Source organism: Leisingera aquaemixtae (genome assembly GCF_001458395.1).
GTDB classification, from domain to species: Bacteria; Pseudomonadota; Alphaproteobacteria; order Rhodobacterales; family Rhodobacteraceae; genus Leisingera; species Leisingera aquaemixtae.
The window spans coordinates 1-55839 of sequence record NZ_CYSR01000040.1; the positions used below are offsets into that span (position 1 = coordinate 1).

The 55839-nt window shown below is 64.3% G+C and carries 54 protein-coding genes (1 of these 54 only partly in view); 40 read left to right on the forward strand and 14 right to left on the reverse strand.

Translation table 11 applies throughout. From position 1 onward, the window contains the following. Together PHA8399_RS20115 and PHA8399_RS20120 are read left to right on the forward strand one after the other, a co-directional pair. Positions 1 to 474 (forward strand): NAD(P)(+) transhydrogenase (Re/Si-specific) subunit beta (locus PHA8399_RS20115; RefSeq protein ID WP_145977099.1); only part of this gene is annotated, 474 nt, incomplete at its 5' end. 230 nt (positions 475 to 704) lie between these two features. Continuing rightward, entirely contained in the window at positions 705 to 1985 is a 1281-nt protein-coding gene (locus tag PHA8399_RS20120; protein WP_058287877.1) for a DUF3422 family protein, read from the forward strand. Here PHA8399_RS20120 and PHA8399_RS20125 read toward each other — a convergent pair. The 4 genes from PHA8399_RS20125 to PHA8399_RS20140 all read right to left on the reverse strand — a co-directional run bounded on the left by PHA8399_RS20125 (position 1921) and on the right by PHA8399_RS20140 (position 7051). Further along, a complete protein-coding gene (locus PHA8399_RS20125; protein WP_058287878.1) occupies positions 1921 to 2994 on the reverse strand; it encodes a YeeE/YedE thiosulfate transporter family protein in 1074 nt (357 codons plus the stop codon). The genes PHA8399_RS20120 and PHA8399_RS20125 overlap by 65 nt on opposite strands. A 232-nt stretch (positions 2995 to 3226) precedes the next feature. Continuing rightward, positions 3227 to 4198, reverse strand: coding sequence for an ABC transporter permease (locus PHA8399_RS20130; RefSeq protein WP_208764526.1), 972 nt, complete (start codon positions 4196 to 4198; stop codon positions 3227 to 3229). Beyond that, positions 4191 to 5198, reverse strand: a complete 1008-nt coding sequence (locus PHA8399_RS20135) for an ABC transporter permease (protein WP_058287879.1) — start codon at positions 5196 to 5198, stop codon at positions 4191 to 4193. Before PHA8399_RS20135 ends, PHA8399_RS20130 begins: the two co-directional genes overlap by 8 nt. Positions 5199 to 5347: 149 nt before the next feature. Further along, entirely contained in the window at positions 5348 to 7051 is a 1704-nt protein-coding gene (locus PHA8399_RS20140) for a peptide ABC transporter substrate-binding protein (protein WP_058287880.1), read from the reverse strand. A 342-nt stretch (positions 7052 to 7393) separates the two neighbouring features. Here PHA8399_RS20140 and PHA8399_RS20145 point away from each other — a divergent pair, with 342 nt between their 5' ends. The 5 genes from PHA8399_RS20145 to PHA8399_RS20165 all read left to right on the forward strand — a co-directional run bounded on the left by PHA8399_RS20145 (position 7394) and on the right by PHA8399_RS20165 (position 13654). Beyond that, entirely contained in the window at positions 7394 to 9214 is a 1821-nt protein-coding gene (locus tag PHA8399_RS20145; protein WP_058287881.1) for an ABC transporter ATP-binding protein, read from the forward strand. Between the two features lie 2 nt (positions 9215 to 9216). After that, the gene (locus PHA8399_RS20150; protein WP_058287882.1) at positions 9217 to 9924 is read left to right on the forward strand and encodes an SDR family NAD(P)-dependent oxidoreductase; all 708 of its coding nucleotides are present in this window, start codon (positions 9217 to 9219) and stop codon (positions 9922 to 9924) included. Continuing rightward, positions 9921 to 11087, forward strand: coding sequence for an acetylornithine deacetylase (argE, locus tag PHA8399_RS20155; RefSeq protein ID WP_058287883.1), 1167 nt, complete (start codon positions 9921 to 9923; stop codon positions 11085 to 11087). The genes PHA8399_RS20150 and argE overlap by 4 nt, the downstream gene beginning before the upstream one ends. Before the next feature lie 202 nt (positions 11088 to 11289). Beyond that, the gene (locus PHA8399_RS20160) at positions 11290 to 12456 is read left to right on the forward strand and encodes a M20 aminoacylase family protein (RefSeq protein WP_058287884.1); all 1167 of its coding nucleotides are present in this window, start codon (positions 11290 to 11292) and stop codon (positions 12454 to 12456) included. Positions 12457 to 12490: 34 nt separating this feature from the next. Continuing rightward, positions 12491 to 13654, forward strand: coding sequence for a M20 aminoacylase family protein (locus tag PHA8399_RS20165; protein WP_058287885.1), 1164 nt, complete (start codon positions 12491 to 12493; stop codon positions 13652 to 13654). Between the two features lie 111 nt (positions 13655 to 13765). Here PHA8399_RS20165 and PHA8399_RS20170 read toward each other — a convergent pair whose 3' ends face one another. From PHA8399_RS20170 to moaA, 3 genes are read right to left on the reverse strand one after another with little or no spacing between them, the layout of a single operon-like run. Further along, complete coding sequence (locus PHA8399_RS20170) at positions 13766 to 14824, reverse strand: glycosyltransferase family 4 protein (protein WP_058287886.1); 1059 nt, start codon at positions 14822 to 14824, stop codon at positions 13766 to 13768. Next, the gene (locus PHA8399_RS20175; protein ID WP_058287887.1) at positions 14817 to 16133 is read right to left on the reverse strand and encodes a 3-deoxy-D-manno-octulosonic acid transferase; all 1317 of its coding nucleotides are present in this window, start codon (positions 16131 to 16133) and stop codon (positions 14817 to 14819) included. The genes PHA8399_RS20170 and PHA8399_RS20175 overlap by 8 nt, the downstream gene beginning before the upstream one ends. Before the next feature lie 2 nt (positions 16134 to 16135). Beyond that, positions 16136 to 17146, reverse strand: a complete 1011-nt coding sequence (moaA, locus tag PHA8399_RS20180; protein WP_058287888.1) for a GTP 3',8-cyclase MoaA — start codon at positions 17144 to 17146, stop codon at positions 16136 to 16138. Between the two features lie 90 nt (positions 17147 to 17236). Between moaA and PHA8399_RS20185 the strand changes: the two genes are divergently transcribed. Next, entirely contained in the window at positions 17237 to 17686 is a 450-nt protein-coding gene (locus PHA8399_RS20185; RefSeq protein ID WP_167592842.1) for a hypothetical protein, read from the forward strand. An 88-nt stretch (positions 17687 to 17774) separates the two neighbouring features. Here the strand turns inward: PHA8399_RS20185 and PHA8399_RS20190 are convergent, their stop codons facing one another. From PHA8399_RS20190 to glmU, 3 genes are read right to left on the reverse strand one after another with little or no spacing between them, the layout of a single operon-like run. Continuing rightward, on the reverse strand, positions 17775 to 18458 hold the full coding sequence (locus PHA8399_RS20190; RefSeq protein WP_082649614.1) for a DNA alkylation repair protein: 684 nt from the start codon (positions 18456 to 18458) through the stop codon (positions 17775 to 17777). Positions 18459 to 18463: 5 nt separating this feature from the next. Further along, the gene (gene glmS, locus PHA8399_RS20195; protein WP_058287891.1) at positions 18464 to 20284 is read right to left on the reverse strand and encodes a glutamine--fructose-6-phosphate transaminase (isomerizing); all 1821 of its coding nucleotides are present in this window, start codon (positions 20282 to 20284) and stop codon (positions 18464 to 18466) included. Then, positions 20284 to 21639, reverse strand: a complete 1356-nt coding sequence (gene glmU / locus PHA8399_RS20200; RefSeq protein WP_058287892.1) for a bifunctional UDP-N-acetylglucosamine diphosphorylase/glucosamine-1-phosphate N-acetyltransferase GlmU — start codon at positions 21637 to 21639, stop codon at positions 20284 to 20286. The genes glmS and glmU overlap by 1 nt, the downstream gene beginning before the upstream one ends. Positions 21640 to 21770: 131 nt before the next feature. On the opposite strand from glmU, the gene PHA8399_RS20205 reads away from it, so the two are divergent. Together PHA8399_RS20205 and PHA8399_RS20210 are read left to right on the forward strand one after the other, a co-directional pair. Beyond that, positions 21771 to 22433, forward strand: coding sequence for an HAD-IA family hydrolase (locus PHA8399_RS20205; RefSeq protein ID WP_058287893.1), 663 nt, complete (start codon positions 21771 to 21773; stop codon positions 22431 to 22433). A 79-nt stretch (positions 22434 to 22512) separates the two neighbouring features. Further along, positions 22513 to 23706 carry a DegT/DnrJ/EryC1/StrS family aminotransferase gene (locus PHA8399_RS20210; RefSeq protein ID WP_058287894.1) on the forward strand — a complete coding sequence of 398 codons (1194 nt, stop codon included), beginning with the start codon at positions 22513 to 22515 and terminating at the stop codon, positions 23704 to 23706. On the opposite strand, the gene PHA8399_RS20215 is transcribed toward PHA8399_RS20210, so the two are convergent. Further along, positions 23694 to 24152 carry a CreA family protein gene (locus tag PHA8399_RS20215; RefSeq protein ID WP_058287895.1) on the reverse strand — a complete coding sequence of 153 codons (459 nt, stop codon included), beginning with the start codon at positions 24150 to 24152 and terminating at the stop codon, positions 23694 to 23696. The genes PHA8399_RS20210 and PHA8399_RS20215 overlap by 13 nt on opposite strands. Positions 24153 to 24316: 164 nt before the next feature. Here PHA8399_RS20215 and PHA8399_RS20220 point away from each other — a divergent pair, with 164 nt between their 5' ends. Together PHA8399_RS20220 and PHA8399_RS20225 are read left to right on the forward strand one after the other, a co-directional pair. Beyond that, the gene (locus PHA8399_RS20220; protein ID WP_058287896.1) at positions 24317 to 24970 is read left to right on the forward strand and encodes a DUF1236 domain-containing protein; all 654 of its coding nucleotides are present in this window, start codon (positions 24317 to 24319) and stop codon (positions 24968 to 24970) included. A gap of 159 nt (positions 24971 to 25129) precedes the next feature. Further along, the gene (locus PHA8399_RS20225; RefSeq protein WP_058287897.1) at positions 25130 to 26290 is read left to right on the forward strand and encodes an isovaleryl-CoA dehydrogenase; all 1161 of its coding nucleotides are present in this window, start codon (positions 25130 to 25132) and stop codon (positions 26288 to 26290) included. Positions 26291 to 26386: 96 nt separating this feature from the next. Here the strand turns inward: PHA8399_RS20225 and PHA8399_RS20230 are convergent, their stop codons facing one another. After that, complete coding sequence (locus PHA8399_RS20230; protein WP_058287898.1) at positions 26387 to 26989, reverse strand: OmpW/AlkL family protein; 603 nt, start codon at positions 26987 to 26989, stop codon at positions 26387 to 26389. Positions 26990 to 27138: 149 nt separating this feature from the next. Between PHA8399_RS20230 and PHA8399_RS20235 the strand changes: the two genes are divergently transcribed. The 28 genes from PHA8399_RS20235 (at position 27139) to PHA8399_RS20370 (ending at position 54975) form a co-directional block, all read left to right on the forward strand. Further along, entirely contained in the window at positions 27139 to 28668 is a 1530-nt protein-coding gene (locus PHA8399_RS20235; RefSeq protein WP_058287899.1) for an AMP-binding protein, read from the forward strand. A 76-nt stretch (positions 28669 to 28744) separates the two neighbouring features. After that, a complete protein-coding gene (locus tag PHA8399_RS20240; RefSeq protein WP_058287900.1) occupies positions 28745 to 30349 on the forward strand; it encodes a carboxyl transferase domain-containing protein in 1605 nt (534 codons plus the stop codon). 90 nt (positions 30350 to 30439) lie between these two features. Further along, entirely contained in the window at positions 30440 to 32377 is a 1938-nt protein-coding gene (locus tag PHA8399_RS20245) for an acetyl/propionyl/methylcrotonyl-CoA carboxylase subunit alpha (protein WP_058287901.1), read from the forward strand. Between the two features lie 79 nt (positions 32378 to 32456). Next, positions 32457 to 33314: a hydroxymethylglutaryl-CoA lyase gene (locus PHA8399_RS20250; RefSeq protein ID WP_058288158.1), complete on the forward strand. Its 858-nt coding sequence runs from the start codon at positions 32457 to 32459 to the stop codon at positions 33312 to 33314. A 20-nt stretch (positions 33315 to 33334) separates the two neighbouring features. Continuing rightward, on the forward strand, positions 33335 to 34117 hold the full coding sequence (locus PHA8399_RS20255) for a crotonase/enoyl-CoA hydratase family protein (protein ID WP_058287902.1): 783 nt from the start codon (positions 33335 to 33337) through the stop codon (positions 34115 to 34117). 234 nt (positions 34118 to 34351) lie between these two features. Continuing rightward, entirely contained in the window at positions 34352 to 34717 is a 366-nt protein-coding gene (locus tag PHA8399_RS20260; RefSeq protein WP_024090668.1) for an NADH-quinone oxidoreductase subunit A, read from the forward strand. Continuing rightward, positions 34708 to 35241 (forward strand): NuoB/complex I 20 kDa subunit family protein, encoded by a 534-nt coding sequence (locus tag PHA8399_RS20265; protein ID WP_027237089.1) that lies wholly within the window; start codon positions 34708 to 34710, stop codon positions 35239 to 35241. Before PHA8399_RS20260 ends, PHA8399_RS20265 begins: the two co-directional genes overlap by 10 nt. A 17-nt stretch (positions 35242 to 35258) precedes the next feature. After that, positions 35259 to 35864 (forward strand): NADH-quinone oxidoreductase subunit C, encoded by a 606-nt coding sequence (locus PHA8399_RS20270; RefSeq protein ID WP_058287903.1) that lies wholly within the window; start codon positions 35259 to 35261, stop codon positions 35862 to 35864. Next, entirely contained in the window at positions 35864 to 37087 is a 1224-nt protein-coding gene (locus PHA8399_RS20275; protein ID WP_208856370.1) for an NADH-quinone oxidoreductase subunit D, read from the forward strand. Before PHA8399_RS20270 ends, PHA8399_RS20275 begins: the two co-directional genes overlap by 1 nt. An 82-nt stretch (positions 37088 to 37169) precedes the next feature. Then, positions 37170 to 38339 (forward strand): NADH-quinone oxidoreductase subunit E, encoded by a 1170-nt coding sequence (locus PHA8399_RS20280; protein WP_058287905.1) that lies wholly within the window; start codon positions 37170 to 37172, stop codon positions 38337 to 38339. A gap of 44 nt (positions 38340 to 38383) precedes the next feature. Beyond that, positions 38384 to 38611, forward strand: a complete 228-nt coding sequence (locus PHA8399_RS20285) for a DUF5337 domain-containing protein (RefSeq protein ID WP_058287906.1) — start codon at positions 38384 to 38386, stop codon at positions 38609 to 38611. A gap of 6 nt (positions 38612 to 38617) precedes the next feature. Beyond that, positions 38618 to 39916, forward strand: a complete 1299-nt coding sequence (gene nuoF, locus PHA8399_RS20290) for an NADH-quinone oxidoreductase subunit NuoF (protein WP_058287907.1) — start codon at positions 38618 to 38620, stop codon at positions 39914 to 39916. Positions 39917 to 39922: 6 nt separating this feature from the next. Next, positions 39923 to 40339 (forward strand): MAPEG family protein, encoded by a 417-nt coding sequence (locus PHA8399_RS20295; RefSeq protein WP_058287908.1) that lies wholly within the window; start codon positions 39923 to 39925, stop codon positions 40337 to 40339. Positions 40340 to 40371: 32 nt separating this feature from the next. Next, positions 40372 to 40701, forward strand: coding sequence for a hypothetical protein (locus PHA8399_RS20300; RefSeq protein WP_058287909.1), 330 nt, complete (start codon positions 40372 to 40374; stop codon positions 40699 to 40701). A 101-nt stretch (positions 40702 to 40802) separates the two neighbouring features. Next, positions 40803 to 41207: a DUF5333 domain-containing protein gene (locus PHA8399_RS20305; RefSeq protein ID WP_058287910.1), complete on the forward strand. Its 405-nt coding sequence runs from the start codon at positions 40803 to 40805 to the stop codon at positions 41205 to 41207. A gap of 3 nt (positions 41208 to 41210) precedes the next feature. Continuing rightward, entirely contained in the window at positions 41211 to 43229 is a 2019-nt protein-coding gene (nuoG, locus tag PHA8399_RS20310) for an NADH-quinone oxidoreductase subunit NuoG (protein WP_058287911.1), read from the forward strand. Next, positions 43226 to 43612 carry a YNQ4 family lipoprotein gene (locus tag PHA8399_RS20315; RefSeq protein WP_058287912.1) on the forward strand — a complete coding sequence of 129 codons (387 nt, stop codon included), beginning with the start codon at positions 43226 to 43228 and terminating at the stop codon, positions 43610 to 43612. The genes nuoG and PHA8399_RS20315 overlap by 4 nt, the downstream gene beginning before the upstream one ends. A gap of 6 nt (positions 43613 to 43618) precedes the next feature. Further along, complete coding sequence (gene nuoH, locus PHA8399_RS20320) at positions 43619 to 44656, forward strand: NADH-quinone oxidoreductase subunit NuoH (protein ID WP_058287913.1); 1038 nt, start codon at positions 43619 to 43621, stop codon at positions 44654 to 44656. Between the two features lie 3 nt (positions 44657 to 44659). Beyond that, entirely contained in the window at positions 44660 to 45154 is a 495-nt protein-coding gene (gene nuoI, locus PHA8399_RS20325; protein WP_058287914.1) for an NADH-quinone oxidoreductase subunit NuoI, read from the forward strand. A gap of 73 nt (positions 45155 to 45227) precedes the next feature. After that, complete coding sequence (locus PHA8399_RS20330) at positions 45228 to 45662, forward strand: carboxymuconolactone decarboxylase family protein (protein WP_058287915.1); 435 nt, start codon at positions 45228 to 45230, stop codon at positions 45660 to 45662. After that, positions 45659 to 46261, forward strand: coding sequence for an NADH-quinone oxidoreductase subunit J (locus PHA8399_RS20335; RefSeq protein WP_058287916.1), 603 nt, complete (start codon positions 45659 to 45661; stop codon positions 46259 to 46261). The genes PHA8399_RS20330 and PHA8399_RS20335 overlap by 4 nt, the downstream gene beginning before the upstream one ends. Before the next feature lie 4 nt (positions 46262 to 46265). Next, entirely contained in the window at positions 46266 to 46571 is a 306-nt protein-coding gene (gene nuoK / locus PHA8399_RS20340; protein WP_008553673.1) for an NADH-quinone oxidoreductase subunit NuoK, read from the forward strand. 6 nt (positions 46572 to 46577) lie between these two features. Continuing rightward, positions 46578 to 48698: an NADH-quinone oxidoreductase subunit L gene (nuoL, locus tag PHA8399_RS20345; protein WP_058287917.1), complete on the forward strand. Its 2121-nt coding sequence runs from the start codon at positions 46578 to 46580 to the stop codon at positions 48696 to 48698. After that, positions 48698 to 50245: an NADH-quinone oxidoreductase subunit M gene (locus PHA8399_RS20350; RefSeq protein ID WP_058287918.1), complete on the forward strand. Its 1548-nt coding sequence runs from the start codon at positions 48698 to 48700 to the stop codon at positions 50243 to 50245. The genes nuoL and PHA8399_RS20350 overlap by 1 nt, the downstream gene beginning before the upstream one ends. A 15-nt stretch (positions 50246 to 50260) precedes the next feature. Continuing rightward, positions 50261 to 51700 carry an NADH-quinone oxidoreductase subunit NuoN gene (nuoN, locus tag PHA8399_RS20355; protein WP_058287919.1) on the forward strand — a complete coding sequence of 480 codons (1440 nt, stop codon included), beginning with the start codon at positions 50261 to 50263 and terminating at the stop codon, positions 51698 to 51700. A 69-nt stretch (positions 51701 to 51769) separates the two neighbouring features. Next, on the forward strand, positions 51770 to 52516 hold the full coding sequence (locus PHA8399_RS20360; RefSeq protein ID WP_058287920.1) for a biotin--[acetyl-CoA-carboxylase] ligase: 747 nt from the start codon (positions 51770 to 51772) through the stop codon (positions 52514 to 52516). Positions 52517 to 52528: 12 nt separating this feature from the next. Next, on the forward strand, positions 52529 to 53311 hold the full coding sequence (locus PHA8399_RS20365) for a type III pantothenate kinase (RefSeq protein ID WP_058287921.1): 783 nt from the start codon (positions 52529 to 52531) through the stop codon (positions 53309 to 53311). Beyond that, on the forward strand, positions 53308 to 54975 hold the full coding sequence (locus PHA8399_RS20370) for a ribonuclease J (protein WP_058287922.1): 1668 nt from the start codon (positions 53308 to 53310) through the stop codon (positions 54973 to 54975). Before PHA8399_RS20365 ends, PHA8399_RS20370 begins: the two co-directional genes overlap by 4 nt. A 216-nt stretch (positions 54976 to 55191) precedes the next feature. Here PHA8399_RS20370 and PHA8399_RS20375 read toward each other — a convergent pair whose 3' ends face one another. Both PHA8399_RS20375 and PHA8399_RS20380 read right to left on the reverse strand, forming a co-directional pair. Further along, on the reverse strand, positions 55192 to 55371 hold the full coding sequence (locus PHA8399_RS20375; RefSeq protein WP_058287923.1) for an RSP_7527 family protein: 180 nt from the start codon (positions 55369 to 55371) through the stop codon (positions 55192 to 55194). A 214-nt stretch (positions 55372 to 55585) separates the two neighbouring features. Next, positions 55586 to 55839: the final stretch of a DEAD/DEAH box helicase gene (locus tag PHA8399_RS20380; RefSeq protein ID WP_058287924.1), read on the reverse strand. It continues 1150 nt past the right edge of the window; the window shows 254 of its 1404 coding nt (coding positions 1151-1404); the start codon falls outside the window, past its right edge; its stop codon occupies positions 55586 to 55588.

Sequence of the window (55839 nt, forward strand, 5' to 3'; positions counted from 1 at the left end):
GACAGCGTGGTGATCATCCCCGGCTACGGCATGGCGGTGGCGCAGGCGCAGCAGAACGTGGCCGAGCTGACCCGCCGCCTGCGCGCGAAAGGCAAGACTGTGCGCTTTGCGATCCACCCGGTCGCAGGCCGCCTGCCGGGCCACATGAACGTGCTGCTGGCGGAGGCCAAGGTGCCCTACGACATCGTGCTGGAAATGGACGAGATCAACGAGGATTTCCCGGACACGGATGTGGCCATCGTGATCGGCTCCAACGACATCGTGAACCCTGCGGCGCAGGAGGACCCCAACTCCCCGATCGCGGGCATGCCGGTGCTGGAATGCTGGAAGGCGAAACAGGTGTTTGTCTCCAAACGCGGCCAGGGCACGGGGTATTCCGGCATCGAGAACCCGCTGTTCTTCAAGGAAAACACCCGCATGTTCTATGGCGATGCAAAGCAGAGCCTCGATACGCTGCTGGGCCTGATCCAGTAAGTCAACGCTCAACAAAACAGGGAAAGGCGCTCCAACCGGGGCGCCTTTTCAATTTCCGGACCCTTCTTCTGGCTGAAAATATCCCGGGGGAGGCCGCAGGCCGGGGGCAGAGCCCCCAGAAACACCGGCCCTGTATACCATTGCATTCAGCTAACGTATTGAAATAAAACATTTCTGTACATCTTTACGAGAGCGTTCTATGGTCACCGGCATTGCCCCGGAGACCAAGAATGCCCCCGATCCAGGACCACCCCCTGCGGTATCCGCTCACCAACGAACTGCACGCCCGGCCGTTTCCCGCCATGTCCAACCCCTGCACGGTGGTCTACCTGGCGGTCAAACAGCCCAATGAGGCCGAACACCGCGACCGGATGCAGGATCTGCACCATCTGACGGATCTGCTTGACCGCCACGGTGCGCCGCACCCGCAGCCGGGGGCGACCCATTATATGGCGCAGATCGGCCGCCACATGCTGAAGTGGGAACAGCATACCGAGTTCGTCAGCTATACCGTCTACAGCGACGGGACCGGCACCCGGGCCTTTGATCCGGCGGATTTCGAGGTGTTCCCGGCGGAATGGCTGGCCGCGGCGCCGGGCCAGCGCATTACCTCCACGATGTTCCGGGTCGAGCCCCGGCCTGCGGACGCCGCAGTCAAGACTCTGGCACAGGAGTGGTTCGTGCCGGAAAGCGTGGTGGTCTCGCAGGTGCTGGACGGCAGCGCGGTGATTGCGGGCGATTTTCGCATCGACCCGGCGGGCCACATGCGGTTCGCGGTGTTTCCGAACGCGGAGACCGGCAGCCAGCGCATCGGCCGGATTGTGCAGCGCTTGTGCGAGATCGAAACCTACCGGGCGATGGCGATGCTGGGGTTCTCCCGCGCCCGCGGCCTGACTCCGACCATCAGCGCGCTCGACACCCATCTGAGCGAGATGATGGTTGCGATGACAGCCGGATCAGCACCGGCCGAGCAGACCTTGTCGCAGCTGCTGACGGTCTCCGCCGAACTGGAGGCGATGGCGGCGCGCTCTGCTTTCCGGTTCAGCGCCACCGGAGCCTATGATGCCCTGGTCAGCCAGCGCGTCAGCCTGTTGCGCGAGACGCGGTATGAGGGGTTCCAGACGCTGGCGGAATTCATGCTGCGCCGGTTTGAGCCGGCCATGCGCACGGTGAAATCCACCGAAAAGCGGCTGGAAACGCTGGCGGACCGGGCCCGCAGGGCAGGGGAGCTGCTCCGGACCCGGGTGGATGTGGAGCGGTCTGCGCAGAACCAGGCGCTGCTGGCTAGTATGGACCGCCGCGCCGATATGGCGCTGCGGCTGCAGCACACGGTTGAGGGGCTGTCGGTGGTGGCGATCAGCTATTACGCGGTGTCACTGGCGGCTTACGCGCTTTACCCGCTGACAACGGCGCTGGATATCAGCAAGGGCAGCCTGACGGCGCTGATCACTCTGCCGGTTGTCGGGCTTGTATGGCTGGGCGTGCGGCGGATCCGGAAGAAGCTGCACTGAGCACGGCGTTCATGCCGAGGCCGCCAACTGCGATGAACGCGAGCGCCAGCACGGCGGCGAGGCTGAGGGGTGGAATGCCCGCCAGCCCGGCGCCCACGGTGCAGCCGCCGGCCAGCACGCCGCCCATGCCCATCAGCAGAGCACCGGCCAGGTAACGGCCGGTCTGGCGGGGGCTTTCGAAGCTTTTCCACTGGAAGCTGCCGCTGACCACCGCCGCGGCCAGCGCACCGGCCAGCACCCCGCCGGCCAGCCCGGCGCCAAATCCCGCAGGGATGGAGCTGGAGGCGATCACGAAGAACAGCGTGTCGGCGGCAGGGGCGGTGAAGGAGAGGCTCTCCATCGCGATGGGGTCGAATTCGTCAAACAGCACATAGCCGGTGCCAACCCAGGCCACGGGCACCAAGAGGCCGAGCGCCGCCGCGCCAGCAAGCGTGGGCGCCCGGTTGCCGGAGCGCAGCGCGATCAGCAGGGCTGCCGCCACGATCACACCGCTCCACAGCAGTGCGCCGCCGGGCAGGGCGGCAAGGGAGACCTGCTCCCCCGCGGGCAGGGTAACCGCGCCAAGCGCGGTGCGCACCGGGGCCAGCACGCCCTTCAGCGTGGCATGGGCGGTGATGGCAAAGACAGCCATCACCATAAGTGCCCGCAGGTTGCCGCTGCCCGCCAGCACCAGCAGACGCGAGGCGCAGCCGCGGGTCAGGATCATGCCGGCGCCGAACATCAGCCCGCCAAGCGCGATGGCCAGAAGCGGCAGGTCCAGCGCCATCAGCCGGTGCTCCGCAAAGCTGATCCAGCCCTGCGCCACGGCCGCCTGGGTGCCGGCAACGGCCACCGCCAGGGCCATTGCCCAGACGCCTGCGGCCTGGCGGCGGTCCTCACCAGCCAGGGCGCGGCGGAAGCAGAAGCGGGTCAGCTGCGCCAGCACGCCGAACAGGACGCCGATGCCAAGCGCAAACAGGACGGAAACCTCCCGTGCTGTGGTCTCTTCAAAGCCGAATGTTTCGAACATGGCGCTCTCCAGCTGCGGATTTGGAACGTTTTCCCGCAATGGCGGGTTTTTCGCGCCCGGGCAAGCGGCGGACGGCGGGCAAAACAGGGCGGGGGCGGGAAGAAGTTCCGGCTTGGGCAGGCCGGGCGAAATGCTGATTTTGCCGGACAGCGCTGCTGCAAAACAAACTGGCCGCTTTGGGGAAAGCGGCCAGAAGGCATGTTTTTATTTGAATGTGTGCGTGCGTTCCGCCTCAGCGGCCGCGGATCCGCGGATCCAGCGCATCGCGCAGCCCGTCGCCCAGGTAGTTCACGCTCAGCACCGTCAGCGAGATGGCCATGCCGGGCCAGAACACCCGCTCAGGATACTGCTGCAGGTAGTCGGTGGCATCGAACAGCAGCCGCCCCCAGGTCGGGAAGTCCGGCGGGAAGCCGAGGCCGAGGAAGGAGAGCGAGGACTCGGTGATGATCGCCGTGGCGATGCCCAGCGTGGCCGAGACCATGATCGGCGACAGCACGTTGGGCAGGATGTGCCGGGTGATCAGGCCGCTGTTGGTGGTGCCGATGGAGCGCGCCGCCATCACGAACTCGCGCTCCTTCAGCGCCAGCACATCGCCGCGCACGATCCGCGCGGTCGGCATCCAGCTGGTCACCCCGATCGAGGCCACGATCAGGATAAAGATCCCCTGTTCCGGCCCGAAGGCTGCATTCAGCGGCTCGCGGAACAAGAGCATCATCACCAGCAGCAGCGGCAGAAGCGGCAGCGCCAGGAACAGGTCGGTCATCCGCATCAGCGGGCCGTCCAGCCTCTTGAAGAAGCCGGCCAGCACCCCGATGAAGGAGCCCAGGAACAGCGCCAGCAGCATCGCAGTCAGGCCCACGGAAACCGAGGTCGCGCCGCCTGCCATCATCCGGGCCAGCATGTCGCGGCCCAGCTGGTCGGTGCCGAAGGGATGCGCCCAGCTGGGACCCTGGTTGCGGGCGCGGATGTCGATCTTGGTGGCGTCAATATCCCAGACATAAGGCCCCAGGTAGACCGCCAGGATGATGAACAGGAACAGGGCCCCGCCCATCAGCGCGCCGCGGTGCGACTTGAACTGGTCCCAGACATCCTGCCACTGGCTGCGCGGCGGGTTGTGAAGCTCCTCCAGCGCGCCGGCGCCGGGCACCGCGGTCGAGGCGGGCGCCATGCCTTCGTCGGGCACAAAGCGTTCCTTGTCAGTCATAGCGGATCCTCGGGTCAAGAATGCCGTACAGCACGTCGGCGATCAGGTTGAACAGCACGATCAGCACCGCAAAGATGAAGGTGAGCGTCTGCACCATCGGCAGGTCGTTGGCCTGAATGGCGCCGATCAGCAGCTGGCCGATGCCGTTCACCTTGAACACCTGCTCGGTGATGATGGCGCCGCCAAAGATCGACGGGATGCCGAGCGCGATCACAGTGACCACGGGGATCATCGAGTTGCGCAGAACGTGGACCATCACCACCACATATTCGCTCAGTCCCTTGGCGCGGGCGGTGCGGACATAGTCCTGGTTCAGGTTGTCCAGCATCGAGGCGCGCATGAAGCGGGAGAGCTGCGCGGTGATCTGCAGCGCCAGCACCATCACCGGCATGATCATCTGCTTCAGCTGGTAGACAAAGCTGTCCCAGCTGTCGACGGTATGAGTGGTGTCATAGATCGACGGGAACCAGCCCAGCTGCACCGAGAAGATCACGATCACCAGCACGCCGGAGAAGAACGGCGGCACCGAGAAGCCCACCATCGACACGAACGTTCCCAGCTGGTCGAACCAGCTGTACTGGCGGTAGGCGGAGTAGATGCCGATCGGCAGCGCGATCAGGATGGCGACCACATAGGCGGTACCGACCACCCACAGGGTCTGCGGGATTCGCTGGATCACGATGTCCATTACCGGCGAACGGGTCTGCCAGGAGATCACTCTGAGGTCGCCTGCAGAGAACGAGGTGCCCAGGTAGTGGTCGATCAGAACCTGCGGCTCGATCCAGAAGAACTGCACCAGCCACTTCCAGAAACGGATATGCATCGGCTGGCCAAGGCCAAGCGCCTCGCGCATTTTCTCTTTGACTTCAGGGGGCACGGTCAGGGGAACCTGCGCCATCGGGTCGCCCGGGGCGAGCTCCAGCAGCAGGAAGATCACGAGGCTGATGAACAGCAGTGTTGGTACTGCCAGGATCAGCCGCCGGATTGTAAAGGTCAGCATCAGGTAGGCGCCTTTGCAACTTGTATTAAGGTCGGAGCAGGCGGGGAGGGCCTCACATCCATGTCACGCGCAGGCGGTTAAACGTAACCAATGCTGAATGGCAAGGGGCCCCGATGTAACGTCAGGGCCCCGAGTGAGGCAAGCGCTGCTTACTTGATGCGGTACCAGTCAGCTGCGTTCCACAGCTCGCTGTCCCACACGTTCAGGTCAACGCCGCCCAGCGTGTTGGAATGCGCCGACAGGCGGCCGCGGTGCACCAGCGGGATCATGCCGCCGTTTTCGACCATGATGTCGTTGAGGCGGCGGCCGATTTCGGCGCGGGCCTCAAGGCCGGCAGTCTTGGTCAGCTCGGCGTGCAGCTGGTCGAACTCCTCGTTGCAGAAGCGCGAGATGTTCTCACCCTGCCACTGGGATTCCGGTTTCGGTGCCTTGTCGCACAGGCCGTTGGCCAGGTAGGCCTGCGGGTCGGTGCCGTCGAAGTTGTTGGCGTACATTTCCACGTCCGCATAGAACTTCTGGAAGGTGTCAGGCGAGCCCGGGTCGCCGCCGAAGAACACCGAGGCGTTGATGTTGCGCAGCTCGGATTCGATGCCGATCTGGCCCCACCACTCCTTGATCAGCGCCTGGAAGTCCTGGCGCACGGCGTTGGTCGAGGTCTGGTACAGGATCTTCATCGGCTTGCCGTCCGGGGTCTCCCGCACGCCGTCGCCATTGGTGTCCTTATAGCCGGCTTCCTCCAGCATCGCCTTGGCGCCTTCGATGTCCTGAGTGGAGCAGTCAAAGGTGTCAGACGCAAAGGCCGCAGGCGCAGGCACCCAGTTGCAGCCGACCTTGCCGGCCTTGCCATAGCCGATTTCCACCAGCAGCGGGCGGTCGATGGCCATCGACATCGCCTTGTAGACGGCCGGGTCCTTCAGGAACGGATGCGGATGCTTGGCGGTGGAGCGCTCGCCCTCCGGCAGGTCCGGCGACGGGTCGGTCTGGTTCAGCATGATGCGTTCCACCAGCGAGCCGAAGCCCGCAACCGGCTTGCCCTTGCCGCCTGCTTCCATCTGCGCGATCACTTCCGGCGCCAGCTGCAGGTTCCAGGCATAGTCGAACTCGCCGGTTTCCATCACCGCGCGGCCGGCCGCGGTGGCATCGCCGCCGCCCTTGAACAGCACCTTCGCAAACGCGGGCTTGGCCGGATCGCGGTAGTTGGGGTTGGCCGACATGGTGATCACGTCGTTCGGCTTGAACTCATCCACCACAAACGGACCGGTGCCGATCGGGGCAAAGTTGGCGTCGGTGCATTCCGGCGCCCGGGCGCCCATGCAGTTCTCGAACTGCGCTTTCTGCAGGATCGGGCTTTCACCGCCGGAGAACGGGCCATAGGGGAAGGGGGTCGGCTTGTCGAAGGTGACCTTGACGGTCATGTCGTCCACCAGCTCGACGGAGGTGACACCCTCGAACTTGGTCAGCTGCGCGCAGCCGCCTTCGGGGTGCATACAGTAATCGGCGGTGAACTTCACGTCATGAGCGGTGAAGTCGGTGCCATCGGACCACTTGATGCCGGGTGCGATCTTCCAGGTGATCGAAGTCAGGTCTTCGCTGACGCCGCCGTTCTCAACTGTCGGGATCTCGGTTGCCAGATAGGGCACCATGTTGCCCTCGGGGTCATAGCGGGCCAGCGGCTCAATCACCAGCGAGGCGGCCTGGATGTCCTTGGTGCCGCCGGACAGGAACGGGTTCAGGATCGACGGCGCCTGCCAGTAGATGATGTTGACCTGGCCATCGGACCCGCGCTCAGCAAAGGCTGCCGGCGCCAGGGCCGCCGTGGCAACGGCCCCCATCAATAGGGATTTGAGTTTCATCACACTCTCCTTGTCGGACACGTTTTGTGTCTTTTTGTTGGCCGGACCGCAGCGGGCCCGGAGATTTGCCGCATGGCTGCGGAAGGGTCGCAATCGCACCTGCGCGCAGGCCGGAATTGCAGGCATTAAGCACTCTTAACATGTTGCCGGACAGACCGGCGCATGACGCTCTGCAGGCAACCACGGGGGTATCGAAAACCACTTCCCGGTAAATTGCAAATTCCAATTTTAAAAACCCTATGCATTATTTGCATGAGCATTTTTGTGCAAAGTAGAGTTTACTCCGGATGCTGGGGCCGCCATCCGCGGCTGGCCCGGGGAATGAAAGATAGGGAAGCCGTCATGCTGGACAACGCCATTGCGTCCATTCGAAACCTGCGTGTTGAGTTTCAGACCAAGGATGGCCCGGTGGTCGGGGTGGAGAACGTCTCCTTTGACGTGAGCCCGGGCGAAACCGTCTGCATCGTTGGGGAATCCGGCTCCGGCAAATCGGTTTCCTCGCTGTCGCTGATGCGCCTGGTGGAATTCGGCGGCGGCGAGATTGCGGGCGGCGAGCTGCTGTTCAACCGGCGGGAGGGCGGCGAGACAAACCTGGCGGACACCGAACAGGATATGATGAAGCAGATCCGCGGCAATGAGATCGGCATGATCTTCCAGGAGCCGATGACCGCGCTCAATCCGGTGTTCACCGTCGGCCGCCAGCTGACCGAGGGCCTGCGCATCCACAAGAACATGTCCAAGGCCCAGGCCGAGGAACGCGCGCTGGAGCTGCTGCGCCAGGTCCGCATCCCGGAACCGGAACGCCGCCTGCGGCAGTACCCGCATGAACTCTCCGGCGGCATGCGCCAGCGTGTGGTGATCGCCATGGCAATGGCCTGCGAGCCGCGGCTGCTGATTGCGGACGAACCCACAACCGCGCTGGATGTGACCATCCAGGCGGAGATCCTGGCCCTGATGGACCGCCTCAAGCGCGAGACCGGGACGGCGGTGATGTTCATCACCCACGACATGGCGGTGGTCGCCCAGATGGCCGACCGCGTGGTCGTCATGTACCGCGGCAACAAGGTTGAGGAAGGCCCCGTCGAAGAAATCTTCGAGAACCCCAAGCACGACTACACCAAGGCATTGCTGGCGGCGGTGCCGAAGCTGGGCGAGATGCGCGGCAAGCACTACCCCGAGCCGATGAAGCTGATGGGGGTCGAGGACCAGAAGATCGAGCCGATCAAGGGCACCGACGAGGTGCTTCTGGACGTGCAGAACCTGACCACCCGCTTTCCGGTCAAGGGCGGCCTGCTGCGCCGCACCATTTCCAACGTGCACGCGGTCGAGGACGTGTCCTTCAAGGTCCTCAAGGGCCAGACCCTGTCGCTGGTCGGGGAATCCGGCTGCGGCAAATCCACCGCGGGCCGCTCGATCCTGCGGCTGGTGGAGCCGCTGTCGGGCAAGGTGGATTTCGAAGGCCGCGACGTTCTGAAATTCAGCGCCTCCCAGATGCACAAGGCGCGCCAGGACATGCAGATGATCTTCCAGGATCCCTTTGCGTCCCTGAACCCGCAGATGCAGCTGATCGACCAGGTGGCAGAGCCGCTCCGCAACTACGGGCTGGCCAAGGGATCGGAGCTGCACGACCGCGTCGCCAGCCTGTTCGACCGCGTCCACCTGCCGCGCAGCTTCATGCGCCGCTACCCGCACGAGATGTCCGGCGGCCAGCGCCAGCGCATCGCCATTGCCCGCGCCCTGGCGCTGAACCCCAAGCTGATCGTCGCGGATGAGGCCGTCTCGGCGCTCGACGTGTCGGTGCAGGCGCAGGTCTTGAACCTGATGATGGAGCTGCAGGCGGAACTGGGCCTTTCCTTCCTGTTTATCAGCCACGACATGGCGGTGGTGGAGCGCGTCAGCCATCAGGTCGGCGTCATGTACCTGGGCCGCATCGTTGAGATCGGCCCCCGCGACCGCGTGTTCGAGAACCCGCTGCACGCCTATACCCAGGCGCTGATGAAGGCGGTCCCGATCGCCGACCCGCGACAGCGCAAGTCGGAGAAAGAGCTGAACTTCAAACCGATCCCGTCGCCGATCCATGAGGTCGGCTATCAGCCGGAGCCGTCGGAGTATCTGGAACTGGAGCCCGGCCATTTCGTGCTGACCACCGACAGCGGCTACTGATCATGATCCCGACACCGCAGGACCGGCCTGTTGCCTTGGTGACAGGGGCTGCCCGCGGGATCGGGCAGGCCATCGCTCAGGCGCTGGCCGCAGACTACTCCGTTGCGATAACCCATTTGGAAACCCGGCCTGAGAACGGCTCTTTTCTGGCCGTACGCGCAGATTTCCGTGACCCGGAAGCTCCGGCAATGGTGGTGGAGCGCACGCTGCAGCACTATGGCCGGATAGATCTGATCGTTAATAATGCCGGTGCTTTCGCATCGGAGGGTCCGGAAGTGTTCGATAGCTCTGCCCTGCGGGAAATGTTCGATGTAAACCTCTTTGCCGCTCAGGGCTTGCTGGCTGCGGCGCTTCCACATCTTCGGCCTGGTGCCTCGGTGGTCTCGATTTCTTCGGTGAATGCAACTTTGCCTCCGGCTGGAGCCGCGCTGTTCGGGGCCAGCAAGGCGGCGCTGGAGCTGTGGACCCGCGGCATGGCCAAAGAGCTGGGACCGCGCGGTATCCGGGTCAATGCCGTGGCTCCGGGGGCGGTCAATGATCCGCATAACCCAAGGCCGCCGGAGCTGACGGCTGAATTCGAGGAGTTGACTGCGCTGGGCCGTTTGCCTTCACCATCCGATATCGCAGCGGCGGTTAGCTTTCTCGCAGGGAGCGGAGCAAGCTTCGTAACCGGCGAGGTGCTTACCGTCTCAGGGGGCTACAGATTATGACTGCGAAACTGACACCGCTGGAGATCATGGGGCGCCTGGTCTCTTTCCCGACGGTGAGCCGGGATACCAACCTGCCGCTGGTGGAGTGGGTGCAGGACTATCTGTCGTCCCATGGCATTGAAAGCCACCGCTGGGTGGACCCGGACCAGCCGCACAAGGCCGCGGTCTTTGCCCATGTTGGCCCTTGGGAAGAGGGCGCGGTGGTGCTCTCGGGCCATACCGATGTGGTGCCGGTGGACGGCCAGCCCTGGGACACCGACCCGTTCACGGTGGTGGAAAAGGACGGCAGATACTTCGGCCGCGGCACCTGCGACATGAAGGGGTTTGATGCGCTGGCGATCTGGGCGCTGGTCGAGGCACACAGCCAAGGCGTCAAACGCCCCCTGCAGCTGGCGCTGAGCTTTGACGAGGAAATCGGCTGCACCGGCGCGCCGCCGATGATCGAGGCAATGCAGCCCGTGCTGCCCAAGGGCTCTGCGGTGATCGTCGGGGAACCTTCAATGATGAAGGCGGTGACCGGCCACAAGGGCGGCACTGGATTTGCCACCCATGTTGTCGGGTTCGAGGTGCATTCCTCGCTCATGCACACCGGCGTCAGCGCCATCATGCAAGGCGCCCGGCTGATCGACTGGGCCAACCAGAAGAATGCGGAGAACATGGCCAAGGAGCCGGGGGAGGTGCAGGCGATGTTCACCCCGCCCTGGACCACCTGCCACGTCGGCATGATCGAGGGCGGCACCGCCCACAATATCACCGCCAAGGACTGCCGCTTCATGATGGATTTCCGGGTGGTGCCGGGGGAGAACCCTGCCGGTTGGGAGGCTGCCTATCTCGCCAAGGTCCGTGAGGTGGAGGCAGAGATGCAGGCCGTCCATCCGGAGGCCCGCATTGATGTCGCGAAACATTTTGACGTGCCCGGCCTGGTGCCGGAACAGGACGGCGCCGCGGAGGCGCTGGTGCGCAGCCTGACCGGCGACAACGGCTCCCATGTGGTCAGCTACGGCACCGAGGCGGGGCAGTTCCAGCAGGCGGGCTACTCCGCCGTCATCTGCGGCCCCGGCGACATCGCCCAGGCGCATCAGCCGAACGAGTATATCACCGTGGCGCAGTTCAACGCGGGCCACAGCTTCATGCGCGGGCTGGTGGAAAAGCTGCGATCCTAGGCTGCCGGCACCTTGAAACCGCGCGCATGATGCGCAGATTGATGCCAGGGCGGTGCACAGGCGGTGCACAGGGGGTGCACGCATGTCACCCCCGTTCCGACGGCTTCCGCCGCGTCCCGGCGGACCCCGGATACTTGCGAAGCTAAGTTTTTTCGCGGACAGTCTGCCGCAACGGAACCTGAAACATTAAAGGGAGGGGAATATGCCGGCCAAGAACTGCTTTGCCGAGATGCACCAGGAGATCACCGCCTGGCGCCATCACCTGCACGAGAACCCCGAACTGATGTACGAGGTGCATGAAACCGCTGCCTTTGTGGTGGAGCGGCTGAAGGCGTTCGGCATCACCGATATCACCACCGGCGTCGGCCAGACCGGCGTGGTGGCGGTGATCGAGGGCAAGACCAACACCTCCGGCCGCGCCATCGGCTTGCGTGCCGATATGGACGCTTTGCCGATCCCCGAAGCCTCGGGCGTGGACTATGCCTCCAAGACGCCGGGCGTGATGCATGCCTGCGGCCACGACGGCCATACATCGATGCTGCTGGGGGCGGCCAAGTACCTTGCAGAGACACGGAATTTCGACGGCAAGGCAGTGCTGATCTTCCAGCCCGCCGAGGAAGGCGGTGCCGGCGGCAAGGCGATGTGCGACGACGGTCTGATGAACCGCTGGGGCATTCAGGAGGTCTATGGGCTGCACAACATGCCGGGGCTTCCAGTGGGCGAATTTGCCATCCGCCCCGGGCCGCTGATGGCGTCCTCGGATGAATTCATCATCGCCGTTACTGGCAAGGGCGGCCACGCCGCCGCCCCGCATGAGGCAATCGACACCACGCTGGCGGCCTCGCAGATTGTGGTCTCGCTGCATTCCATCGTCTCGCGCAATGTGGACCCGGTGAAACGGGTGGTGCTGACCGTCGGCACCTTTGAAACCGACAGCACGGCGTCAAACGTGATTGCCCATACTGCCAAGCTGCAGGGCACCGTCCGCACGCTGGACCCCGAATACCGCACCCAGGCCGAGGACTGGGTGCGCCGGGTAGCCGAAAGCACAGCCGCGGCCTTTGGCGCCACGGCGGAGGTCGAATGGGTGCCGGGCTATCCTGTTACAATCAATGATGAAAACGGCACCGCCCACGCGGTGGAGGCGGCGCAGGCGGTCGCTGCCAAAGTGAACGCCGAGACCCCGCCGATCATGCCGTCCGAGGATTTCTCCTACATGCTGGAGCAGCGCCCCGGCGCCTATATCTTCCTTGGCAACGGCGACACCCAGATGTGCCACCACCCGGCCTATGTCTTTGACGACGAAGCGATCCCGCTGGGATGCAGCTGGTTCGCCGAGCTGGTGGAACGAAGAATGCCCGCGGCCTGAGGCTGCGGGGAAAAGACAATCAAAGGAGTGAGAAATGCCGGTCAAGAACCGCTTTGCCGAACTGCAGGATGAAATCACCGCCTGGCGCCGTGACATCCACAAAAACCCGGAAATCCTGTTCGAAACCCACCGCACCAGCGCGCTGGTGGCGGAGAAGCTGCAGGACTTCGGCTGCGATGAGGTGGTGACCGGCATCGGCCGCACCGGGGTCGTCGGCGTGATCAAGGGCAAGGCGGACACCTCCGGCAAGGTGATCGGCCTGCGCGCTGACATGGATGCGCTGCCGATCCATGAGCAGACTGGCTTGGAGTACGCCTCCAAGACCCCCGGCGCGATGCATGCCTGCGGCCATGACGGCCACACCGCGATGCTGCTGGGCGCCGCCAAGTATCTGTCGGAAACGCGCAATTTCGACGGCACCGTGGTGGTGATCTTCCAGCCGGCCGAGGAAGGCGGCGGCGGTGCCAAGGTGATGTGCGACGACGGGCTGATGGACCGCTGGGGCGTGCAGGAAGTCTATGGCCTGCACAACTGGCCGGGCCAGCCGCTGGGCACCTTTGCCATCCGCCCCGGATCTTTCTTCGCCGCCACCGACCAGTTCGACATCACATTCGAGGGCCGCGGCGGCCATGCCGCCAAGCCGCATGAGACCATCGACACCACTGTTCTGGCTGCACAGGCAGTTTTGGCGCTGCAGACCATCGCGTCGCGCAATGCCGATCCGGTGCATCAGATTGTGGTCTCGGTGACGTCCTTCGAGACCTCCTCCAAGGCGTTCAACGTGATCCCGCAGAAGGTGCAGATCAAGGGCACCGTGCGCACCATGTCCAAGGAGATGCGCGACCTGGCCGAAAAGCGGATCAAAGAGGTCTGCACCGGCATCGCGGCGACCTTCGGGGGCACTGCCGATGTCACCTATAACCGCGGGTATCCGGTGATGGTGAACCACGAGGAACAGACGGAATTTGCCGCCAAGGTGGCTGCCAGCGTCTCCGGCTCCTGCGAGGATGCGCCGCTGGTGATGGGCGGCGAGGATTTCGCCTTCATGCTGGAAGAGCGCCCCGGCGCCTATATCCTGATGGGCAACGGCGACACCGCGATGGTGCATCACCCGGAGTACAACTTCAACGACGAGGCCATTCCGGCGGGCTGCAGCTGGTGGGCGGAGATCGTCGAGCAGCGGATGCCGGCGGCTTAAACGGTGCAGGGGAGGGGGCTGTCTGCCCCCTCTTGAGCCTGCGGCTCAATTCACCCCCGAGGATATTTGCAGCCAGATGAAGAGGGATCAGGTTGCGCTATGGCGCAGGGGTCAGTGCTCCAGCATCTCGCGGTAGATGGCGACCAGAGTCTCGGCCTCCTTCTCCAGAGCGAAGTTGGTCATGGCGTGCTTGCGGGCGGCCACGGACCATTCTGCCAGCCGGCCTTCGGTGGACAGCACGTTGTTGATGGCCGCCACCATCTGCCCGGTTTCGCCGGGGTCGATCAGCAGGCCGGTCTCGCCGGGCGCGATCAGCTCCTCAAAAGCGCCGACGCGGGTGGCCACCGCCGGCACGCCGCAGGACATCGCTTCGAGCGGGGTGAGGCCGAACCCCTCCCAGCGCTGCGGAGCGACGTAAAGATCCAGCGCCTGATACCAGCGGGAAACCTCCCAAACCGGCACCTCGGGCGGGAACAGCAGCCGCTCGGAGAGGCCCGCCGCGCCGGCCTTGGTGCGCAGCGCCTTTTCGAACCCAACGTGTTTTTCCGTCGCGCGGCCCATCACCAGGCCGACCGCCTTGGGATGCGCTTTCAGAACCTCCAGCATGGCGTCGACAAAGACATCGGTGCCTTTTTGCGCCCGGATCCGCCCGTAGCAGCCGATCAGGATGGCGTCTTCCGGCAGGCCCAGCTCGCGCCTCAGCGCCGGTTTGTCGGCGGGCGGGGAGAATTCTTCGGTGTTGATCCCGTGATGCACCACCTGCACGGGCTTTTCCAGATAGGCCGCGCCCTTGGCCGAGGTGGCGATCACCCGGTCCATCCTGGACATCAGCCACTTGGTATAATCCGAGTGGTGGCGCTGCGAGGCGGAGGTGAACAAAAGCTTCAGCCGCTTGCCCAAGAGGTATTTCAGCGCCAGTCCGCCCAGCATTTCCACATTGCGCCGGGCGTGCCAGACGCGGGCGCCTGCGGGGCCGTTGCGGCTCATGAACACAAGCTGCGCCGCTGACAAATGCGGCATATCTGCGGGCAGGCCGCTGCCTGCGGTGGCGATGGCGATGTGACGCCGCTGCAGCGGCACCAGCCGCACGATGGTGGAGGTGACGCCGGACAGGCGGCGTTTGAAGTTCGGCGCGATGACTTCAACCGTGCGGGCGTCCACTTCAGCCATCGCAGCCTCCTTCATGGGGCAGAAGCGCCAGTAGGGCATCCACCGTTGTGTCCAGTTGATCCGACTGCCGGGAGATGAACTGCGCAGCCGCATCGCGGGCGGACTGGAAAACGCCCGGCTTCTCAAGCCATTCGGCAACCTGGCCTGCCAGCTCCGCAGCCGTGCGTACTTCCGCCGCGGCGCCAAGGGCGGTCAGCTCAGCATAGGTTTCGGCGAAATTGTAGTGCCCGGTGCCGGTGATCACCGCGGCGCCCGCCTGCATCGGCTCAAACGGGTTGTGGCCGCCGATGTCGCGCAAGGAGCCGCCCAGGAACACCAGCGGGCAGAGCGCGTACCAAGTGCCAACCTCGCCCAGCGTGTCGGCCAGATAGACTTGCGTCTGGGTCCCGGGCAGAACGCCCTTGCTGCGCCGCGCGCAACTGAGGCCCGCCTGTTTGACCAGCGCCTCCACTTTGCCGCCGCGTTCCGGGTGGCGGGGGGCCAGCAGCAGGCACAGACCGGGGTGCTGTTTCAAAAGCGCCTTGTGGGCCTCCAGCACGGTTTCTTCCTCACCTTCGTGGGTGGAGGAGGCGACCCAGACCGGGCGCTCGCCAATGCTGCCGCGCACCTTGGCGAGGGTGTCCTGATCGACCGGCAGCGGCGCAGAGACTGCCTTGAGGTTGCTGCCGGGGCGGATGCGGTCCGGGGCGGCCCCCATCGCCTGGAGGTTCGCAGCTGTCTTCCGGTTCTGAGTGACCAGCAGGGCGAACTGATCGAGGATGAACCGCGCGGTGTCCGGGCGTTTTGTCCAGCCCGCGACCGATTTGTCCGAGAGCCGCGCGTTCAGCAGCACCAGCGGGCAGCCTGTTTTGCGGGCGCGCACCAGCATCTGCGGCCACAGCTCGCTTTCGACAAACACACCCAGATCCGGGCGCCAATGGGCCAGAAAGCGGTCCACGGCGGCAGCGGTGTCCAGGGGCGGGAACTGGTGGCGGCAGCGCGGCGGCATCCGTTTGGCGATCAGCTCAGCCGACGTGGGCGTGCCGGAGGTGATCAGGAATTCCGCATCCGGCGCCTGTTCGCCCATGCGGGCAATCAGGGTCAGCACCGACAGGCTTTCCCCGACCGAAGCCGCATGGAACCAGATCAGCCGCCCGGCCGGGCGCGGCAGGGAGGCATGGCCGAGGCGTTCGCGCACGCGGTCTTCCGGCAGGCCATAGTCGCGCAGCTTGCCCGCGACCTTGCGCCAGGCAAAGGGGGCGATCAGCGCGCTGGCGCCGCAGTAAAGGGAATAGAGCAGCGTCGCGCGCGCTGGGGCGGTCCTGGACATGGTCAGCCGCCGGTGTGGCTCATGTGGCGGGACATCTTGCCGCCGACGTCTTGCCGTGAATAGTCGAAGTCATGGCCGCGGGGCTTGTCGCCGATGGCGGCGCGGATGGCGGCCTCCAGCACACCAGCGCCTTCCTCGTTGGCGCGCAGCGGCGCCCGCAGGTCGGCTTTGCCTTCCTGGCCGAGGCAGGTGTAGATCTCGCCGGTGCAGGTGACCCGCACCCGGTTGCAGCTTTCGCAGAAGTTATGGGAGAGCGGGGTGATGAAGCCGATCTTCTGGCCGGTTTCCTCCAGCCGCACGTAACGGGCCGGGCCGCCGGTGCGCTCTGCCAGATCGGTGACGGTGTAGTGGTTTTCGTACTCCGCGCGCACGTCCTTCAGCGACCAGTACTGGCCGATGCGCTCCATGTTGCCGATGTCCTCGCCCATCGGCATCACTTCGATCCAGGTGAGGTCCATGTCCCGCTCGGCGCACCAGCGGGTGATCGCGGGGAGTTCCTGCTCGTTAAAGCCTTTGAGCGCCACGGCATTGATCTTGACCCTGAGGCCCGCGTTCTGTGCCGCATCAATCCCCTTCAGCACCTGCGGCAGGCGGCCCCAGCGGGTGACATCGGCGAATTTCTGTTCGTCCAGCGTGTCGAGCGAAATATTCACCCGGCGCACCCCGGCGGCGTAAAGGTCGTCGGCGTATTTCACCAGCTGCGAGCCGTTGGTGGTCAGCGTCAGCTCTTTCAGCGCTCCGGTGTCCAGATGGCGGCTCATCGCCTGGAAAAAGGTCATGATGCCGCGGCGCACCAATGGCTCGCCGCCGGTGATCCTGAGCTTCTCGACACCCAGCCGGATGAAGGTGGAGCACAGCCGGTCCAGTTCCTCCAGCGTCAGCAGGTCCTTCTTGGGCAAAAAGGTCATGTTTTCCGACATGCAATAGACGCAGCGGAAATCGCAGCGGTCGGTGACCGAGACGCGCAGGTAGGTGATTGCGCGGGCGAAGGGGTCGATAAGCGGTGCCGTCATGCTTCCTAGGTAAAGCGGGGCACCGCCCGCGGCAAGGGGGGACAGCTTTTGTGTCTGGCAAAGAGTTTCGCGCAAAGCTAGGGTTTCCCTATGCGTATGATAATCCTTTCCCTTACTTCGATTTCCCTGCTGGCGGCTTGCGAGGGCATCCAGCTGAATTCTTCCGTTCTGAATGGTCAGGACCGGCCGGCGGCGGCTGAACCGCAGGACCCTGTGCTGGAGCCCGTGCCCGGCATTGATACAGCAGAGGCGGATCCGGCAGCGCCTGCGGGCTCTTCTGCGCCGTCATTCCGCGGCTCCGCCACCACGGTGGCGTCGCTGGGCGATCCCTCGGTTCCGGGGATGTGGATGGAGACCCCGCTGGTGGCGGCGGAGCAGCAGGCGCTGATCCGGACCAGCCGCAACACCGAGGCGGTGGTCACCCTGAAGCCTGTGCCGGGCACGGACACGGGCAGCAGCCGGCTGTCGATCAGCGCCATGCGGGCGCTGGGCCTGCCGCTGACCGAGCTGGCCGAGGTGCAGGTCCTGCCCGCGGGCTAAGCTCTGTTTTACCGGGAGGGGGAGCGCCCGCCCTCTTGGGGCGGGGGCGTGCGCTGCCCGGCGGCTGCCGGGCAGGACCCTGGCAGGCCTAGGCGTGTCTCAGGTATTTCGCCGCTTCCTTACGGGCAAAAGCTTTCATCTGCGCGCCATGCGCGTCCAGAAAGGCGCGGGTGCGGGCGGCGTCATGCTTGCTGAGGTCGCGCAGCCACCAGCCGATGGCCTTTTGAATGAACCAGTCCCGGTCCGGCACGTAGCCGGCCGCCCAGCCCAGAACACGCTCGCGCGCTTCCTGATCCGCCGGTTTCAGGTTATTCATCTTGGCCCAGGGCAGGGTGGCAACCAGCGCGGCGCGCCGGGTCCACATGTGATCCGATTGCGTCCAGCGCTCCACCGTATCCAGCCGCGCAGGCTCTGCCTGCAGGCGCTTGGCGATGGCGGAACAGGCGTGGTCGGCAATCGCCCAGCTGTCGAAGTCCTGCACCCAGGATTGCAGCAGATCCCAGACCGCCTCGTCGTCCTTGATCCGGGCTTGGGTCAGCAGCTTGGCAGCGGCAATGCGGGCCTCGAAGACATCGCTATCCCACAACGCCTGGGACAGGGAGACGCGCTCCTCAGTGGTCAGGACCTGCCGCCAGGCTTTGGTCAGGTCGTTTGCTGCCGGGTTCGGCACGCCCAGAACCGCGCGGGTCTGCTTGTGATAGGCGGCCATCTGCTCTGCCCGGCCGGGTTCCGCCTGGGCCTTGAGCTGCGCCAGCGCCTCCTCCAGCGTCACGCTGGTCACTCCACCGTCACCGATTTCGCCAGGTTGCGCGGCTGGTCCACGTCGGTGCCTTTGGCAACCGCGGTGTGATAGGCCAAGAGCTGTGCAGGAATGGCATAAAGGATCGGCGACAGCGCCTCCTTGACCTTCGGCATCCGGATTGCGCACCAGACGTCGTCGCCGGCCTCGTCAATCCCGTCTTGGTCGGAGATCATCAGAACCTTGCCCTTGCGGGCCAGGACTTCCTGCATGTTGGAGACAGACTTGTCGAACAGCGAGTCCCGCGGCGTCAGCACCACCACCGGCATGTTCTTGTCGATCAGGGCGATGGGGCCGTGCTTCAGTTCGCCGCTGGCATAGGCTTCGGCGTGGATATAGCTGATTTCCTTGAGCTTCAGCGCGCCTTCCAGCGCCAGCGGGTACATCAGGCCGCGGCCCAGGAACAGCACGTCGCGGGCCTCGCTGACCTTCTGCGCGGCCTGGCGGATCGCCTCGTTCTGCTCCAGCGCGGCGGACAGCACGTTGGGCAGCCCGCGGATGGCGGTGGCGTAACCGGCCATGTCCTCGGGCGAAAGATACCCGCGGTCGCAGGCCGCTTTCAGCGCCAGCGCCAACAGCACGGTCAGCTGGCAGGTGAAGGCCTTGGTGGAAGCAACGCCGATTTCCGGCCCGGCAAAGATCGGCAGCGCCAGATCGCTTTCCCGCGCGATGGAGCTTTCGGGGACGTTGACCACAGACAGGATCTTATCCGCCTTTTCCTTGCAGTAGCGCAGGGCGGCCAGGGTGTCGGCGGTCTCGCCCGACTGGGACACGAACAGCGCCAGCGTCTTGGCGGGGACCGGCGGCTCGCGGTAGCGAAACTCCGAGGCGATATCGACCTCAACCGGCAGCCTGGCGATTTGCTCGAACCAGTATTTCGCGGTGACGCAGGCGTAATAGGCGGTGCCGCAGGCCACCATGGTCAGCCGATCAACCTGAGAGAAGTCGACCTCGCCGGGCAGCCGCACGGTGTCTTCCTCGACCGGCAGGTAATGGCGGATTGCCTCGGCAATCACCTGCGGCTGCTCGGCGATTTCCTTGGCCATGAAATGCTTGTGGCCGGCCTTGTCGACCTGAACGGCGTCGATCTGGATGGTTTTGGTCTCGCGGTTCACCAGGTCGCCATGCGCGTTGCGGATTTCCGCGCCCGCGCGGGTGACAACAGCGCGGTCGCCTTCCTCCAGATAGGTGATCCGGTCGGTCAGCGGTGCCAGTGCGATGGCGTCGGAGCCCACGAACATCTCGCCGTCACCATGGCCGATCGCCAGCGGCGAGCCCTTGCGGGCGGCGATGATCAGATCCTCCTCGCCGTCAAAAAGGAACGCGAGTGCAAAGGCGCCCTCCAGCTGGTTCAGCGTCGTAAAGGCTGCATCAACGGGGGTAAGCCCCTCTTTCAGATACCGTTCCGTCATCAGGGCAACGGTTTCGGTGTCGGTCTCGGTGCGGAACTCCATGCCGCAGTTCAAAAGCTCTGCACGCAGTTCCTTGTAGTTTTCGATGATGCCGTTGTGGACCACGGCCACCGCGCCGGCGCGGTGGGGGTGGGCGTTGCTGACCGACGGCGCGCCATGGGTGGCCCAGCGGGTGTGGCCGATGCCGGACTTGCCGGCCAGCGGCTCATGCACCAGGAGGTCGCTGAGGTTCACCAGCTTGCCGACCGCGCGGCGGCGGCGCAGGGTGCCATTGTTCACGGTGGCGATGCCCGCACTGTCATAGCCGCGGTATTCCAGCCGCTTCAGCGCCTCGACCAGGATCGGGGCGGCTTCGTGATTACCGAGAACGCCGACAATTCCGCACATCACTTGGCTCCCTTCTGCAAGCGGGCCTTCTTGGCGCGCAGCATCTCCATCAGCTTGCGCGCGCGGCCCGGTTTGTTGGTTTGTTCGGCGCGGCCAATGGCCAGGTCGCCGTCTTCGACATTCCTTGTCACCACCGCGCCGGTCGCCGTCATCGCTTCATTGCCGATCCGGACCGGGGCCACCAGCATGGTGTTCGACCCGATAAAGGCACGGGCGCCGATCTCGGTGCGGTGCTTCATCACCCCGTCATAGTTGCAGGTGATCGTCCCTGCGCCAATATTGGCCGCCTCGCCGACAAAGGCATCGCCGATATAGCTAAGGTGGTTCACCTTGGCGCCTTCGGCAATCTCGGCGTTCTTAATTTCGACGAAATTGCCGATGTGTGTGTTCTCCGCCAGTTCCGCGCCGGGGCGCAGGCGGGCATAAGGACCGACCTTGGCGCCGCGGCTGACGTGGCAGCCCTCCAGGTGCGAGAACGCCCGGATCAGCGCGCCGCTTTCCACCGTCACGCCGGGGCCGAAAACCACGTTGGGCTCGATCACCGTGTCGCGGCCGATGAAGGTGTCAAAAGCGAGGTAAACCGTTTCAGGCGCCATCAGGGTGACGCCCAGCTCCAGCAGCTCTGCCCGGGCGCGCGCCTGGAACAGCGCGTCGGCCTGTGCCAGCTCGGCGCGGGAATTGACGCCCAGCGTCTCCGCCTCGTCGCAGGACACGGCGGTCACCTTCAAGCCCTCGCGCCTGGCCAGCTCGACCAGATCGGTCAGGTAATACTCGCCGGAGGCGTTCTCATTGCCGACCTTGGCGATCAGATCAAAGATCGCGCTGGCTTTGCCAGCCATCAGGCCGGAATTGCAGAAGGAGATGGCGCGCTCCGCCTCAGTGGCGTCCTTGAACTCAACAATCCGCTCCAGGCTGTCGCCATCCATCACCAGACGGCCATAGCGGCCCGGGTCGGCGGCCTCGAACCCCAGGATCACCAGATCGGCGCGCTGGCGGGCCTCGACCATGCGTTCCAAGGTTTCGGCGCTGACAAAGGGCGTGTCGCCATAGAGCACCACCACATCGCCTTCGAACCCGGCCAGCGCGGCGCGGGCCTGGTCGACCGCGTGCGCGGTGCCAAGCTGTTCTTCCTGCAGAACTACCTCGGCGTCTTCGTCAATCTCTGACACCGCTGCGCGCACTGCCTCAGCCCCGTGGCCTGCCACGATGATGGTGCGCTCCGGCGCCAGCGCCCGGCCTGCAGCCATCGCGTGCTCCAGCATCGGTGCCTGGGCGATCGGGTGCAGGACTTTGGGGAGGTCGGAGTTCATCCGCGTGCCTTTTCCGGCCGCCAGGATGACAAGGGCAATGCTCATAATCGCTTTTCTCTTTGTCTTTTTAGCGCTCCCGTTTTATCCGCTAACAGGCGGGGCGCAAGGGATGGCGCCATCAAACTAGATTGCGGCCTGCAACATGCGGCGGCGGAAAAGTGCCGAAAGGGCAGGGAATGCGGACAGTTATCTTCGATCTGGACGGCACGCTGGCGGATACGTCGGGCGATCTGCTGGCCGCGGCCAACTTCTGTTTCCGGCAGATGGGTCTGGGCGATGTGCTGAGCCATCCCGGCGATGCAGGCATTGCCCTGCGCGGCGGCCGGACGATGCTGACCGCAGGTCTGAAACGGGCCGGTCAATTCAACCCGGCCACGGTGGACGAGTTTTATCCGGTGCTGCTGGAGGCGTACCGTGACGCCATCGACCATCACACCGTGCTTTATCCGGGCGCGATGGCGGCGGTGGAGGCGCTGAAATCCGCAGGCTTTGGCGTCGGCATCTGCACCAACAAGCCCGAGGGGCTGGCGGATCAGCTGATGCGCAGCCTGGGCGTGCGCGAAGCTTTTGCCTCGCTGGTCGGGGCGGACACGCTGCCGGTGCGCAAACCCGACCCCGCGCCGCTGTTCGAAGCCGCCCGCCGCGCAGGCGGCGATCCGGCCCGCACCCTGCTGGTGGGCGACAGCGACACTGACCGCAACACGTCTGCCAATGCGGGCGTGCCGTCAGTGCTGGTGACCTTTGGCCCCTCGGGCGAAGACATGGCAGCCCTGAAGCCCGAGGCGCTCTTGCACCGGTTCGAGGATCTGCCGGAGGTCGCGGGCCGGCTGATTGCGTGATCCCGTAACTCAGTTTCGGGAAAACCGTCTGTCCGGCTTGCCTCTTGACCGCTGACCGCCCGCGGCTCACAAACGCCGCATGAGCGAGACATTTACCGGGTCTTTCACCCAGCAGGAACCCATCCCCGAAGACGCCATCGAGGCTGCGCTGGCCGTGCTCCGCCACGGGCGGCTGCACCGGTACAACGTGGCTGAGGGCGAAGCGGGCGAAACCGCGCTGCTGGAACAGGAATTTGCGGCGCAGATGGGCGCGAAATACTGCCTGGCCGTTGCCTCCGGCGGCTATGCGCTGGCGACGTCGCTGCGGGCGGTCGGGGTAAAGCCCGGCGACAAGGTGCTGACCAACGCCTTCACCCTGGCGCCGGTGCCGGGCTCCATCGCCTCCGTCGGGGCGGAGCCGCTGTTTGTCGAGGTGACGGAAAACCTGACCATCGACCTGGATGACCTTGCCGCCAAGGCGGATCAGGCAAAGGTGTTGATGCTGTCGCACATGCGCGGGCATCTGTGTGACATGGACCGGCTGATGGAGATCTGCAACGCTGCCGGCATCACCGTGATCGAGGATTGCGCCCACACCATGGGCGCCTCCTGGAACGGGGTGCTGTCGGGCCGCCATGGTGCGGTCGGCTGCTACTCCTGCCAGACCTACAAGCATGTGAACTCGGGCGAGGGCGGGCTGCTTGTCACCGATGACGATGAAATCGCCGCCCGCGCCATCATGATGTCCGGCTCCTACATGCTTTTTGGCCGCCACCTGGCAGCCCCGGGGCCGGAGGTGTTCGAGCGGGTGAAATACGAGACCCCCAACATCTCTGGCCGGATGGACAACCTGCGCGCTGCAATCCTGCGGCCGCAGCTGCGCGACCTGGATACCCAGGTCGAGCGCTGGAACGACCGCTACCGCACGGTGGAGGACGGCCTGCGCGGAACGCCCGGCCTGACGGTTGTGGAGCGGCCGAAGCAAGAGATTTATGTCGGCTCCTCCATCCAGTTCCTTCTCTTGGACTGGAGCGAAGACGCCGTGCAGGAGGTTGTCCGCCGCTGCGCCGCCCGCGGCGTGGAACTGAAATGGTTCGGCACGCCGGAGCCTGTCGCCTTCACCTCCCGCTATGACAGCTGGCGCTATGCGGACACCCCGCGGCTGCCGCAAAGCGATCGCATCCTGGCAGGCATCATCGACATGCGGGTGCCGCTGACCTTCAGCTTGGAGGACTGCGCCCAGATCGCCCGGATCATCCGCGCCGAGGTTTCCGCCGTTTATCAGTCGGGCTGATACAGCGGCACGGTCGAGATCGAGACCTTGGCAGAGCCGTCCGTCAGCTCAGCCGCGTGGGCGACATAGATCAGCGTCTGGTTGGCTTCATCAAACAGGCGCTTGACCCGCAGCGACTTGAGGATGATGGACCGGGACTCCCGGAACACGTCCTCGCCGTCATCGCTGCGGTCGATATCTCCCAGCGTGATCGGCCCGGTCTGGCGGCAGGCCAGCGAGGCGTTGGAGGGATCCTCGAACCAGTTGCCTTTGGACAGGCGGTCGATCAACCCGCGCTCGAAATAGGCGATGTGGCAGGTGACGCCCTCGACCTTGGGGTCGGAGATCGCCTCGATCACAATGTCATTGCCGACCCAGTCGACCCCGATCTGGCCGATCTCCTCGGCGGCGGCGGGCAGGCTCAGCATACAGAATGCGGCAGCCAGGGCGCGGTTCGAACGTTTCATGAAAATCTCCTGATTCTATCGGGCGGTGCGGGGTGCGCCCGCCTTATCATTACTTACGCGCAGAAGCGGGGAAGGATCCATGGAACCTTTTTCCGCGGGTGGAGTTACTCCTGCTCAACGGCGCGTTGAGGCGCCGCAGACAGGAAATGGAAGAGGAGACTACTATGTTTACGCCGAAACGCGCCCTGACCGCATCTGCCCTGGCCCTGCTGGCTGCACCGGTTTGGGCCGGCGCCCAAGTGCAGGCCGTGACCGACCTGAACCTGCGCGCAGGCCCCGGACCGCAGCACGAAATCATCGGTGTTATCTCCAAAGACGGCGCTGTCAAACTGGACGGCTGCCTTGAGCAGAGCAACTGGTGCAAGGTCGGCTATGACGGTGCTGAAGGCTGGGCCTATGGCGAGTATCTGACCGAAACCGTTACCGAGAAATACATTCCGGTTGTCGCCAAGGACAGCCCGGTCGAAGTCACCACCGTGACCTATGAAAACACCGGTGAAGCCGATGCGCCGCTGGGGGCTATCGGCGGTGCCATCACCGGCGGTCTGATTGCAGGCCCGGCCGGGGTTGTTGCCGGCGCGATCGCCGGGGCTGCCGCAGGTGAAGCAGCTGTGCCGGACGAGGAAGTGGTGACCTATGTGCGCACCAACGCGACCGAACCGGTGTATGTGCAGGGCGAAGTGGTGACTGGCGTGGTCATCCCGGAAGAAGTCCAGCTGACAGACATCCCGGACTCGAACTTCCGTTACGTTTATCTGAACGGCCTGCCGGTTCTGGTGGAGGCGGACAGCCGCACCGTGATCCACGTGGTCCGCTGATTTTACTGATATCTTTTGATTGCGGGCGGCCCTGGCGGGCTGCCCGTTTTCGTGCGCGCGCCAGCACCCCGGGTCAATGCGATTGACGCGAATCATGTGGTCGTCTATTGAATTGAACAACTGTTCATATAATCGGCTGTGCCCTGGAGGATCTGCGGGATGTTCAACGCAAGCATGAGTTTTGATCTTGGTGAGGATGTTAACGCCCTGCGCGATGTGGTTCACCGCTGGGCGCAGGACCGCGTCAAGCCGATGGCGCAGGAGATTGACCAGAAAAACGAATTCCCTGCCGATCTGTGGCAGGAAATGGGCGAGCTGGGCCTGCTGGGCATTACAGTGCCGGAAGAATTCGGCGGCGCGGGCATGTCCTATCTGGCCCACACTGTCGCGGTGGAGGAAATCGCCCGGGCCTCGGCCTCTGTCTCGCTGTCCTACGGCGCGCATTCCAACCTGTGCGTCAACCAGATCAAGCTGAACGGCAACGCCGAGCAGAAGCAGAAATACCTGCCCGGGCTGATCTCGGGCGAGCATGTCGGCGCGCTGGCAATGTCCGAGGCGGGCGCGGGATCCGACGTGGTGTCCATGTCGCTGCGTGCCGAAAAGCGTAACGATCACTTCCGCCTGAACGGCAACAAGTACTGGATCACCAACGGCCCGGATGCCGACACGCTGGTGGTCTATGCCAAGACCGACCCGGAGGCGGGCTCCAAGGGGATCACCGCCTTCCTGATCGAAAAGGAAATGAAGGGCTTCTCCACCTCCAAGCATTTCGACAAGCTGGGGATGCGCGGCTCCAACACGGCTGAACTGGTGTTCGAGGACGTGGAAGTCCCGTTCGAGAACGTGCTGGGCGAAGAGGGCAAGGGCGTGCGCGTTCTGATGTCCGGCCTGGATTATGAGCGTGTGGTGCTGGCGGGCATCGGCCTCGGCATCATGGCGTCTTGCATGGATGAGATGATGCCCTACATGGCGGAGCGCAAGCAGTTCGGCCAGCCGATCGGGAACTTCCAGCTGATGCAGGCCAAGATTGCCGATATGTACACGGCGATGAACTCCGCCCGGGCCTATGTCTATGAAGTGGCGAAATCCTGCGACAATGGAACCGTGACCCGCCAGGACGCGGCGGCCTGCTGCCTTTATGCCTCCGAGGTGGCGATGACCCAGGCGCATCAGGCGGTGCAGGCCTTCGGCGGCGCGGGCTACCTGTCCGACAACCCGGTCGGCCGCATCTTCCGCGATGCCAAGCTGATGGAAATCGGCGCAGGCACCAGCGAGATCCGGCGGATGCTGATCGGCCGCGAGCTGATGGGCACTATGTAACAAAAGAAAACCCCGCGCCTTTGAGGGAGGCGCGGGGTTTGAAACAAGCCTGGCGGCACGAGGTCAGCCGCCAGACCGGAACCAGGTCACTAAGGATCAGAAGCGGTGCACGTAAGCGAGGTTCACGACAACCGGATCAATCTCTGCGGTGCCGATGCTGGCGCCGTTCAGGGTCGCGTCGGTGTCGATGTCCATCCAGCGCACGTTGAACCGCAGCGCGCCATTGTCGGAGATCTGGTAGTCGGCACCGGCGTTGACCGCCACACCAAAGCTGTCGTCAAGGTCCAGCGTGCCAAGCGCGGTCTCTTCCTCGAAGAAGGTGGTGTAGTTCAGGCCCAGGCCCACGAACGGCTTGACCTTGCCGGCGGTCGGGAAGTGGTAGTTGACCGACAGGGTCGGCGGCAGCTGCTTGGCGGACGCGGCAAAAGCGCCGTTCAGGCGGACGTCGTGCTCGAACGGCGAGGCTGCCAGCAGCTCGACACCCCAGTTGTCGCGGAAGAAGTATTCAACGGTCAGCGACAGCGCGGTGCCATCGTCGATATCCGCGGCGGCGCCAGCCAGGGTGCCATTGCCGGATTTCGGGTTGACGTTGGCGATACCAACACCAACGGTCCAGTCGCCTTGCTGCTGGGCCAGCGCGGGGCCGGCCAGGGCGGCGAGGGCAGAAGTCAGTGCCAAAGCGGAAACCATGCGTTTCATCGGGTGCGTCCCTTTTCTTGTGTTTACCCCGCAGTGGTGCCCCATGGAGCGGCGGAAAACTCTGATCTGGATCAAGGGCTGGATCGCTTTGCTATTGAAAATCCAGTGAAAAATTGCATGGCCGCCATGCGTTTCAGGAATACCTAAATATGCATGATGCTTGTAACATTCCTGGACTTCGCCCGGATGGCAGCTGGGACCTGCCGGAGCGGCTGAACATGGCGGCGCAATGCCTGGCGCAGCCGGCTGAAAAGACCGCGATTATCGACATGACCGGCGCGGCGCGGCGCGACATTACATTTGGCGCGCTGGGCGCCATGGTTGACGGGCTGGCCCGCTATCTGCTGACCCGCATCCAGCCCGGCGACCGTGTCGGAGTACTGCTCAGCCAGTCGCCCTGGTGTGCGGCCGCGCATCTGGCCATATGGAAGGCGGGCGGCATCTCGGTGCCGCTGTTCAAGCTGTTCAAACATGATGCGCTGGCATCGCGTGCCGGTGACGCGGGCGTGCGCTTCGTCTTCACCGATGCCGAGGGCGCCGGCCTTCTGGGAGATCTGGCCGAAGCGGTGATCGCGGACAGCGCCGGGCTGGAGGGCGCACCAGTCCCCTTCGCCGGTACCGCGCCGGAAACCCCGGCCGTTCTGATCTACACCTCCGGCACCACCGGCAGCCCCAAGGGCGCGCTGCACGGCCACCGGGTACTGACCGGCCACCTGCCGGGGGTTGCCATCAGCCATGACCACCTGGGCCAGCCGGGCGATGTCCTTTGGACCCCTGCCGACTGGGCCTGGATCGGCGGGCTGTTCGACGTGCTGATGCCGGGCCTGGCGCTGGGCATTCCGGTGGTTGCCGCGCGGCTGGACAAGTTCACACCGGAGGCTTGCGCCGGTCTGATCGCCAAGGCCGGGGTGCGCAACATCTTCTTCCCGCCAACCGCATTGCGGATGCTCAAGGCAGCGGGGCAGGGGCTCGACGGCCTGCGCTCGGTTGCCAGCGGCGGAGAGCCCCTGGGCGCAGAGATGCTCGCCTGGGGCCGGCGCCGCCTGGGCGTGACGATCAACGAATTCTACGGCCAGACCGAATGCAACATGGTGGCCTCGTCCTGTGCGGCGGAATTCGAGCCGCGCCCGGGCTGCATCGGCAAGCCGGTGCCGGGGCACGAACTGGCGGTGATCGACGAGGCGGGCAACCCCACGCAAGACGAGGGCGATGTCGCCATCCGCCGCGGCTCCGCCTCGATGCTGCTGGAATACTGGAACCGGCCCGAGGAGACCGCCGCCAAGTTCCGGGGGCCTTGGCTGGTGACTGGCGACCGCGGCATCTGGGAAGGGGAATACCTGCGCTTTGTCGGCCGCGAGGATGACGTGATCACCTCCGGCGGCTACCGCATCGGCCCGGCGGAGATCGAGGATTGCCTGCTGACCCATCCGGCGGTGGCGACCGTGGGCGTGGTCGGCAAGCCGGATCCGCTGCGGACGGAAATCGTCAAGGCTTATGTGGTGCTGAAGGCAGGGGGCGAAGCCTCCGAAAAGGAACTGCAGGACTACGTCAAGGACCGGCTCGCGCACTATTCCTATCCGCGCGAAGTGGCGTTCCTCGACGCGCTGCCGATGACCGTGACCGGCAAGGTGATCCGCAAGGAGCTAAAGGCGCGGGCTGCGGGGGAGACCGCGCAATGACCCGCGGTGTTGCATACCCGGCGCACGCTGCGCCAACCGGGAACAAAGATCTCAACCCTATAACGGGAGAGTGGACATGAAACTCACATCCAAGGCGATGCCTTCCTCGGAAGGCTTCAAGCAGAACCGCGAGGCGCATCTGGCGGCCCTTGCGCAGATCAGCGAGGCGGCGGAGGCCGCGCGCATGGGCGGCGGCGAGAAATCCCGCGCCCGTCATGAAAGCCGCGGCAAGATGCTGCCGCGCCGCCGGGTGGCGAACCTTCTGGATCCGGGCTCCCCGTTCCTGGAAATCGGTGCCACCGCGGCACACGCAATGTATGACGGCGCAGCACCTGCGGCGGGCGTGATCGCGGGCATCGGCCGGGTGCACGGGCAGGAGGTCATGGTGGTCTGCAACGACGCCACCGTAAAGGGCGGCACCTACTACCCGATGACGGTCAAGAAACACCTGCGCGCGCAGGAGATTGCCGAGGAGAACTGTCTCCCCTGCATCTATCTGGTCGATTCCGGCGGCGCCAACCTGCCCAACCAGGACGAGGTCTTCCCCGACCGCGACCACTTCGGGCGCATCTTTTACAACCAGGCGCGGATGTCGGCCAAGGGCATCCCGCAGATCGCGGTCGTCATGGGTTCCTGCACCGCGGGCGGCGCCTATGTGCCCGCGATGTCGGACGTCACCATCATCGTGAAGGAGCAGGGCACCATCTTCCTCGCGGGCCCGCCGCTGGTGAAGGCTGCCACGGGCGAGGTCGTCAGCGCCGAGGACCTGGGCGGCGGCGACGTGCACACGCGCCTCTCCGGTGTGGCCGATTACCTGGCCGAGGACGACGCCCACGCGCTGGCGCTGGCGCGGCGCGCGGTGCAATCGCTGAACATCACCAAGCCGCTGACGGTGAACTGGGCCAGCCCCGAGGAACCCGCCTATGACCCAGAGGAAATCCTTGGCGTGGTGCCCGGCGACCTGCGCACGCCTTACGACATCCGCGAGGTGATCGCGCGGCTGGTGGATGGCTCCCGCTTTGACGAGTTCAAGCCGCGCTTCGGGGAAACGCTCGTCACGGGCTTTGCCCACCTCAAGGGCTGCCCGATCGGCATCGTCGCCAACAACGGCGTTCTGTTCTCGGAAGCTGCCCAGAAGGGCGCGCATTTCATCGAGCTTTGCAGCCAGCGCAAGATCCCACTGGTCTTCCTGCAGAACATCACCGGCTTCATGGTGGGCCGCAAATACGAAAACGAAGGCATCGCGCGCCACGGCGCCAAGATGGTGACGGCGGTGGCGACCACCAATGTACCGAAGGTGACGATGCTGGTCGGCGGCTCCTTCGGGGCGGGCAACTACGGCATGTCGGGCCGGGCTTACCAGCCGCGGTTCCTGTGGTCCTGGCCCAACTCCCGCATTTCTGTGATGGGCGGCGAGCAGGCGGCAGGCGTGCTGGCAACCGTCAAACGCGACGCTATCGAACGCCAGGGCGGCAGCTGGAGCGCTGAGGAAGAGGCCGAATTCAAACGCCCCACCATCGAGATGTTCGAGGAGCAGAGCCACCCGCTTTATGCCTCGGCACGCCTTTGGGACGACGGCATCATCGACCCGCGCAAGAGCCGCGACGTGCTGGCTCTGTCGCTCAGCGCGGCGCTGAACGCCCCGATTGAAGAGACCAAATTCGGCGTCTTCCGGATGTAAGCGCCGGGCGCTTCTTCTGGCCAGAAATATCCCCGGGGGTCCGGGGGCAGGAAGCCCCCGGTCCAGAGATCCAGACAAAGGACCAACCCCATGTTTGACAAGATCCTGATTGCCAACCGCGGCGAAATCGCCTGCCGCGTGATGGAAACCGCCCGCGCCATGGGCGTGCGCACGGTGGCGGTCTATTCCGACGCCGATGCGGCCGCAAAACATGTGCAACTGGCGGATGAGGCAGTGCACATCGGCGGGCCGGCCCCGGCGGACAGCTACCTGAAGGGCGACGAGATCATCCGGGTGGCCCGGGAAACCGGCGCCCAGGCGATCCACCCGGGCTATGGCTTCCTGTCGGAAAACCCGAAATTCGTCGAGGCGGTGGAGGCCGCAGGCCTCGTGTTCATCGGGCCGTCGGCGGATGCAATCCGCAAGATGGGCCTCAAGGACGCCGCCAAGGCGCTGATGGAGGAGGCCGGCGTGCCGGTGGTGCCGGGCTATCACGGCAGCAGCCAGGACCCGGAGTTCCTGGCAGGCGAGGCCGAGAAGATCGGCTATCCCGTGCTGATCAAGGCGGTGGCCGGCGGCGGCGGCAAGGGGATGCGGCTGGTTGAGAAGCCGGAAGAGTTTGCCGACGCTCTGAAAAGCGCGCAGGGCGAGGCGACCACGGCCTTTGGCAACGCCGACGTCCTGATCGAGAAATACATTCAGCAGCCCCGCCATATCGAGGTTCAGGTTTTTGGCGACGGCGAAAAGGCGGTGCATCTGTTTGAGCGCGACTGCTCGCTGCAGCGCCGCCATCAGAAGGTGATCGAGGAAGCCCCGGCGCCCGGCATGACCGAGGAGATGCGCGAGGCGATGGGCGAGGCCGGCGTGCGCGCAGCCGAAGCCATTGGCTATAAGGGCGCGGGCACGGTGGAATTCATCGTCGACGGCTCCGGCGGGCTGCGCCCCGATGGCTTCTGGTTCATGGAAATGAACACCCGCCTGCAGGTGGAGCATCCGGTGACCGAGCTGATCACCGGCATCGATCTGGTGGAATGGCAGCTGCGCGTGGCGTCGGGGGAGAGCCTGCCCGCCAAGCAGGAAGACCTCACCATCACCGGCCATGCGTTTGAGGCAAGGCTTTATGCGGAGGATGTGCCGAAGGGCTTCCTGCCCGCAACCGGCACCCTGACCCATCTGTCCTTCCCGGCAGAGGCCCGCGCCGACAGCGGGGTGCGGGCAGGGGACACTATCAGCCCCTGGTACGACCCGATGATCTCCAAGGTGATCGTGCATGGCTCTACCCGCAAAGTGGCGCTGTCGCGGCTGGCGCGCGCGCTGGAGGACACCGAGGTCGGCGGCACCGTCACCAACCTGGCGTTCCTTGGCGCGCTGGCCGCGCATGAGGGGTTTGCCAATGGCGAGGTGGACACCGGCCTTATCGCCCGCGATCTGGACGCTCTGGTGGCCGCGCCGCAGGTCGAGCTGCGCCACAAGGCGGCGGCGGGCATGGTGGCGCTGGACCTAGTGGAGGCCGCAGCGCACACCGGCTTCAGCCTGTGGACGCCGCTGCACCGCGCTGTGACCCTGACCCATGCGGGCGAGGAGTTCACCGCCGATGTGCAGGTGGACGGGCCCGATCGGCAGCTGTGGACCATTGACGGCGATACCGTCCTGGCCGAGCGCAGCCAGGGCCAGTGGCGCATCGGCGAGCGCCGGATGCCAACAGTCTCGCAGTCCGGGTCCCTGATCACCGTGCATGATGCCTACGGGCTGGAATTCACCGTGGTGGACCCGCTCGACCGCGCTGCTGCCGCGGGCGGCGACATGAACGTGGTTGAGGCGCCGATGCCGGGCCTGGTCAAGGCGGTGTTTGCCGAAGCGGGCCAGGCGGTGAAAGAGGGCGACCGGCTTGCCGTTCTGGAAGCCATGAAGATGGAGCACTCGCTGCTGGCGGCGCGCGATGGCGTTGTCGCGGAGGTGCTGGCCTCGGCCGGCGACCAGGTCGAGGCGGGGGCCGCGCTGGTGCGGCTGGAAGAAGACGACAGCTGACCCGGGTCCGGGGCGGCGCGTCTGCCGCCCCCGCAGGGATTTGAGTATTTTGGGAAAGATGAAGCCGAAGGGGCGTTTCATGAGCGAGTTTGCCGAGATCTTCGAGGTCGGTCCGCGCGACGGGCTGCAGAATGAGAAACGCGAAATTCCGGTGGCCGAGAAAGTGGCGCTGACCGATTGCCTGAGCCGCGCCGGGTTCAAGCGGATCGAGGTGGCGAGTTTCGTGTCGCCCAAATGGGTGCCGCAGATGGCGGGCAGCGCAGAGGTGCTGGCCGGCATCACCCGCGCCCCCGGCGTCCGCTACGCGGCGCTGACGCCCAACATGCGCGGGTTTGAGGATGCTGTGGCGGCAAAGGCGGATGAGATCGCTGTTTTTGCATCCGCCTCCGAAGGGTTCTCCAAGGCCAATATCAACGCCACCATCGAGGAAAGCATCACCCGCTTTCTGCCCATTCTGGACGCGGCAAAGGACATGGGGCTGCCGGTCCGCGGTTATGTGTCCTGCGTGACCGACTGCCCGTTTGACGGGCCGACCCCGCCGCAGAAGGTGGCAGAGGTGGCGCGCCGGCTGTTCGAGCTGGGCTGCTATGAGATTTCGCTGGGCGATACCATCGGGCAGGGCACGCCGGAAACGATCTCGGCAATGCTGCGGGCCGTGGTCCAGCAGGTTCCGGTCGGGCGCCTTGCCGGCCATTATCATGACACCGCGGGCAGGGCGCTGGACAATATCGAGGCCTCGCTGGATCTTGGCGTGCGGGTGTTCGATGCCGCCGTGGGCGGCCTTGGCGGCTGCCCCTACGCGCCGGGGGCCGCGGGCAATGTGGCCACCGAAGCGGTGCACAAGCGCCTGACGGAGCTGGGCTATCACACCGGCCTGGACGCGGATGTGCTGGACGAGGCCGCCGCGATGGCCCGCGCCATGCGTGGCTTGCAGTAAGAACTCAGCGGAGACACAAGATGTTTGAAACGATCACCCTGGAAACCGACGCCCGCGGCGTCTGCACTCTGACGCTGAACCGCCCGGACAAGCACAACGCCATGTCCGGCCAGATGCTGCAGGAGCTGACCCTGGCGGCAAAGCGGCTGGCCGCGGATGACTCTGTGCGCGTGGTGGTGCTGACCGGCGCGGGCAAGAGCTTTTGCGCGGGCGGCGACCTGGGCTGGATGCGCCAGCAGATGGATGCGGACGCCGAAACCCGCGGCCGCGAGGCGCGGGTGCTGGCAGAGATGCTGATGGCGCTCAACACCCTGCCCAAGCCGGTGATCGGCGCGCTGCAGGGCAATGCCTTCGGCGGCGGCGTCGGCATGGCTTCGGTCTGCGATGTGGCCATCGGCGCGGATCATCTGAAGATGGGCCTCACTGAGACCAAGCTGGGGCTGATTCCCGCCACAATCGGCCCGTATGTGATTGCCCGCATGGGCGAGGCCAAAGCGCGCCGCGTGTTCATGTCGGCGCGGCTGTTCGGCGCGGACGAGGCCGTGGAGCTGGGCCTGCTGGCCAAGGCGGTTCCGGCGGACCAACTGGACGAGGCGGTCGAGGCGGAGGTTTCCCCCTATCTCAACTGCGCGCCGGGGGCTGTGGCCGCCGCCAAGAAGCTCGCCCGCGACCTGGGGCCGCGGCTGGACGATGCGGTGATCGACCATACAATCAAGGCGCTTGTGGAGCGCTGGGAGGGGGAGGAGGCCCGCGAGGGCATCACCGCCTTCTTCGAGAAGCGCAAACCCGTCTGGCAAGCCTGAAAAACCGGCATTGCCGATACATTTTTGGAGGGCGGCCGCAGCTTTCGTTGCGGCCGCTTTTCTTATGGAATCACTAAGAAATCACATCAGCGTTGCGGCTGTGCTTTTTCCTGTCACAAACCCCGTTGTTTAACCTTGCCTTAGTTGACGCTGTAGGGGCGGAGGGGTAGACACACTCCAAATCAACACGCCAATTGACGTCGCGCGGGAAACCGCCGGGGAAAGGAGCTGCTCTTGGAAGAGATGTTGAGGGAATACCTGCCGATCCTGGTCTTCCTGGCCGTCGCGGCAGGCCTGGGGATTGTCCTCATCCTGGCAGCCGTTGTGCTGGCGGTCCGCAACCCGGACCCGGAGAAGGTCAGCGCCTACGAATGCGGTTTCAACGCTTTCGACGATGCCCGTATGAAATTCGATGTCCGGTTCTATCTGGTGTCGATTCTCTTCATTATTTTCGACTTGGAAATCGCTTTCCTGTTTCCCTGGGCCGTCGGTTTCAAGGACATCAGCGACACCGGCTTCTGGTCGATGATGGTGTTCCTGGGCGTGCTGACCATCGGATTCGCCTATGAGTGGAAGAAAGGGGCCCTGGAATGGCAGTGATGACCGGAGCCAACACCGCTGGTGTGGACAAGGAAGTTGTCACCCGGGCCCTGAATGCAGAGCTTCAGGACAAGGGTTTCCTGCTCACCTCGGCCGAGGACATCATCAACTGGGCGCGTACTGGCTCCCTGCACTGGATGACCTTTGGCTTGGCCTGCTGCGCGGTTGAGATGATGCACACCTCGATGCCGCGCTATGACGCCGAACGCTTCGGCATCGCACCGCGCGCCTCGCCGCGCCAGTCGGATGTGATGATCGTCGCAGGCACCCTGACCAATAAGATGGCGCCGGCCCTGCGCAAGGTCTACGACCAGATGCCCGAGCCGCGCTACGTGATCTCGATGGGCTCCTGCGCCAACGGCGGCGGCTACTACCACTACAGCTATTCCGTAGTGCGCGGCTGCGACCGGGTTGTGCCGGTTGACGTCTATGTGCCCGGCTGCCCGCCGACGGCTGAGGCGCTGCTGTACGGGCTGATGCAGTTGCAGCGCAAGATCCGCCGCACCGGCACCCTGGTGCGCTGAGGAAGGGCGGAGAAAACATGACTGAAGCACTGAAAGAGCTTGGCGCCCAGATCGAAGCCAAACGCCCCGATTGCGTGGTGGCCTGGAGCGTGTCCTTTGACGAGCTGACCATTGACGTGACGCCCTCGAACATCGCCGGTCTGGTGGAGTTCCTGAAATCGGACCCGAATTGCAAGTTTTCAACCCTGGTGGACATCACCGCGGTGGATTACCCGGAACGCGCCAAGCGGTTCGACGTGGTTTATCACTTCCTGTCGATGTACCGGAACCAGCGCATCCGCCTGCGCGCCGCCGTGCGCGAGGATGAGATGGTGCCCTCCATCGTGAAGGTGCACCCCTCGGCCAACTGGTTCGAGCGGGAAGTCTACGACATGTTCGGCATCCTGTTCTCGGGCCACCCGGACCTGCGCCGAATCCTGACCGACTACGGCTTCCGCGGCTTCCCGCTGCGCAAGGACTTCCCGACCACCGGCTATACCGAGGTGCGGTATGACGAGGCGCAGAAGCGCGTGGTCTATGAGCCGGTGAAGCTGGTGCAGGAATACCGCCAGTTCGATTTCATGTCCCCGTGGGAAGGTGCCGAATACATCCTGCCTGGCGACGAGAAGGAGGGGGCGCAATGATGGACGGCTCCAAATTTGACGACGGCAGCGTCGACGCGCTGAGCGGCGAGCAGAAGATCCGCAACTTCAACATCAACTTCGGCCCGCAGCACCCTGCGGCGCATGGGGTTTTGCGTCTGGTGCTCGAACTCGACGGCGAGATCGTCGAGCGTTGCGACCCGCATATCGGCCTGTTGCACCGCGGCACCGAAAAGCTGATGGAAAGCCGCACCTACCTGCAGAACCTGCCGTATTTCGACCGCCTCGACTATGTGGCGCCGATGAACCAGGAGCACGCCTGGTGTCTCGCCATCGAGAAGCTGACCGGCACCGAGGTGCCGCGCCGCGGCCAGCTGATCCGGGTGCTCTACTCGGAAATCGGCCGGGTGCTGAACCATCTGCTGAACGTCACCACGCAGGCGATGGACGTCGGCGCGCTGACCCCGCCGCTGTGGGGCTTTGAAGAGCGCGAAAAGCTGATGATCTTCTACGAGCGGGCCTGCGGCGCGCGCCTTCACGCGGCCTACTTCCGCCCCGGCGGCGTGCATCAGGACCTGCCGGACGACCTGCTGGATGATATCGACCTCTGGGCGATGGAATTCCCTAAGGTGCTGGATGATATCGACGGCCTTCTGACAGAAAACCGCATCTTCAAGCAGCGCAACTGCGATATCGGTGTGGTGACCGAGAAGGAGATCCAGGAATACGGCTTCTCCGGCGTCATGGTGCGCGGCTCTGGCCTCGCCTGGGACCTTCGCCGCGCGCAGCCTTATGAATGCTATGACGAGTTCGAGTTTCAGGTGCCGATCGGCAAGAACGGCGACTGCTACGACCGCTACCTCTGCCGGATGGAAGAGATGCGCCAGTCGACCTCGATCATCCGCCAGGCGATTGCCAAGCTGCGCGACGCCACCGGCGACGTGGTGGCCCGCGGCAAGCTGTCCCCGCCCAAGCGCGGCGACATGAAAACCTCGATGGAAAGCCTGATCCACCATTTCAAGCTTTACACCGAAGGCTTCCACGTCCCGGCAGGCGAGGTCTACGCCGCCGTCGAGGCGCCCAAGGGCGAGTTCGGCGTCTATCTGGTGGCGGACGGCTCCAACAAACCCTACCGCTCCAAGATCCGCGCGCCGGGCTTCCTGCACCTGCAGGCGATGGACCACATTGCCAAGGGCCACCAGCTGGCCGACGTCGCCGCCATCATCGGCACCATGGACGTCGTGTTCGGGGAGATCGACCGGTGAGCCAGCCTGCCGCTTTTCATCTTTCTAAAAATACTCCCGCCGGAGGCATCCGCGCGGGCAACTCCCTCGAAAAGGTGATCTGATGCTGCGCCGTCTCCACTCAGAACAACCCGACAGCTTTGCCTTCACCCCGGCCAACCAGGCCTGGGCTGAGGCGCAGATCACCAAATATCCTGAGGGCCGCCAGGCCTCCGCGGTCATTCCGCTCTTGTGGCGCGCGCAGGAGCAGGAAGGCTGGGTTTCCAAGCCCGCGATCGAGGCCATCGCCGACATGCTCGGCATGGCCTATATCCGGGTGCTGGAAGTTGCCTCCTTCTACTTCATGTTCCAGCTGCAACCGACTGGTTCCGTTGCGCATGTGCAGATCTGCGGCACCACGTCCTGCATGATCTGCGGGGCAGAGGACCTGATCGCGGTCTGCCAGGAAAAGATTGCCGAGAAGCCGCACACCCTGTCGGCGGACGGCAAGTTCACCTGGGAAGAGGTCGAGTGCTTGGGCGCCTGCACCAATGCCCCGATGGCGCAGATCGGCAAGGATTATTACGAGGATCTGACGGCAGAGGGCTTTGCCAAGCTGCTGGACGATCTGGCGGCCGGCCAGCTGGTCGCGCCCGGCCCGCAGAACGGCCGTTACGCGGCTGAGCCGAAGTCCGGCCTCACCTCGCTGACCGAGTTCGACAGCGGCAAGACGCAGTACAATGCCAGCGCGCAGCTGGCGATGGACGTCAAGGACGGCATCAAGCGCATTCAGGGCGATGAGGTGCCGCTGCTGACGCCCTGGATCGGCAAGGACGGCACCGTTGCCGGCCGCGCTGCCGAGGGCCAGCCGCCCAAGGCGCCCGAAGCCCCGCTTCCCGCAGCCCGGCAAGCGGAAGCGGTCAAGACCGCGCCGTCGAAGAAATCCGATGCGGCTGAGCCTTCCTCGCCCGAGGGGGCTGCGGCCAAGGCAACCGAGGAAAGCGAGCCGGAGCTTCTGAAGGAAGCCCGCGGCGGGCTGGCCGATGACCTCAAGATGCTGAAGGGCGTCGGCCCCAAGCTGGAGGCAAAGCTGAACGAGCTTGGCTTTTACCACTTCGATCAGATCGCCGACTGGACCGAGGAAGAGATCGCCTGGGTCGATTCCCGGCTGCAGTTCCGGGGCCGGATCGCCCGCGATGGCTGGGTTGAGCAGGCAAAGCGGCTGCAAGTGGGCGATGAGACCGAATTCGCGAAACGTGCCAAAGAATCGCACATCTACGACGACGACGAATAATCAGGCCGCGGCCCCCGGGGCCGGGCTTGGGTGATAGGGAACAGATGACCAGGGAACAGGACCAGGCCATTGCAGCAAAGGGCCGGCACATCGCGCTTGTGATTGCCGGGACCATCTCGCTGTGGGTCGCGCTGTCGCTGTTCATCGGCCCCATGCTGGGGCTGCCGGGGCGCTATGCGCTGCTGTTCGACTTCGCCGCGCTGGCGGGCATGATCTATGCCCTGGTCAACATATTTCAACTCTGGCGCATGCGCCGGGACAGCCAAAGGTAGGCACACATGCTGAAGGATCAGGACCGGATCTTTACCAACCTTTACGGGATGCACGACCGCACGCTGGCGGGCGCCAAGGCGCGCGGCCATTGGGACGGCACCGCGGGCATCATCGAAAAGGGCCGCGACTGGATCGTTCAGACCATGAAGGACTCGGGCCTTCGCGGCCGCGGCGGCGCGGGGTTTCCGACCGGCCTCAAATGGTCCTTCATGCCCAAGGAAAGCGACGGCCGCCCGGCGTATCTGGTGGTGAACGCGGATGAGTCGGAGCCCGGCACCTGCAAGGACCGCGAAATCATGCGCCACGATCCGCACACGCTGATCGAGGGCTGCCTGATCGCCTCCTTCGCGATGAATGCGCATACCTGCTATATCTACCTGCGCGGCGAATACATCCGCGAGCGCGAGGCGCTGCAGGCGGCGATTGACGAAGCTTACGACCAGGGCCTCCTGGGCAAGAACGCGGCCGGCTCCGGCTGGGACTTCGACATCTTCCTGCACCACGGGGCAGGGGCCTATATCTGCGGCGAGGAAACCGCCCTGATCGAGAGCCTGGAAGGCAAGAAGGGCATGCCCCGGATGAAGCCGCCGTTCCCGGCGGGCGCGGGCCTGTACGGTTGCCCGACCACCGTGAACAACGTGGAATCCATCGCCGTTGTGCCCACCATCCTGCGCCGCGGCGCCGACTGGTTCGCGGGCTTCGGCCGCCAGAACAATGCGGGCACCAAGCTGTTTGCGATCTCCGGCCACGTCAACAACCCCTGCGTGGTTGAAGAGGCGATGTCGATCTCCTTCGAGGAGCTGATCGAGAAGCATTGCGGCGGCATCCGCGGCGGCTGGGACAACCTGCTGGCGGTGATCCCCGGCGGCTCCTCAGTCCCGTGCGTGCGCGGCGAGAATATGCGCGACGCGCTCATGGACTTCGACTACCTGCGCGGCGAACTGGGCTCCGGCCTTGGCACCGCGGCGGTGATCGTGATGGACAAGCAGACCGACATCATCAAGGCGATCTGGCGCCTGTCCAAGTTCTACAAGCACGAAAGCTGCGGCCAGTGCACGCCCTGCCGCGAAGGCACTGGCTGGATGATGCGCGTCATGGACCGTCTGGTCAAAGGCGAGGCGGAGCTGGAAGAGATCGACATGCTGTGGGACGTGACCAAGCAGGTCGAGGGCCACACCATCTGCGCGCTTGGCGATGCGGCGGCCTGGCCGATCCAGGGCCTGATCAAGAACTTCCGCGAGGAAATCGAAGACCGCATCAAGGCCCAGAAAGCGGGCCGCATTGGCGCGATGGCGGCGGAATAACTTTTGATGGAAGCTTTTGCCGCATATTCCCACGCTCTGGCCGCGCTGGTGATCTTTACCCTGATCATCCTGGCGCTGTCGCCGGTTTCGGCGCTGGCCAAGCAGAAGGCGGGCCTCGCTCCCGGCGCCACGCCGCGGGAGGATTATGCGGACAAGGCCTACCGGCTGAACCGGGCCTATCTGAACGGCTGCGAGACGCTGCCGGCTTTCCTGACCGTGACGCTGGTGGCCATTCTGGCCGGTGCGGCGCCGTTCTGGGTGAACCTGCTGGCCTCGCTGGTGCTGGTGTCGCGGATGGTGATGATTGTCATCCACCTGCGCGGGGCCGGCAAACCGCACGGCGGGCTGCGGTCGGTTTTCTACGTGATTGGCTGGGCCTGCATAGGCGGCCTGGCGCTTTTGACATTGGCGGCAGTATTTTGAGCATTTTGAAAACATACCGGATCGCCGCGCCGATGGCGTGCCTGGCAGCGATGACGCTTGTTACGGCCTGCGGCAGCTCCCTCAGCAATCGGGAGCGCCAGCTGTATGACGGCGTGCCGTTCAAAGCCAAGGCCAAGCCCGTCGACAAGAAGACGGACCGGGCCGTGTTTTACGTTGAAATCAAGGGGGCAGACCGCTCCGTCAAGGGCGCGCGCGAGGCTGCGGCCCATGCCGGCACGACTTACTGCGTGGTCAACTACGGCTCTTCCAGTATCGCCTGGGCCATCGACCCCAGGGATGAGGCAGCACCGCTGACCCTGACCGATGGCCGCGCAACCTTTCAGGGAACCTGCACCCCGTGAGCGGATTTCAGGCATATCCGGGCCGGAAGGCCGGTCTGCTATTGAATAGCAGCGCAGCATGCACGCGCATGGGGGCTTTCACATCGAAGGAGTCCCCTGTCATGCGTGCCTTGATTGCCATTGCCCTGTCCGCCTTTGTTGCCCTGCCTGCTGCGGCGATGGCCAAGCCGTCGCTGCGCGACGTGCAGGAAATCGAAGATCCGCTGTTTGCCGTCGCCGTGGCGAAAGAAGTTTCGGATTACTGCGACGGTATCTCCCCCCGGTACCTGAAAGGGCTGGGCGAGTTGCGCCGGCTCAAAGCGCGGGCAAACGCGTTGGGATACACGGACGCGGAAATCCGCGATTACATCGAATCTGATGCCGAAAAGGACCGGATGCGTGCCAAGGGAGAGAAGCTCCTGGCGCAGAACGGCGTGGATTACGGCAAACCGGAAACCTTCTGCGCCTATGGCCGCGCGGAAATCGAAAAGAACAGCGCGATCGGCGTGTTACTGAGGGCGAAATAGACCATGTCTGACCTCCGCAAGATCAACATTGACGGAACCGAGATCGAGGTGGATGGGGCGATGACCCTGATCCAGGCCTGTGAGGAGGCCGGTGTCGAGATCCCGCGCTTCTGCTATCATGAGCGGCTGTCCATCGCGGGCAACTGCCGCATGTGCTTGGTTGAAGTCGTCGGCGGCCCGCCGAAACCCGCCGCCTCCTGCGCGATGCAGGTTCGCGATCTGCGCCCCGGCCCCGAAGGCCAGGCGCCGCAGGTGAAGACCAACTCGCCGATGGTCAAGAAGGCCCGCGAAGGCGTTATGGAATTTATGCTGATCAACCACCCGCTGGACTGCCCGATCTGCGACCAGGGCGGCGAGTGCGACCTGCAGGACCAGGCGATGGCCTATGGCGTCGACTTCTCCCGCTTCCGCGAGCCCAAGCGCGCGGTGGATGATCTGGATCTGGGGCCGCTGGTCGGCACCGCCATGACCCGCTGCATCTCCTGCACCCGCTGCGTGCGCTTCACGACTGAGGTCGCGGGCATCACCCAGATGGGCCAGACCGGGCGCGGCGAGGATGCGGAGATCACCTCCTACCTGAACGAAACCCTGCAATCGAACCTGCAGGGCAACATCATCGACCTGTGCCCGGTGGGCGCGCTGACGTCGAAGCCCTATGCGTTTACCGCACGGCCCTGGGAGCTGACCAAGACCGAAACCATCGACGTGATGGACGCGCTGGGTTCGAACATCCGCGTCGACACCAAGGGCCGCGAAGTGATGCGCATCCTGCCGCGCAACCACGACGGCGTGAACGAGGAGTGGATCAGCGACAAGACCCGCTTTGTCTGGGACGGCCTGCGCCGCCAGCGCCTCGACCGTCCCTATGTGCGCGTCGATGGCAAGCTGAAGCCCGCCACCTGGCCGGAAGCCCTGGCTGCCGCGGCGAACGCCATGAAGGGCAAGAAGGTTGCGGGCCTGATCGGCGACCTGGTGCCGGTTGAGGCGGCCTTTGCCCTGAAACAGCTGGTCGAAGGCCTGGGCGGCAAGGTGGAATGCCGCACCGACAACGCCCGTCTGCCGATCGGCAACCGCGCGGGCTATGCCGGCACGGCCACCATCGAGGACATCGACACCGCCAAGTTCATCCAGCTGATCGGCACCAACCCGCGCGACGAGGCGCCGGTGCTGAACGCCCGCATCCGCAAGGCCTGGCTGAACGGCGCGCAGATCGGCCTGGTCGGCCAGCCGGCAGACCTGACCTATGAATACACCCACGTGGGCACCGACCGCGCCGCGCTGGAAAGCCTGCTGGACAAGGACTACGGCGCCGTCAAGGACGCGCCGTCCCTCGTGATCGTGGGGCAGGGCGCCCTGCGCGAGGCCGACGGCCTGGCGGTGCTGGCTGCCGCGCAAAAGCTGGCTGCGGACACAGGCTCCAAGCTGCTGGTGCTGCACACCGCCTCCTCCCGCGTCGGCGCGATGGACATTGGCGCGGTGACCGAAGGCGGCATGGCAGCGGCCATCGACGGGGCAGAGGTGATCTATAACCTCGGCGCCGATGAGGTCGAAATTGACGCAGGCGCCTTTGTGATCTACCAGGGCTCTCACGGGGACCGCGGCGCGCACCGCGCCGACGTGATCCTGCCGGGTGCCGCCTACACCGAAGAAAACGGCCTGTTCGTGAACACCGAAGGCCGCCCCCAGCTGGCCATGCGCGCGGCTTTCGCGCCGGGCGAGGCCAAGGAAAACTGGGCGATCCTGCGGGCGCTCAGCACCGAAGCTGGTGCCAAGCTGGGCTATGACTCGCTGGCGCAGCTGCGCACAAGCCTGGTGGCCGAAGTACCGCATCTGGCGCGGATTGACGAAGTGGCCGAAAAGGACGGCGAGCCGCTGACGCAGGACAAGCTCGGCAACGCCGGTTTCCTGCCGGCGGTCAAGGATTTCTACCTGACCAACCCGATCGCCCGCGCCTCGACGCTGATGGCGGAGCTGTCGGCCGGCGTGAAAGCCCGCGCAACCGGGAAACTGGCCGCCGAATGAGCCGCTTTGCCCTCATAACGCCCTTTCTGCTGGCTGCCTGCGCTATGGCGCCCGGCAGCGGAGGCGAGCGGCCCGCCCCGGTTTACGAAGGGGTGGAAACCAGCCTGCTGGAGGGCGATCTGGTGCAATTTCACGTCTCCATGCGCGGCCCGCGCATGGTCGGCGATCTCGATACCTATGCGGAATGCGCCGCCGCGCAATACGCGCTGATCCGGGGCTACGGGTTTGCGCGCCATGTGCGCACAACTTTGACACAGGCAGGGGGCAGCCGGACCGCTGATGCGGTCTATCTGATTTCGCCCTCTCTGCCGCGCGGCCTGCGCACCATCGACGCCGAAGTCGTGGTCGCGGATTGCGCGGCGAACGGAATACCCACGGTGTGAGGACCTATGGCTGATTTCTTTAACACTCCAGGCGGCATCGCTGTTCTGATCCTGGCGCAAGTGCTTGCAGTTGTTGCCTTTGTGATGATCTCGCTCCTGTTCCTCGTCTACGGGGACCGCAAGATCTGGGCCGCGGTCCAGATGCGCCGGGGACCGAACGTGGTGGGCGTCTTCGGCCTGCTGCAATCGGTGGCCGACGCGCTGAAATACGTTGTGAAAGAGGTGGTGATCCCGGCCGGTGCCGACCGCACCGTCTTTATCCTGGCGCCGATGACCTCCTTCGTTTTGGCGATGATCGCCTGGGCGGTGATCCCCTTCAACGACGGCTGGGTGCTAAGCGACATCAACGTTGCCATCCTCTATGTCTTCGCGGTCTCCTCGCTGGAAGTTTACGGCGTGATCATGGGCGGCTGGGCGTCGAACTCGAAATACCCGTTCCTGGGCTCGCTGCGCTCCGCCGCGCAGATGATCTCTTACGAGGTCTCCATCGGCCTGATCATCATCGGCGTGATCATTTCCACCGGCTCGATGAACTTCGGCGACATCGTGCGCGCGCAGGATGGCGATCTGGGCCTCTTGAACTGGTACTGGATCCCGCATTTCCCGATGGTCTTCCTGTTCTTCATCTCGGCGCTGGCAGAAACCAACCGCCCGCCCTTCGACCTGCCGGAAGCGGAATCGGAACTGGTTGCGGGCTACCAGGTGGAATATTCGGCGACGCCCTTCCTGTTGTTCATGGCCGGTGAATACATCGCGATCTTCCTGATGTGCGCGCTGACAACCCTGTTGTTCTTTGGCGGCTGGCTGTCCCCGATCCCGGGCCTGCCGGACGGCGTCCTGTGGATGGTCGCCAAGATGGCATTCTTCTTCTTCCTCTTCGCAATGGTAAAGGCGATCACCCCGCGCTACCGCTACGACCAGCTGATGCGCCTGGGCTGGAAAGTGTTCCTGCCGTTCTCGCTGGCCTGGGTGGTGTTTGTGTCCTTTGCTGCAAAATTTGACTGGTTCTGGGGCATCTTCGCCCGCTGGACCGTGGGAGGCTGACCGATGGCGAACATCGACTACACCCGCGCCGCCAAGTACTTCCTGCTGCAGGATTTCTGGGTCGGTTTCAAACTGGGGATGAAGTATTTCTTCGCCCCCAAGGCCACTCTGAACTACCCGCACGAGAAGGGTCCGCTGTCGCCCCGTTTCCGCGGTGAGCACGCGCTGCGCCGCTATCCGAACGGCGAGGAGCGCTGCATTGCCTGCAAGCTGTGCGAGGCGATCTGCCCGGCGCAGGCGATCACCATCGACGCGGAACCGCGCGAGGACGGCAGCCGCCGCACCACGCGCTATGACATCGACATGACCAAATGCATCTACTGCGGTTTCTGCCAGGAAGCCTGCCCGGTGGACGCGATTGTCGAAGGCCCGAACTTCGAATTCGCCACCGAAACCCGCGAGGAGCTGTTCTACGACAAGGAGAAGCTGCTTTCGAACGGCGAACGCTGGGAAGCCGAGATCGCCCGCAACCTGGAAATCGACGCGCCCTACCGATGAGGCGCCCGCGCAAAAGTTTTCTGAAAACTTTTGCCAAGAATTTTACTGAAAATTCTTGGCCGGAGGAGAGGACATGACCAAACAGCCGCCCAATCCGTTTGAGGCCATGATGCAGCAGATGCAGGCCCAGGCCCAGCAGATGGCCAAGGCGTTCAACCCGGCGCTGGAGAACTTCTCGCCCTCCGAGGCTTTCAAGGAGTTCGAGGCCCTGTGGCCCACCATGCCCAAAGAGGTCATGGAGATGATGTTCGGCAACACCGTCAACAAGGACGGTCTGGATGCCAAAACCCGGCTGCTGCTGACGCTGGCCGGGCTGACTTGCCAGGGCGCGCAGGCTGACTCAGCCGTGCGCCAGACCGTGCGCCACGCCCTCGCGGCCGGCGCCAAGAAACAAGAGATCGTGGAAGCGATCGCACAGATGTCGGTGTTTGCCGGCATTCCGGCCATGAACCGGGCGCTGGATCTGGCGCAAGCGGTCATGGACGACAACAAGGACGATGAGACATGAGCGTTTTTGCCTTCTACCTCTTCGCCATCAGCGCCATCACCGGCGGGCTGTTCACCGTGATCAGCCGCCAGCCTGTGCATTCGGTTCTGTGGCTGATCCTGGCCTTCCTGTCTTCTGCCGGGCTGTTCGTGCTCCTGGGGGCGGAATTCGTCGCCATGCTGCTGGTCATCGTCTACGTCGGCGCGGTCGCGGTGCTGTTCCTGTTTGTGGTGATGATGCTGGATGTGGATTTCGCCGAGCTGAAGGCGGAAATGGCGAAATACATGCCGCTCGCCCTGCTGATCGGCCTGGTGATCCTGATGCAGTTCGTGATGGCCTTCGGTGTCTGGGAAACCGCGCACCTGGCGCCGGAGCTGCTGGCCAATCCGGTGCCTGCCGACCGCCACAACACCGAGGCGCTTGGCCTCATCATCTATGATCAATATTTCCTTCTGTTCCAGCTGGCGGGCCTGATCCTGCTGGTGGCGATGATTGGCGCGATTGTGCTGACCCTGCGCCACCGCACCGATGTCAAGCGCCAGGACGTGGTTGCCCAGATGATGCGCGACCCGGCCAAGGCGATGGAGCTTAGGGACGTGAAACCGGGGCAGGGGCTTTGAGCACATGATCGGACTTGAACATTATCTGACCGTCGCGGCGACGCTGTTCGTTATCGGCATTTTCGGGCTCTTCCTGAACCGCAAGAACGTGATCATCCTCTTGATGAGCATCGAACTGATGCTCTTGGCGGTGAATATCAACCTGGTCGCCTTCTCCAGCTTCCTGGGCGATCTGGTCGGGCAGGTCTTCACCCTGTTCGTGCTGACCGTGGCCGCCGCCGAGGCCGCCATCGGCCTTGCGATCCTGGTCTGCTTCTTCCGCAACCGCGGCACCATCGCCGTCGAAGACGTCAACGTGATGAAGGGCTAAAGAACCATGGAAACCATCCTCCTCTTTGCCCCGCTAGTCGGCGCAATTATCTGCGGCTTCGGCCACAAGATGATCGGTGAGAAAGCCGCCACCGTAACCGCCACGGCGCTGCTGTTTCTGTCAGCGCTGCTCAGCTGGATCACCTTCCTGTCGTTTGACGGGGTCACCCAGAACATCGAGATCTTCCGCTGGATCGAAAGCGGCTCGCTGTCGACCTCCTGGGCGATCCGCCTGGATCGGCTGACCGCGATCATGCTGATCGTGATCACCACGGTATCCTCGCTCGTGCACCTCTACTCCTTCGGGTACATGGACCATGACCCGCAGTGGAAAGAGGGCGAAAGCTACAAGCCGCGCTTCTTTGCCTATCTTTCGTTCTTCACCTTCGCAATGCTGATGCTGGTGACGTCGGACAACCTGGTGCAGATGTTCTTCGGCTGGGAAGGCGTGGGCGTGGCCTCCTACCTGCTGATCGGCTTCTACTACCGCAAGCCAAGCGCCAATGCGGCGGCGATGAAGGCCTTCATCGTGAACCGTGTGGGCGACTTCGGCTTTGCGCTGGGGATCTTCGGTCTGTTCTTCCTGACCGACAGCATCAACCTGTCTGACATCTTTGCCGCAGCGCCGACGCTGGCAGAGACCCAGGTGTCCTTCCTGTGGACCGAATGGAACGCGGCGAACCTGCTGGCCTTCCTGCTGTTTGTCGGCGCGATGGGCAAATCGGCACAGCTGCTGCTGCACACCTGGCTGCCGGACGCGATGGAAGGCCCGACCCCGGTGTCGGCGCTGATCCACGCGGCAACCATGGTGACCGCGGGTGTGTTCCTGGTCTGCCGGATGTCGCCGCTGATGGAATTTGCGCCTGAAGCCACTGCATTCATCACCGTGATGGGCGCAGCCACGGCATTCTTTGCGGCGACCGTCGGGCTGGTTCAGAACGACATCAAGCGCGTGATCGCCTATTCGACCTGTTCGCAGTTGGGCTATATGTTCGTGGCCGCTGGCGTCGGCATGTATTCCGCTGCCATGTTCCACCTGTTCACCCACGCGTTCTTCAAGGCGATGCTGTTCCTTGGCGCCGGTTCGGTGATCCACGCGATGCATCACGAGCAGGACATGCGCCATTATGGCAACCTGCGCAAAAAGATCCCGTGGACCTTCCGCGCGATGATGATCGGCACGCTGGCAATTACCGGCGTTGGTATCCCGCTCAGCGGCTGGGTTGGCTTTGCCGGCTTCGTCTCCAAGGACGCCATCATCGAAAGCGCCTATGCGGGCGGCTCGATGTTCGGCTTCTGGGCGCTGGTAATCGCGGCCTTCATGACCTCCTTTTACTCGTGGCGCCTGATGTTCATGACCTTCTACGGCGAGGCGCGCGGGGACAAGCACACCCACGACCACGCGCATGAAAGCCCCTGGACCATGCTGGTGCCGCTGGGCGTGCTGGCGGTGGGCTCGATCACCGCAGGCATGATCTGGTACGGCAGCTTCTTCGGCCACGCCGATCAGGTCGGCAAGTTCTATGGCATCCCGGTGGCGGAAGCCTCCGCTGCGGATCATGGCGAAGAGGCCGCGCATGGCGAAACCGCTACCCTTGGCGAGGAAGCTGCGCACGGCGAAGAGGCTGCTCACGGCGGCGAAGGCGAGCACCACTATGTGTTTGCCGGCCAGCCGGGCGAGGGAGCGCTCTATATCGCGCCGGACAACCACATCCTGGAGGAGGCCCACGCGGCGCCGAAATGGGTGAAGCTGTCGCCGTTTGCAGCGATGCTGGGCGGCCTGCTCCTGGCGCTGTGGTTCTACATCTGGAATCCGTCGCTGCCGAAGCGCCTGGCCGAACAGCAGCGTCCGCTGTATCTGTTCCTGCTCAACAAATGGTACTTTGACGAAATCTATAACGTGATCTTCGTCAAACCGGCCTTGGCCCTGGGCCGCTTCTTCTGGAAGCGCGGCGACGGCGGAACCATCGACGGCTTCCTCAATGGCCTTGCCATGGGCGTTGTGCCCTTCTTCACCCGTCTCGCCGGACGCGCACAGTCCGGGTACATCTTCACTTACGCCTTCTGGATGGTGCTGGGCATTGCAGCCCTGGTCACCTGGATGTCGATCGGCGGAGGAGCGCACTGATGGACAATCTCCTTTCTATTGTCACCTTCATCCCGGCGCTCGCGGCGGCCATCCTGGCCCTGTTCCTGCGCGGCGAGGATAAGGCGGCGCAGCGCAACGCCAAGTTTGTTGCGCTCTTTGCCACCACGATCACCTTCCTGGTGAGCCTTGGCATCTATTTCGAGTTCGATCCCGCCAACACCGGTTTCCAGTTCGTGGAAGAGGCGGAGTGGATTTTCGGGCTGAAGTACAAGATGGGCGTTGACGGCATTTCGGTGCTCTTCGTGCTGCTGACCACCTTCATCATGCCGCTGACCATTCTGGCCAGCTGGAACGTCACCACCCGCGTCAAGGAATACATGGTGGCCTTCCTGCTCCTGGAGACCCTGATGCTGGGTGTCTTCATGGCGCTGGACCTGGTGCTGTTCTACCTGTTCTTCGAGGCGGGCCTCATTCCGATGTTCCTTATCATCGGCATCTGGGGCGGCAAGGAGCGGATCTACGCCTCCTTCAAGTTCTTCCTCTACACCTTCTTCGGCTCGGTGCTGATGCTGGTGGCGATGGTCTTCATGTATGTGGATGCCGGCACCACCGATATCGAAACCCTGTTGACCCACAGTTTCTCGGCGGCGTCGTTTGACGTGCTGGGCGTCCACATCGTCGGCGGCGCGCAGACGCTGATGTTCCTGGCCTTCTTTGCCTCCTTCGCGGTGAAGATGCCGATGTGGCCGGTCCACACCTGGCTGCCGGACGCCCACGTTCAAGCGCCGACCGCGGGGTCCGTGGTGCTGGCGGCGATTCTGCTGAAGATGGGCGGCTACGGCTTCCTGCGCTTCAGCTTGCCGATGTTCCCGGTGGGCGCCGACGTCATGACCGATGTGGTCCTGTGGATGTCCGCGATTGCAGTGGTCTACACCTCGCTGGTGGCGATGGTGCAGGAGGACATGAAGAAGCTGATTGCCTATTCCTCGGTTGCGCACATGGGCTTTGTCACCATGGGCATCTTTGCCGCCAACCAGCAGGGCATCGACGGCGCCATCTTCCAGATGCTGTCGCACGGCTTCATCTCCGCCGCGCTCTTCCTTTGCGTTGGCGTGATCTATGACCGGATGCACACCCGCGACATCGACGCCTACGGCGGCCTGGTGATCCGGATGCCGGCTTATGCGCTGGTCTTCATGTTCTTCACCATGGGCAACGTCGGCCTGCCGGGCACCTCCGGCTTCATCGGCGAATTCCTGACCCTGATGGGCACCTTCCAGAAGAACACCTGGGTGACCGCGGTTGCGGCGACCGGTGTGATCTTCTCGGCCGGCTATGCGCTGTGGCTCTACCGCCGCGTGGTGTTCGGCGACCTGATCAAGGGCAGCCTGATGGGCATCAAGGACATGTCCGCGCGCGAACGCTTCGTCTTTGCGCCGCTGATCGCCATGACCCTGATCCTGGGCGTCTACCCGGCGGTGGTCACCGACATCATCGGCCCCTCGACCGAGGCGCTGATTGCAAACTTCAACCAGTCTCTGGCGGCGGCCGACACCTCGGCCGCCACCCAGATTGCTTCGCATTAAGGGAGCATCAGGCAGATGATCCAAGCTGATCTTACTGTAATCCTGCCAGAGATCGTTCTGGCGCTGTACGCCATGGCCGCGCTGATCGGCGCGGTCTACACCGGCAAGGACACGCTGGCCGCCCCGCTGGTCTGGAGCACTGCGGCGCTGATGGCCGTGGTGGCCTTCTGGATCGCCACCAGCCCGGCCGGCACCCAGACCGCTTTTGGCGGCATGTTCATCGACGACAGCTTCTCGCGCTTTGCCAAGGTGGCGCTGCTCTTGGGCGCGTCCGCTGTTTTGCTGATTGGCCAGGACTACATGGCGCGCCGCGGCATGCTGAGGTTCGAATACCCGGTTCTGGTGGCACTGGCTGCCGTCGGCATGATGATGATGGTGTCCGCAGGCAACCTGATGTCCCTCTACATGGGGCTGGAGCTGCAGTCGCTGTCGCTTTACGTCGTGGCCGCCATGCGCCGCGACAGCGTCAAGTCGACCGAGGCGGGCCTCAAGTACTTCGTTCTGGGCGCGCTGTCCTCCGGCCTGCTGCTGTACGGTGCCTCGCTGGTCTACGGCTTTGCCGGCACCACCCAGTTCGCGGGCATCATCCAGGTGGCGGAGCAGGGCCACATGTCCCTCGGCATGCTGTTTGGCCTGGTGTTCATGATCTCGGGTCTTGCGTTCAAGGTTTCGGCGGTGCCCTTCCACATGTGGACCCCGGACGTCTACGAAGGCTCTCCGACCCCGGTCACCGCCTTCTTTGCCACCGCGCCCAAGGTAGCGGCGATGGGCCTTTTCGCCCGCGTGCTGCATGACGCCTTTGGCGGCGCCATTGCCGACTGGCAGCAGATCATCGTGGTGCTGTCGGTGCTGTCGATGTTCCTGGGCGCCATCGCGGCGATCGGCCAGCGCGACATCAAGCGCCTGATGGCCTTCTCCTCGATCGCTCACATGGGCTATGCGATGATCGGCCTGGCAGCGGGCACCGAGGCGGGCATCACCGCGATGCTGGTTTACCTCGCGATTTACGTGACCATGAACATCGGCACCTTTTCCTTCATCCTGATGCTGCAGAAGGACGGCAAGCCGGTCACTGACATTCTGGCCCTGAACCAGTTCGCCGCGCGCGAGCCGGGCAAGGCGCTGGCGGTGCTGATCCTGATGTTCTCGCTGGCAGGCGTGCCGCCGATGCTGGGCTTCTTTGCCAAGTTCGGCGTGTGGCAGGCGGGTGTGGATGCGGGGCTGATGGGGCTGGTCGTGGCCTCCGCCATCGCCTCGGTGATCGGCGCGTTCTACTACCTGCGCATTGTCTTCTACATGTACTTCGGCACCGGCGAAGACGATGTCGAGGCCAAAGGCTCGCCGGTGCTGACTGTTGCGCTGATGGCGTCTGCCGCGATGATGCTGGTCGGGCTGGTTTACCAGTTCGGCGTGGACACTGCGGCGGCTGCCGCCGCAGCAACCCTTGTAAATTGATCTGCTTTTCAGGCAGGCTGGAAAGGCCCGGTCACGCGACCGGGCCTTTTCGCACTTTCGAGGAATGAGATGAGCTGGCCAGCAGGATATGGAAAACGGGTGCTTGCCGAAGTGGACAGCACCCTCAATGAGGCTGCCCGCATCGCCGGGGAACTGGCGGGACCGGAGTGGATCCTGGCGCTGCGCCAGACCCAGGGAAGGGGTCGCCGCGGCCGCGACTGGAAGGACCCCAAGGGCAACTTTGCCGCCACCCTGGTGATGCGCCCCGAAGGCACCCCGGATCAGGCGGCGCTGCGCAGCTTTGTTGCCGCCCTGGCCGTTTACGATGCCTGCGTCGCAGTGACGGGCCGCAGCGAGGGGCTGTCTCTGAAGTGGCCCAACGACGTGCTGCTGAAGGGCGGTAAGCTGGCGGGCATCCTGCTGGAAAGCGCGGGCAACGGGCAGGGGGTCAACCACCTGTTTGTCGGCATCGGTGTCAATCTGGTGGAAACCCCGATGCAGGAATGGCTGGAACCCGGCGCGGTCTACCCGGTGTCGCTGCTGTCGGAAACCGGCGTGCAGGTCACGCCGGAGGAGTTTCTGGAGGCCGTCGCCGGCGCGTTCGCCCGCTATGAGCAGCAGTTTGCGACCTACGGGTTTGAGCCGATCCGCACCGAATGGCTGGCGCGCGCCGCCAAGCTGGGCGAGGTGATCACCGCCAAGACCGCCAGCTCGGAAACCGAGGGCACCTTTGAAACGGTGGACGCCAGCGGCAACCTTGTCCTAAACACCGCCAAGGGCCGCGTCAGCATTCCCGCGGCCGACATCTATTTCTAGGAAGGGGCAGCAATGCTTCTGGCAGTTGATTGCGGCAACACAAACACCGTCTTCTCGATCTATGACGGGGAAAAGTTCATCGCTCTGTGGCGCACCGCCACCGACTGGAAGCGCACTGCCGACCAGTATTATGTCTGGCTGAACACGCTGATGCGGCTGCAGGGGATCGAGGCGGATATCACCGACATGATCGTCTCTTCCACCGTGCCGCGGGTGGTGTTCAATCTGCGGGTGCTGGCGGACCGCTACTTCAACACGCGGCCTTTGGTGGTGGGCAAGCCCGAATGTCTTCTGCCGGTCTCGGTGCGGGTGGACGAGGGCACCGCCGTCGGTCCCGACCGGCTGGTCAACACGGTTTCGGGGTTCGACACCTACGGCGGCAACCTGATCGTGGTGGATTTCGGCACCGCCACCACCTTTGACGTGGTGGCCGAGGATGGCGCCTATGTCGGCGGGGTGATTGCGCCGGGTGTGAACCTGAGCCTGGAAGCGCTGCACCAGGCCGCCGCGGCGCTGCCCCACGTGGACATTTCCAAGCCGCAAAATGTCATCGGCACCAACACCGTCGCCTGCATGCAATCCGGCGTGTTCTGGGGCTACGTTGGCCTCGTGCGCGAAATCTGCGCCCGTATCAAGGCTGAGCGCGCAGTACCGATGAAAGTGATCTCAACAGGCGGGCTGGCGCCTCTGTTCCAGCAATCTGCCGATCTGTTTGACGCATATGAGGACGATCTCACCATGCATGGGCTGCAGATCATCCATAAATACAACAAGGAAAATGGTACTGACGCATGAGCAGTGAAAGATTGATCTACCTGCCCCTCGGCGGGGCGGGTGAAATTGGCATGAATGCCTATGTCTATGGCTACGGCCCCAAGGACAAGGAACGCCTGGTTCTGGTCGACCTGGGCGTGACCTTCCCCGATATGGACACCACCCCGGGCGTGGATTTGATCATGCCCGACATCACCTGGCTGAAGCAACGCGCCGACCGGCTGGAGGGGATCTTTATCACCCACGGGCATGAGGACCACATTGGCGCCATTGCCCATATGTACGGGCATCTGAACGTGCCCGTCTACGCCCGCGCCTTCACCGCTAATCTGGCGCGCCGCAAGATGGAGGAGGCAGGCCACGACCCGGCCAATGTGCATACCGTGCAGGCCTGGCCCGAGGTGACCAGACTTGGCCCCTTCACCATCGGCGTTGCGCCGATGAGCCACTCGATCCCCGAAAGCGGCGGACTGGTGATCGACAGCCCGGCAGGGCGGGTGGTGCACACCGGCGACTTCAAGCTGGACGCAAACCCGCTGGTGGGCGAACCCTTTGACCCGGAGATGTGGGCGCAGATTGCAGGAGACGGCGTTCAGGCGCTGGTCTGCGATTCCACCAATGTGTTCTCGCAGCACCCGGGCCGTTCGGAATCCGAACTGCCGGAGGAGATCACCAAGCTGTTTGCTGAGGCCAAGGGACTGGTGGCCGCGACCACTTTTGCCTCCAACGTGGCCCGTGTGAAAACCCTCGCCGTGGCTGCCGAGAAGGCGGGACGTTCCGTGGTCCTTCTGGGCCGCGCCATGCGCCGCATGATCGAGGCGGCGGTCGAAACCGGCGTGCTGACGGAGTTCCCGAAGACGATCAGCCCCGAGGACGCCGCCAACGTGCCGCGTGACAACCTGATGCTGATCACCACCGGCAGCCAGGGCGAACGCCGCGCCGCCAGCGCGCAGTTGGCGCGCGGCAAATACCGCGGGCTGGAGCTGAAGGAGGGCGATCTGTTCCTGTTCTCCTCCAAGACCATCCCGGGCAACGAGAAGGGTGTCATCCGCATCATCAACCAGTTTTCCGAAATGGGGGTGGATGTGGTCGATGACAGCTCCGGCCTTTACCACGTCTCGGGCCATGCCAACCGTCCGGACCTGGAGGAGGTGCACCGCCTCTTGAAACCCAAGATGCTGATCCCGATGCATGGCGAGCACCGCCACCTGCGCCAGCACGCCCGTCTGGGCGAGGAAAAGGGCATCGCCAGCGCCGTTGTTGTCAACGGCATGATGATGGACCTGACAGGCGACGTGCCGAAGGTGACCGAATGGATCGAAACCGGGCGCACCTATCTGGACGGCACCGTCAAATACGGCGCCATGGACGGGATCGTGCGCGACCGTATCCGCATGGCTCTGAACGGCCATGTGCTGGTGACGGTGATCCTGGACGAGGAAGACGAGCCGCTGGGCGAACCCTGGTGCGACGTCAAGGGCCTGCCCGAAACCGGCACCTCAAACGCGGCACTGGTCGAGGTGATGGAAGAAGACCTGAACCAGTTCCTGATGCGGGCAGGCGCCAAGACCCTGCGCGATGACGACAAGCTGGAGCAGGAGCTGCGCCGCATCGCCCGCCAGAGCGCCTTCAGCGAGATCGGTAAGAAGCCAGAGGTCACGGTGGTGGTCAGCCGCATGCGCTGATCCCGCCGGGCCGGACCTTGCAGGGCAGGGCAGTGCTCCCGCCCGGCCCAAGCTGCATCAAAGATGCAGCAGGCCCCGTTGGGCCAGGCGCCGCGTGCCCCGACGGGCCCGCGGCGTGGGCGCAGAAAGCCAGCGCTAGGCAACGAAAAACGCCGCGGCCCCCAGGGGCACGCGGCGTTTTCAATTCCGTGCGGCTGCCGGAATCCGGCAGGCGTCTCAGCCGTGCAGCGGGCGGGCGCAGCTGGGGCAGGAGATGACCTTGCGCGGCGCGCGGACAAGAGCGCGGAACAAGCTGCGCATCATGCTGGCAAATGCCTCTGCGCGCAGCTCATGGGCGCGGGCCTCGATGGCCTGGAATTGGGAGATCGTCAGGGTTTTGGTGTCAGTGGTGTTCATGGCTTAGCCCATCGTCAATGGCGCGTTTCTGTGTTGCGATCCCTATACGCCCGTTGCCGCAGGCTGACACCGGCCAAGATCGAAGACCCGGTATGCTGCAACTGCAAAGGTCACTATGCTGCGGCTGCATGGCCGCTGAGGGCAGCGCAGCTGGGAAGCCACCAACGAAAAAGGCCGCTCCGAAGAGCGGCCCTGAAACGTTCTGTTGCGCTGCTTAGCTGGCGCGGCGTTCGGCAAAGCTGAGCGCGATGAAGCTAGGCAGGTGGTCGCCCATGCCAACCACGGCCTTGTCGTCGCGCTTGCTGTATTTCCCGCGCGAGGACGCGCGCTCGGGCTTCTGCGCAGCCTTGTCCTCCTTGCGGGGGGCACGCGATCCGGTGTCTGCCTTGGCAGTGTCCTGCTTGGCTGTGTCCGGCTTCGCAGCGTCCGGCTTGGCAGACCGGGAGGGCTTTTCCTGTTTCGGTTCGG

Bases quoted from the DNA above. Each gene is read 5' to 3' on its own strand.
- glmU (WP_058287892.1), bottom strand. From the start codon at position 21,639: ATGAGCATTGCCCTTGTCATCCTGGCGGCCGGAAAAGGCACGCGGATG.
- PHA8399_RS20265 (WP_027237089.1), top strand. From the start codon at position 34,708: ATGGCAGTGATGACCGGAGCCAACACCGCTGGTGTGGACAAGGAAGTT.
- nuoG (WP_058287911.1), top strand. From the start codon at position 41,211: ATGTCTGACCTCCGCAAGATCAACATTGACGGAACCGAGATCGAGGTG.
- PHA8399_RS20335 (WP_058287916.1), top strand. From the start codon at position 45,659: ATGAGCGTTTTTGCCTTCTACCTCTTCGCCATCAGCGCCATCACCGGC.
- PHA8399_RS20360 (WP_058287920.1), top strand. From the start codon at position 51,770: ATGAGCTGGCCAGCAGGATATGGAAAACGGGTGCTTGCCGAAGTGGAC.
- PHA8399_RS20250 (WP_058288158.1), top strand. From the start codon at position 32,457: ATGAGCGAGTTTGCCGAGATCTTCGAGGTCGGTCCGCGCGACGGGCTG.
- PHA8399_RS20270 (WP_058287903.1), top strand. From the start codon at position 35,259: ATGACTGAAGCACTGAAAGAGCTTGGCGCCCAGATCGAAGCCAAACGC.
- PHA8399_RS20160 (WP_058287884.1), top strand. From the start codon at position 11,290: ATGCCGGCCAAGAACTGCTTTGCCGAGATGCACCAGGAGATCACCGCC.
- PHA8399_RS20245 (WP_058287901.1), top strand. From the start codon at position 30,440: ATGTTTGACAAGATCCTGATTGCCAACCGCGGCGAAATCGCCTGCCGC.
- PHA8399_RS20220 (WP_058287896.1), top strand. From the start codon at position 24,317: ATGTTTACGCCGAAACGCGCCCTGACCGCATCTGCCCTGGCCCTGCTG.
- PHA8399_RS20215 (WP_058287895.1), bottom strand. From the start codon at position 24,152: ATGAAACGTTCGAACCGCGCCCTGGCTGCCGCATTCTGTATGCTGAGC.
- nuoL (WP_058287917.1), top strand. From the start codon at position 46,578: ATGGAAACCATCCTCCTCTTTGCCCCGCTAGTCGGCGCAATTATCTGC.
- nuoI (WP_058287914.1), top strand. From the start codon at position 44,660: ATGGCGAACATCGACTACACCCGCGCCGCCAAGTACTTCCTGCTGCAG.
- PHA8399_RS20275 (WP_208856370.1), top strand. From the start codon at position 35,864: ATGGACGGCTCCAAATTTGACGACGGCAGCGTCGACGCGCTGAGCGGC.
- PHA8399_RS20170 (WP_058287886.1), bottom strand. From the start codon at position 14,824: ATGGCTGAAGTGGACGCCCGCACGGTTGAAGTCATCGCGCCGAACTTC.
- PHA8399_RS20330 (WP_058287915.1), top strand. From the start codon at position 45,228: ATGACCAAACAGCCGCCCAATCCGTTTGAGGCCATGATGCAGCAGATG.
- argE (WP_058287883.1), top strand. From the start codon at position 9,921: ATGACTGCGAAACTGACACCGCTGGAGATCATGGGGCGCCTGGTCTCT.
- PHA8399_RS20370 (WP_058287922.1), top strand. From the start codon at position 53,308: ATGAGCAGTGAAAGATTGATCTACCTGCCCCTCGGCGGGGCGGGTGAA.
- PHA8399_RS20255 (WP_058287902.1), top strand. From the start codon at position 33,335: ATGTTTGAAACGATCACCCTGGAAACCGACGCCCGCGGCGTCTGCACT.
- PHA8399_RS20185 (WP_167592842.1), top strand. From the start codon at position 17,237: ATGCGTATGATAATCCTTTCCCTTACTTCGATTTCCCTGCTGGCGGCT.
- PHA8399_RS20295 (WP_058287908.1), top strand. From the start codon at position 39,923: ATGGAAGCTTTTGCCGCATATTCCCACGCTCTGGCCGCGCTGGTGATC.
- nuoF (WP_058287907.1), top strand. From the start codon at position 38,618: ATGCTGAAGGATCAGGACCGGATCTTTACCAACCTTTACGGGATGCAC.
- PHA8399_RS20365 (WP_058287921.1), top strand. From the start codon at position 52,529: ATGCTTCTGGCAGTTGATTGCGGCAACACAAACACCGTCTTCTCGATC.
- PHA8399_RS20135 (WP_058287879.1), bottom strand. From the start codon at position 5,198: ATGCTGACCTTTACAATCCGGCGGCTGATCCTGGCAGTACCAACACTG.
- nuoH (WP_058287913.1), top strand. From the start codon at position 43,619: ATGGCTGATTTCTTTAACACTCCAGGCGGCATCGCTGTTCTGATCCTG.
- moaA (WP_058287888.1), bottom strand. From the start codon at position 17,146: ATGACGGCACCGCTTATCGACCCCTTCGCCCGCGCAATCACCTACCTG.
- PHA8399_RS20165 (WP_058287885.1), top strand. From the start codon at position 12,491: ATGCCGGTCAAGAACCGCTTTGCCGAACTGCAGGATGAAATCACCGCC.
- PHA8399_RS20375 (WP_058287923.1), bottom strand. From the start codon at position 55,371: ATGAACACCACTGACACCAAAACCCTGACGATCTCCCAATTCCAGGCC.
- PHA8399_RS20305 (WP_058287910.1), top strand. From the start codon at position 40,803: ATGCGTGCCTTGATTGCCATTGCCCTGTCCGCCTTTGTTGCCCTGCCT.
- nuoK (WP_008553673.1), top strand. From the start codon at position 46,266: ATGATCGGACTTGAACATTATCTGACCGTCGCGGCGACGCTGTTCGTT.
- PHA8399_RS20280 (WP_058287905.1), top strand. From the start codon at position 37,170: ATGCTGCGCCGTCTCCACTCAGAACAACCCGACAGCTTTGCCTTCACC.
- PHA8399_RS20140 (WP_058287880.1), bottom strand. From the start codon at position 7,051: ATGAAACTCAAATCCCTATTGATGGGGGCCGTTGCCACGGCGGCCCTG.
- PHA8399_RS20210 (WP_058287894.1), top strand. From the start codon at position 22,513: ATGAGCGAGACATTTACCGGGTCTTTCACCCAGCAGGAACCCATCCCC.
- PHA8399_RS20225 (WP_058287897.1), top strand. From the start codon at position 25,130: ATGTTCAACGCAAGCATGAGTTTTGATCTTGGTGAGGATGTTAACGCC.
- PHA8399_RS20230 (WP_058287898.1), bottom strand. From the start codon at position 26,989: ATGAAACGCATGGTTTCCGCTTTGGCACTGACTTCTGCCCTCGCCGCC.
- PHA8399_RS20120 (WP_058287877.1), top strand. From the start codon at position 705: ATGCCCCCGATCCAGGACCACCCCCTGCGGTATCCGCTCACCAACGAA.
- PHA8399_RS20205 (WP_058287893.1), top strand. From the start codon at position 21,771: ATGCGGACAGTTATCTTCGATCTGGACGGCACGCTGGCGGATACGTCG.
- PHA8399_RS20315 (WP_058287912.1), top strand. From the start codon at position 43,226: ATGAGCCGCTTTGCCCTCATAACGCCCTTTCTGCTGGCTGCCTGCGCT.
- glmS (WP_058287891.1), bottom strand. From the start codon at position 20,284: ATGTGCGGAATTGTCGGCGTTCTCGGTAATCACGAAGCCGCCCCGATC.
- PHA8399_RS20300 (WP_058287909.1), top strand. From the start codon at position 40,372: ATGGCGTGCCTGGCAGCGATGACGCTTGTTACGGCCTGCGGCAGCTCC.
- PHA8399_RS20235 (WP_058287899.1), top strand. From the start codon at position 27,139: ATGCATGATGCTTGTAACATTCCTGGACTTCGCCCGGATGGCAGCTGG.
- PHA8399_RS20350 (WP_058287918.1), top strand. From the start codon at position 48,698: ATGGACAATCTCCTTTCTATTGTCACCTTCATCCCGGCGCTCGCGGCG.
- PHA8399_RS20145 (WP_058287881.1), top strand. From the start codon at position 7,394: ATGCTGGACAACGCCATTGCGTCCATTCGAAACCTGCGTGTTGAGTTT.
- PHA8399_RS20150 (WP_058287882.1), top strand. From the start codon at position 9,217: ATGATCCCGACACCGCAGGACCGGCCTGTTGCCTTGGTGACAGGGGCT.
- PHA8399_RS20125 (WP_058287878.1), bottom strand. From the start codon at position 2,994: ATGTTCGAAACATTCGGCTTTGAAGAGACCACAGCACGGGAGGTTTCC.
- PHA8399_RS20285 (WP_058287906.1), top strand. From the start codon at position 38,384: ATGACCAGGGAACAGGACCAGGCCATTGCAGCAAAGGGCCGGCACATC.
- PHA8399_RS20175 (WP_058287887.1), bottom strand. From the start codon at position 16,133: ATGTCCAGGACCGCCCCAGCGCGCGCGACGCTGCTCTATTCCCTTTAC.
- PHA8399_RS20130 (WP_208764526.1), bottom strand. From the start codon at position 4,198: ATGACTGACAAGGAACGCTTTGTGCCCGACGAAGGCATGGCGCCCGCC.
- PHA8399_RS20240 (WP_058287900.1), top strand. From the start codon at position 28,745: ATGAAACTCACATCCAAGGCGATGCCTTCCTCGGAAGGCTTCAAGCAG.
- nuoN (WP_058287919.1), top strand. From the start codon at position 50,261: ATGATCCAAGCTGATCTTACTGTAATCCTGCCAGAGATCGTTCTGGCG.